At 53.4% G+C, this 57,671-nt stretch carries 45 protein-coding genes, 1 tRNA gene and 8 pseudogenes (1 of these 54 running past the window's edge); 20 read left to right on the plus strand and 34 right to left on the minus strand.

Features of this window, described 5'->3' with window-relative positions:
• Nucleotides 1-132 precede the first annotated feature (132 nt).
• From JCM12308_RS16650 to JCM12308_RS16690, 9 genes and pseudogenes are all read right to left on the minus strand, one after another.
• Nucleotides 133-627: a universal stress protein gene (locus tag JCM12308_RS16650; RefSeq protein WP_008548304.1), complete on the minus strand. Its 495-nt coding sequence runs from the start codon at nt 625-627 to the stop codon at nt 133-135.
• 93 nt (nt 628-720) lie between these two features.
• Entirely contained in the window at nt 721-2,025 is a 1,305-nt protein-coding gene (gene hslU, locus JCM12308_RS16655) for an ATP-dependent protease ATPase subunit HslU (RefSeq protein ID WP_008548289.1), read from the minus strand.
• A 187-nt stretch (nt 2,026-2,212) separates the two neighbouring features.
• Complete coding sequence (locus tag JCM12308_RS16660; protein WP_208978656.1) at nt 2,213-3,097, minus strand: hypothetical protein; 885 nt, start codon at nt 3,095-3,097, stop codon at nt 2,213-2,215.
• A 138-nt stretch (nt 3,098-3,235) separates the two neighbouring features.
• Entirely contained in the window at nt 3,236-3,784 is a 549-nt protein-coding gene (gene hslV / locus JCM12308_RS16665; protein WP_014283409.1) for an ATP-dependent protease subunit HslV, read from the minus strand.
• Nucleotides 3,785-3,908: 124 nt separating this feature from the next.
• On the minus strand, nt 3,909-4,442 hold the full coding sequence (locus JCM12308_RS16670; protein WP_208978657.1) for an NADPH-dependent FMN reductase: 534 nt from the start codon (nt 4,440-4,442) through the stop codon (nt 3,909-3,911).
• Between the two features lie 214 nt (nt 4,443-4,656).
• Nucleotides 4,657-5,262 carry a class I SAM-dependent methyltransferase gene (locus JCM12308_RS16675; RefSeq protein ID WP_208608903.1) on the minus strand — a complete coding sequence of 202 codons (606 nt, stop codon included), beginning with the start codon at nt 5,260-5,262 and terminating at the stop codon, nt 4,657-4,659.
• A gap of 66 nt (nt 5,263-5,328) precedes the next feature.
• Nucleotides 5,329-6,455 (minus strand): annotated as a pseudogene (dnaJ, locus tag JCM12308_RS16680) (molecular chaperone DnaJ).
• 352 nt (nt 6,456-6,807) lie between these two features.
• Nucleotides 6,808-8,778, minus strand: a complete 1,971-nt coding sequence (gene dnaK / locus JCM12308_RS16685) for a molecular chaperone DnaK (protein ID WP_256377904.1) — start codon at nt 8,776-8,778, stop codon at nt 6,808-6,810.
• 243 nt (nt 8,779-9,021) lie between these two features.
• Nucleotides 9,022-10,299, minus strand: coding sequence for an FMN-binding glutamate synthase family protein (locus JCM12308_RS16690; RefSeq protein ID WP_244271929.1), 1,278 nt, complete (start codon nt 10,297-10,299; stop codon nt 9,022-9,024).
• 351 nt (nt 10,300-10,650) lie between these two features.
• On the opposite strand from JCM12308_RS16690, the gene JCM12308_RS16695 reads away from it, so the two are divergent.
• Nucleotides 10,651-11,271, plus strand: coding sequence for an alpha-ketoglutarate-dependent dioxygenase AlkB family protein (locus JCM12308_RS16695; RefSeq protein ID WP_054784505.1), 621 nt, complete (start codon nt 10,651-10,653; stop codon nt 11,269-11,271).
• A gap of 8 nt (nt 11,272-11,279) precedes the next feature.
• Here JCM12308_RS16695 and JCM12308_RS16700 read toward each other — a convergent pair whose 3' ends face one another.
• The 3 genes from JCM12308_RS16700 to ubiE all read right to left on the minus strand — a co-directional run bounded on the left by JCM12308_RS16700 (nt 11,280) and on the right by ubiE (nt 14,637).
• Nucleotides 11,280-11,942: a TetR/AcrR family transcriptional regulator gene (locus JCM12308_RS16700; RefSeq protein ID WP_054784506.1), complete on the minus strand. Its 663-nt coding sequence runs from the start codon at nt 11,940-11,942 to the stop codon at nt 11,280-11,282.
• A gap of 301 nt (nt 11,943-12,243) precedes the next feature.
• On the minus strand, nt 12,244-13,827 hold the full coding sequence (gene ubiB, locus JCM12308_RS16705; protein ID WP_008548250.1) for a 2-polyprenylphenol 6-hydroxylase: 1,584 nt from the start codon (nt 13,825-13,827) through the stop codon (nt 12,244-12,246).
• A gap of 6 nt (nt 13,828-13,833) precedes the next feature.
• Nucleotides 13,834-14,637 carry a bifunctional demethylmenaquinone methyltransferase/2-methoxy-6-polyprenyl-1,4-benzoquinol methylase UbiE gene (ubiE, locus tag JCM12308_RS16710; RefSeq protein ID WP_054784507.1) on the minus strand — a complete coding sequence of 268 codons (804 nt, stop codon included), beginning with the start codon at nt 14,635-14,637 and terminating at the stop codon, nt 13,834-13,836.
• Between the two features lie 108 nt (nt 14,638-14,745).
• Between ubiE and mutM the strand changes: the two genes are divergently transcribed.
• The 10 genes and pseudogenes from mutM (at nt 14,746) to JCM12308_RS16755 (ending at nt 24,367) form a co-directional block, all read left to right on the plus strand.
• Nucleotides 14,746-15,648 carry a bifunctional DNA-formamidopyrimidine glycosylase/DNA-(apurinic or apyrimidinic site) lyase gene (gene mutM, locus JCM12308_RS16715; RefSeq protein WP_054784508.1) on the plus strand — a complete coding sequence of 301 codons (903 nt, stop codon included), beginning with the start codon at nt 14,746-14,748 and terminating at the stop codon, nt 15,646-15,648.
• A gap of 161 nt (nt 15,649-15,809) precedes the next feature.
• Nucleotides 15,810-16,112 (plus strand): annotated as a pseudogene (locus JCM12308_RS31620) (lactate/malate family dehydrogenase); the annotation flags it as partial.
• 170 nt (nt 16,113-16,282) lie between these two features.
• Entirely contained in the window at nt 16,283-16,699 is a 417-nt protein-coding gene (locus JCM12308_RS31625) for a Rossmann-fold NAD(P)-binding domain-containing protein (protein WP_244271930.1), read from the plus strand.
• Between the two features lie 200 nt (nt 16,700-16,899).
• Complete coding sequence (gnd, locus tag JCM12308_RS16725) at nt 16,900-18,327, plus strand: NADP-dependent phosphogluconate dehydrogenase (protein WP_008548725.1); 1,428 nt, start codon at nt 16,900-16,902, stop codon at nt 18,325-18,327.
• A 164-nt stretch (nt 18,328-18,491) separates the two neighbouring features.
• Entirely contained in the window at nt 18,492-19,136 is a 645-nt protein-coding gene (locus tag JCM12308_RS16730) for a GntR family transcriptional regulator (RefSeq protein WP_008548547.1), read from the plus strand.
• A gap of 198 nt (nt 19,137-19,334) precedes the next feature.
• Nucleotides 19,335-20,117, plus strand: a complete 783-nt coding sequence (locus tag JCM12308_RS16735; protein WP_208608902.1) for a DeoR/GlpR family DNA-binding transcription regulator — start codon at nt 19,335-19,337, stop codon at nt 20,115-20,117.
• Nucleotides 20,114-21,121, plus strand: coding sequence for an ABC transporter ATP-binding protein (locus tag JCM12308_RS16740; protein WP_208978658.1), 1,008 nt, complete (start codon nt 20,114-20,116; stop codon nt 21,119-21,121). The genes JCM12308_RS16735 and JCM12308_RS16740 overlap by 4 nt, the downstream gene beginning before the upstream one ends.
• A gap of 146 nt (nt 21,122-21,267) precedes the next feature.
• A complete protein-coding gene (locus tag JCM12308_RS16745) occupies nt 21,268-22,557 on the plus strand; it encodes an ABC transporter substrate-binding protein (RefSeq protein ID WP_054784510.1) in 1,290 nt (429 codons plus the stop codon).
• A 77-nt stretch (nt 22,558-22,634) separates the two neighbouring features.
• Nucleotides 22,635-23,513 (plus strand): carbohydrate ABC transporter permease, encoded by an 879-nt coding sequence (locus JCM12308_RS16750; RefSeq protein WP_054784511.1) that lies wholly within the window; start codon nt 22,635-22,637, stop codon nt 23,511-23,513.
• Nucleotides 23,510-24,367: a carbohydrate ABC transporter permease gene (locus tag JCM12308_RS16755; RefSeq protein ID WP_054784512.1), complete on the plus strand. Its 858-nt coding sequence runs from the start codon at nt 23,510-23,512 to the stop codon at nt 24,365-24,367. Before JCM12308_RS16750 ends, JCM12308_RS16755 begins: the two co-directional genes overlap by 4 nt.
• A gap of 317 nt (nt 24,368-24,684) precedes the next feature.
• Here the strand turns inward: JCM12308_RS16755 and JCM12308_RS16765 are convergent, their stop codons facing one another.
• Both JCM12308_RS16765 and JCM12308_RS16770 read right to left on the minus strand, forming a co-directional pair.
• On the minus strand, nt 24,685-25,032 hold the full coding sequence (locus tag JCM12308_RS16765) for a hypothetical protein (RefSeq protein WP_208978659.1): 348 nt from the start codon (nt 25,030-25,032) through the stop codon (nt 24,685-24,687).
• 76 nt (nt 25,033-25,108) lie between these two features.
• Nucleotides 25,109-26,959 (minus strand): glycerophosphodiester phosphodiesterase, encoded by a 1,851-nt coding sequence (locus JCM12308_RS16770; RefSeq protein WP_054784515.1) that lies wholly within the window; start codon nt 26,957-26,959, stop codon nt 25,109-25,111.
• A gap of 433 nt (nt 26,960-27,392) precedes the next feature.
• Between JCM12308_RS16770 and JCM12308_RS16775 the strand changes: the two genes are divergently transcribed.
• The 5 genes and pseudogenes from JCM12308_RS16775 (at nt 27,393) to JCM12308_RS16795 (ending at nt 32,777) form a co-directional block, all read left to right on the plus strand.
• A complete protein-coding gene (locus JCM12308_RS16775) occupies nt 27,393-28,661 on the plus strand; it encodes an imelysin family protein (protein ID WP_008548212.1) in 1,269 nt (422 codons plus the stop codon).
• Nucleotides 28,662-28,790: 129 nt separating this feature from the next.
• Nucleotides 28,791-30,339 (plus strand): annotated as a pseudogene (locus JCM12308_RS16780) (di-heme oxidoreductase family protein).
• Nucleotides 30,339-31,436, plus strand: coding sequence for an imelysin family protein (locus tag JCM12308_RS16785; protein ID WP_054784516.1), 1,098 nt, complete (start codon nt 30,339-30,341; stop codon nt 31,434-31,436). Before JCM12308_RS16780 ends, JCM12308_RS16785 begins: the two are co-directional and overlap by 1 nt.
• Nucleotides 31,426-32,589 (plus strand): DUF1513 domain-containing protein, encoded by a 1,164-nt coding sequence (locus JCM12308_RS16790; protein ID WP_054784575.1) that lies wholly within the window; start codon nt 31,426-31,428, stop codon nt 32,587-32,589. Before JCM12308_RS16785 ends, JCM12308_RS16790 begins: the two co-directional genes overlap by 11 nt.
• 111 nt (nt 32,590-32,700) lie before the next feature.
• A tRNA-Arg gene (locus JCM12308_RS16795) sits at nt 32,701-32,777 on the plus strand.
• Nucleotides 32,778-32,815: 38 nt separating this feature from the next.
• On the opposite strand, the gene JCM12308_RS16800 is transcribed toward JCM12308_RS16795, so the two are convergent.
• The 16 genes and pseudogenes from JCM12308_RS16800 to JCM12308_RS16870 form a co-directional block, all read right to left on the minus strand.
• Nucleotides 32,816-34,423, minus strand: a complete 1,608-nt coding sequence (locus tag JCM12308_RS16800) for a GMC family oxidoreductase (protein ID WP_054784517.1) — start codon at nt 34,421-34,423, stop codon at nt 32,816-32,818.
• Nucleotides 34,423-35,931, minus strand: coding sequence for an FGGY-family carbohydrate kinase (locus JCM12308_RS16805; RefSeq protein WP_083416835.1), 1,509 nt, complete (start codon nt 35,929-35,931; stop codon nt 34,423-34,425). Before JCM12308_RS16805 ends, JCM12308_RS16800 begins: the two co-directional genes overlap by 1 nt.
• 19 nt (nt 35,932-35,950) lie before the next feature.
• Nucleotides 35,951-36,805 (minus strand): class I fructose-bisphosphate aldolase, encoded by an 855-nt coding sequence (locus JCM12308_RS16810; protein WP_128647430.1) that lies wholly within the window; start codon nt 36,803-36,805, stop codon nt 35,951-35,953.
• A complete protein-coding gene (locus JCM12308_RS16815) occupies nt 36,795-38,561 on the minus strand; it encodes a glycerol-3-phosphate dehydrogenase/oxidase (protein WP_054784518.1) in 1,767 nt (588 codons plus the stop codon). Before JCM12308_RS16815 ends, JCM12308_RS16810 begins: the two co-directional genes overlap by 11 nt.
• 96 nt (nt 38,562-38,657) lie before the next feature.
• Nucleotides 38,658-39,671 carry an aldo/keto reductase gene (locus JCM12308_RS16820; RefSeq protein ID WP_054784519.1) on the minus strand — a complete coding sequence of 338 codons (1,014 nt, stop codon included), beginning with the start codon at nt 39,669-39,671 and terminating at the stop codon, nt 38,658-38,660.
• Nucleotides 39,668-40,648 carry a sugar-binding transcriptional regulator gene (locus JCM12308_RS16825; RefSeq protein WP_054784520.1) on the minus strand — a complete coding sequence of 327 codons (981 nt, stop codon included), beginning with the start codon at nt 40,646-40,648 and terminating at the stop codon, nt 39,668-39,670. Before JCM12308_RS16825 ends, JCM12308_RS16820 begins: the two co-directional genes overlap by 4 nt.
• A 7-nt stretch (nt 40,649-40,655) precedes the next feature.
• Nucleotides 40,656-41,657: an ABC transporter permease gene (locus JCM12308_RS16830; protein WP_014283372.1), complete on the minus strand. Its 1,002-nt coding sequence runs from the start codon at nt 41,655-41,657 to the stop codon at nt 40,656-40,658.
• Between the two features lie 33 nt (nt 41,658-41,690).
• Nucleotides 41,691-43,209, minus strand: a pseudogene (locus JCM12308_RS16835) (sugar ABC transporter ATP-binding protein).
• A gap of 88 nt (nt 43,210-43,297) precedes the next feature.
• A pseudogene (locus JCM12308_RS16840) lies at nt 43,298-44,319 on the minus strand (substrate-binding domain-containing protein).
• A 455-nt stretch (nt 44,320-44,774) separates the two neighbouring features.
• Nucleotides 44,775-45,314, minus strand: a complete 540-nt coding sequence (locus JCM12308_RS30195; protein WP_208978677.1) for an N-formylglutamate amidohydrolase — start codon at nt 45,312-45,314, stop codon at nt 44,775-44,777.
• Nucleotides 45,263-45,643 carry an N-formylglutamate amidohydrolase gene (locus JCM12308_RS30200; RefSeq protein ID WP_208978660.1) on the minus strand — a complete coding sequence of 127 codons (381 nt, stop codon included), beginning with the start codon at nt 45,641-45,643 and terminating at the stop codon, nt 45,263-45,265. Before JCM12308_RS30200 ends, JCM12308_RS30195 begins: the two co-directional genes overlap by 52 nt.
• Before the next feature lie 32 nt (nt 45,644-45,675).
• A complete protein-coding gene (locus JCM12308_RS16850; RefSeq protein WP_008550515.1) occupies nt 45,676-46,680 on the minus strand; it encodes an ABC transporter ATP-binding protein in 1,005 nt (334 codons plus the stop codon).
• Nucleotides 46,677-47,663 (minus strand): ABC transporter ATP-binding protein, encoded by a 987-nt coding sequence (locus JCM12308_RS16855; protein WP_054784521.1) that lies wholly within the window; start codon nt 47,661-47,663, stop codon nt 46,677-46,679. The genes JCM12308_RS16850 and JCM12308_RS16855 overlap by 4 nt, the downstream gene beginning before the upstream one ends.
• 8 nt (nt 47,664-47,671) lie before the next feature.
• Nucleotides 47,672-48,591, minus strand: a pseudogene (locus tag JCM12308_RS16860) (ABC transporter permease).
• Nucleotides 48,592-48,600: 9 nt separating this feature from the next.
• Nucleotides 48,601-49,578, minus strand: a complete 978-nt coding sequence (locus JCM12308_RS16865; RefSeq protein ID WP_014283365.1) for an ABC transporter permease — start codon at nt 49,576-49,578, stop codon at nt 48,601-48,603.
• 116 nt (nt 49,579-49,694) lie between these two features.
• Complete coding sequence (locus JCM12308_RS16870) at nt 49,695-51,278, minus strand: ABC transporter substrate-binding protein (RefSeq protein WP_054784522.1); 1,584 nt, start codon at nt 51,276-51,278, stop codon at nt 49,695-49,697.
• Nucleotides 51,279-51,474: 196 nt separating this feature from the next.
• Here JCM12308_RS16870 and JCM12308_RS16875 point away from each other — a divergent pair, with 196 nt between their 5' ends.
• Complete coding sequence (locus tag JCM12308_RS16875; protein WP_008550144.1) at nt 51,475-52,401, plus strand: LysR family transcriptional regulator; 927 nt, start codon at nt 51,475-51,477, stop codon at nt 52,399-52,401.
• Nucleotides 52,402-52,447: 46 nt separating this feature from the next.
• Nucleotides 52,448-53,410 carry a M14 family metallopeptidase gene (locus tag JCM12308_RS16880; RefSeq protein ID WP_054784523.1) on the plus strand — a complete coding sequence of 321 codons (963 nt, stop codon included), beginning with the start codon at nt 52,448-52,450 and terminating at the stop codon, nt 53,408-53,410.
• A 216-nt stretch (nt 53,411-53,626) separates the two neighbouring features.
• Here the strand turns inward: JCM12308_RS16880 and JCM12308_RS33055 are convergent, their stop codons facing one another.
• From JCM12308_RS33055 to JCM12308_RS16895, 4 genes and pseudogenes are all read right to left on the minus strand, one after another.
• On the minus strand, nt 53,627-54,151 hold the full coding sequence (locus JCM12308_RS33055) for an ATP-binding cassette domain-containing protein (protein WP_373282383.1): 525 nt from the start codon (nt 54,149-54,151) through the stop codon (nt 53,627-53,629).
• Nucleotides 54,140-54,669, minus strand: a pseudogene (locus JCM12308_RS33060) (ATP-binding cassette domain-containing protein); the annotation flags it as partial. The pseudogene JCM12308_RS33060 and the gene JCM12308_RS33055, both read right to left, overlap by 12 nt.
• Nucleotides 54,669-55,513 (minus strand): annotated as a pseudogene (gene choW / locus JCM12308_RS16890) (choline ABC transporter permease subunit). The pseudogenes JCM12308_RS33060 and choW, both read right to left, overlap by 1 nt.
• Nucleotides 55,514-55,721: 208 nt before the next feature.
• The gene (locus JCM12308_RS16895; protein ID WP_041767832.1) at nt 55,722-56,678 is read right to left on the minus strand and encodes a choline ABC transporter substrate-binding protein; all 957 of its coding nucleotides are present in this window, start codon (nt 56,676-56,678) and stop codon (nt 55,722-55,724) included.
• 272 nt (nt 56,679-56,950) lie between these two features.
• On the opposite strand from JCM12308_RS16895, the gene betI reads away from it, so the two are divergent.
• Together betI and betA are read left to right on the plus strand one after the other, a co-directional pair.
• On the plus strand, nt 56,951-57,553 hold the full coding sequence (gene betI / locus JCM12308_RS16900) for a transcriptional regulator BetI (protein ID WP_037037182.1): 603 nt from the start codon (nt 56,951-56,953) through the stop codon (nt 57,551-57,553).
• A 35-nt stretch (nt 57,554-57,588) separates the two neighbouring features.
• A protein-coding gene (gene betA, locus JCM12308_RS16905; RefSeq protein ID WP_008550369.1) for a choline dehydrogenase crosses the window boundary here: on the plus strand, nt 57,589-57,671 show its beginning. The gene runs 1,570 nt beyond the window's last position; 83 of the gene's 1,653 nt are visible here — the first part of the coding sequence; its start codon is at nt 57,589-57,591; its stop codon lies off the right edge, out of view.

A 57,671-nucleotide genomic window follows, 5' to 3' on the forward strand; every position in this document is an offset into this window, starting at 1 on the left:
TGAAGTGAACATAGGTTTTGGTTTCCGATTTTTATGCCTAAAGAGTATTCTTAAGCTAGTACGCAGCACAGTTTACACTACTTCACGCTTCAGCAATGACTGTTTTCAGTTCTATATGATAGGTAAACCTGATCAGGCAAGAGCATCCAGTGCATCATCGTCCAAATTACCTGGCACGATGGTTGTCGGGATCGGGAATGTACCTGCCGATTTACCCGCTATGGATGAAACAAGAGGGCCTGGCCCTTCCTTGCTGGTTCCTGCTGCCAAGACGAGAATCGCAATGTCTGCGTCTTCTTCAATCAGGGCGATAATCTCATCTGACTGATGGCCTTCGCGAACGACCAGCTCAGGTTCTGTTCTTGCCGCAGCTCTTACTCTTTCAGCAGCTTTTGCCAGAATTGTATCTGCATTATCACGCGCTTCCTGGCGCATGATGTCCTCAACCCCTAGCCAATGCTGGAAATTTCCCGGTGCAATAACATAGAGCAAGAGAACAATACCGCCGGTGCGGGCTGCACGCTTTGCGGCATAAACGATGGCTCGACCACATTCTGGCGTGTCATCGACAACGACCAGAAATTTGCGGTGGTGACCTTCTTCATTACTTTTGCGAATAGCTACCATGTCGGCATGCTGCCACTTGAGGTGGTATGCGGCAAGTATTTTTCCTTGCCACATTCCGCTAGGTTTTCTTTTTCCGACTGATTTTTGAGTCAGTTAGAGGATGAACTGAGACAAATCGACGTTCTTGGCCAGTTCGCTGACATTGGATTTCACATAGGCAGCATCAATAGTCACCTGTTCGCCAGACTTATCTGGTGCAGCGAAGGAAATCTCATCCAGAACACGCTCCATCACTGTCTGCAGACGGCGAGCACCGATGTTCTCGACAGTCGCGTTCAGGTCCACTGCGATGGTTGCGATTTCGTCGATCGCGTCATCGGTGAACTCAATGGTCACGCTTTCTGTGCCCATCAGAGCAACGTACTGCTTGATGAGGCTCGCTTCTGTGTCTGTCAGGATCTTGACGAAGTCTTCTTTCGTCAGTGCCTTCAGCTCAACGCGGATTGGCAGGCGGCCCTGAAGCTCTGGCAGCAAGTCAGATGGCTTGGACACATGGAATGCGCCGGATGCGATGAACAGAACGTGGTCTGTCTTCACCGGACCATGCTTTGTGGAGACAACGGTACCTTCGATCAGTGGCAGCAGGTCACGCTGAACACCTTCACGAGATACATCACCACCGTTGCGGCCATCTTTTGCGCAGATCTTGTCGATCTCGTCGAGGAACACGATACCGGAGTTCTCGACCAGTGCGATTGCTTCCTGAACGATCTTCTCTTCGTCGAGCAGCTTGTCGGACTCTTCCGCCAACAGCACTTTGTGGCTGTCTTTGACGTTGGTGCGTTTTGGCTTGGTCTGACCGCCAAATGCCTTGCCCAGCATGTCGGAGATGTTCATGACACCTACGCTGCTGCCTGGCATGCCAGGGATGTCAAAGCTTGGCATTTGTGGGTTAGCGCGGACTTCGATTTCGATTTCACGCTCATCCAGATCACCTTCACGCAGTTTCTTGCGGAATGTGTCGCGTGTGGCAGGGCTTGCATTGGCACCGACCAGCGCATCCAGAACACGCTCTTCCGCCAGAACATGCGCTTTTGCTTCCACGTCTTTGCGGCTCTGCTCGCGCACCAGTGCGATAGCTGATTCCACCAGATCGCGGATGATCTGTTCCACATCACGACCGACGTAGCCGACCTCGGTAAACTTGGTAGCTTCAACTTTTGTGAAAGGAGCATTCGCAAGTTTCGCCAGACGGCGGGAGATCTCAGTCTTACCAACGCCGGTTGGACCAATCATGAGAATGTTCTTTGGCTGAACTTCTTCGCGGAGCTCTTCATCCAGCTGCTGACGGCGCCATCTGTTGCGCAGCGCAATTGCTACAGCACGTTTCGCATCATGCTGGCCGATGATGTAGCGATCAAGTTCACTAACGATTTCCCGTGGAGAGAAATTTGTCATTTTCTTACTTTCTAGTTCCGGATAGGTGGCAGATATGTAGTGAGTGTGGTTCCTGCAAGAGGGCGCATGACGATCCGTCGCGCCACGTTCCAGCCCGAACCGAGCAGCAATACAAAACTCCCAAGCAATACAAGGGAGATAGCAGTCAACTGCGATGCTGAAAAGTCAGCAGACTCCAGCAAATAGGCTAATGCAAAGCGAGGTAACTCAGCGCTGCAACCAACATTGCACGGCGATCAATGACGAGGGCAACCGCGCCAAATGCCAGCACAACAGCGATGGAGACCACTGCGTAGGTTTCTGTCAGCTCCTCAAAATAAATGCCGCTCAAGATTGAGTGTACGATGAGTGGAGCTGCAAGCAGATGAAGCCAGAAGGCTTTGTCCGTATTAAGCGTTTCGCGCCGTGTGTCCTTGGTATCGAAATACATGGCACAGGCGAAAGCGAACAAGCCGCAGACCAGCGATACCCATGAGAGATAATCCAAGATTTGCGTATCGGTCACGTAGGTCAGGACACCAACGATCATGCCCATTATGCCGGCAACAATCACCGTTAGCGTGATCGGCACTTTGAAGCGCCAGTAGAATAGCGATGCACCGCCAAGAGCGAAGATTGAACTCAGGATGACCTGAATAGCCTCAGATTCATCGTTCAATACAGAGGGCGTGAACAGACCAAAGCCAACCAGAGCGATGGCGCCGCCGAAAATACCCGTCAGCAGAATGGAAGGCAGAGCGAGTTTTTTGATCTTGGTGAACCACTCAGCCAGCACCCATGAGATAATTGCACCAGCACCGGCAACAGCTGCTGTTGGGAGGCCGCCTTGTGTCAAAGGTTCGCCCAGGCCAATGCCATAGCCAGCGAAGACAATCAGAATTCCGAGGCTGATGAAGATGTCATGAAAGCCACGTGTGAAACGGACCTCTTCGGGATCGTGTGTGTTTTCCTGATCCTGCTGCTTCTGAATGTTAGCGGCTTGAAGAGATAAATAGGAGACGAGCTTATCAGCTTGATCTGCGCTGATAATTCCTGCGGAGACGGCTCCGGTAAGGGATGCTCTTGATATCATCAGATCCTCGTCAAATCCAAATGGGACGTAAAGACTTCAAGTATCCTCGGCTTAGCAATTTAAGCTGATCTAAAAGTGTCCTGAAAAACGGGCTGGAGATCCCAAATCTCTGACCTCCAGCTGGTTCTTTTACAGCGCTTACTCTTCGTCGAGTATTTCAACGGTGACGTTGCTGTTTGTATAAACGCAGATGTCTGCTGCGATTGTCATGGACTTACGGCAAATCTCTTCTGCGGTCAGATCCATATCAACCAGCGCACGCGCTGCGGACAGGGCGAAGTTTCCGCCGGAGCCGATGCCCATGACGCCGTTTTCTGGCTCAAGCACGTCACCGGTACCTGTCAGCACCAGAGAGTGCTTTTTGTCAGCAACCAGCATCATAGCTTCCAGACGGCGCAGGTAGCGGTCTGTCCGCCAATCCTTTGCCATTTCCACGCAAGCACGCATCAGCTGGTCCGGGTATTGTTCCAGCTTTGCTTCGAGGCGCTCAAACAGCGTGAAAGCATCGGCAGTGGCACCTGCAAAGCCTGCAATGACTTTGCCGCCAGCCAGTGGGCGGACCTTACGAGCAGTGCCCTTAATAACCGTTGATCCAAGAGATACCTGACCATCTCCAGCAATTACGACTTTGCCGCCTTTGCGCACGGTCAAGATGGTTGTGCCGTGCCACTGTTCAGGTTCACTCATTCATTTTTCTCCAGAGTTCAATTGGCAGCGGAGCAAACTCCCGCGCAACTCATTTTCAAATTTGTGTCTGCGGTATTATGTATGTAGTCCTTTGCGCATTGCCAATGCGACAAGCCAAAAAAACTCAGTTATCCTGTAGCTTTACGTGGCTCGCCTCGCTCACGAAGCGTTCAATAAGCTTATGCAATCGCTTGATCTGGTGGTCTTTTGTGAGGTCACCATTCTCATCAAAGGATTTGCCGGCAAAGTTTATTGAGATCATTTCGGGCAGAACCAAACACCCCAGAGAGACCTCCATGATCGTCCTGAGATGCATTAATCCGCGCAGTGAGCCATGCGCTCCGGGGGAAGCGCCGCCAACGGCATATACGGATGTATGAAAGAGTTGGAGCGGCTCTTCTTCCGGCAGCTGGATGCGGCTAATCCAGTCGAGGGTGTTTTTGAGCAGCGGGGTGATGGAGGAGTTGTACTCAGGGCTGGCGATGAAGATACCGTGATGGGTTTCGATCAGCTTTCTGAGTTTGAAGGCGTTCTCGGGGATACCCGTTTCATCTTCCAGATCACCGTCGTAGATTGGGAGAGGATAGTCGGCGAGGCTGATTGTGGTCACATCCGCGTTTGCGATTGTCAGATGCTTTGCCACCAATGCAGCCAACATCTTGTTGTAGGACTTTACGGGTTGAACCTGAAAACACCAGTATCTTTGGCTTCATAGGGCTATCCTCACGACAGGGCTCAGCACTCTCGCGCTTAAGAGTGGGAAGATCTCGGGTAAATCCGGCACGCAGAATACCCCATACTACCCAAGCGTAAGGTTTATGGAAGACATGTGTTTTTAGGTGTTTGTCCGCTTAGAGCAGTCTATCTGAAAATCAAAAGGGCTTGCGATAGATCCAGACCCGCGCAGGCGGGATATTCTTCACGATCCATCCGGTTTTCGACCAGCTGAACATCTTGGATTTCAGCGAAACCGGAGAGGCCAGAGAGTAGGAGAACTGAATGAACGGCGCTCCCGGCCTCATCAACGCAAAGGCATCACGGATGCACTTCAGGCGGAACTCCATAGGACGGGAGATCAACGGAAGGCTGGAGACAACAGCACAGAGCGAGTTGGGCTCAATGTGCCCAAGGCTCGGATGCATGTTGTAGGCGTCACCCTGTACAACATTCAGGCCTTCGAATTTTTCGCTGAGATGCTCGCAGAAGTCAGGGCTGTACTCCAGGCAGGTCAGGCGTTCTTTGGAAATACCAGCTTCCAGAATAGCTTTCGTTACCGGGCCTGTGCCAGGACCGAGCTCTAAAACCGGATTTTGAGATTGGACGGGAACGAACTCTGCCATTCTCTGAGCGAGAACGGGGCCGGAGGGAGCGACCGCTCCGGTCGTGAGTGGTGCTTCCACCCACGCCCGAAGAAACTTGGAAGGTTCACGAAATTTGTTCAAGGCGTTTTCAGCCCGGGACCGCGTTTCGTGAAACATTCAACTCTCCGTAGCAACAACAAAGGGTACTACTGAGATATTACTGCTTGATGGCCTTTTAAAGTCCTAAGCTTTGAAATTTTCCAAAAAATCTTTGGCCTTCGCGAAAAAGCCAGTAGATTCAGGATGGTTTTCACCAGAAGATTCACCTTCAAATTCTGAAAGAAGCTCTTTCTGCCTCTTCGTAAGGTTTGTTGGTGTCTCAACGGCAACCTGAATATACATGTCGCCCTTCTGGCTAGACCGCATTACTGGCATGCCTTTACCACGCAGACGGAACTGTTTGCCGGTCTGAGTGCTTTCAGGAACCTTCACGCGGGCTGTGTTGCCATCCAGTGCCGGAACTTCAAACTGACCACCCAGTGCAGCGGTTGTCATGGAAATCGGCACGCGGCAGAAGATGTCTGCGCCATCGCGCTGGAAGAACTCGTGTGGACGAATGGACAGGAAGATGTAGAGATCGCCAGCTGGCCCGCCGCGAGCACCTGCTTCACCTTCACCTGACAAGCGGATACGCGTGCCGTCCTCGATGCCTGATGGAATGTTGACAGAGAGCGTACGCTCTTTTGTTGTCCGGCCAGTACCGCCACAGCTGTCACATGGGTCAGTGATGATCTCACCACGACCCTGACAGGTTGGGCAGGTGCGCTCCATGGTGAAGAAGCCCTGAGCCGCTCTTACGCGTCCTGCACCGCCACAGGTTGGGCAGGTGGACGGACGGGTTCCGGATTTTGCACCAGAGCCGCTGCACGGTTCACATGTTACGGAAGTTGGAACCTCGATCTCGACGGATTTGCTTCGTAGGCTTCCTCAAGAGAGATTTCCAGATTGTAGCGCAGGTCAGCACCACGTTCACGACCGGAGCCGCGACGGCCACCGCCGCCACCGAAGAACTCATCAAAAATGTCTGCCATGGAAGAAGCAAAGTCGCCCGGACCTGCTCCACCGCCACCACCAAAGCCGCCGTTTTCAAAGGCTGCATGGCCAAATCGATCGTAGGCTGCGCGCTTTTGCGGGTCTTTCAGGGTTTCGTAAGCTTCGCTTACTTCCTTAAAGTTTGCTTCCGCCTCATCATCACCAGGATTGCGGTCCGGGTGGTATTTCATCGCAAGTTTGCGATAAGCGCTCTTAAGTGCCTTTTCGTCGACCTCCCGTGCTACCCCCAGCACCTCATAGTAGTCGCGTTTAGACATTATGAAATAAGCTCCAAAGACGTGATGTCTATCTGCGTTTTGAAGCCTCAGGAGAACGTCAGCTCAGTCTGAGGTAACTGGTGGCAGTCGAAGCCATTCTTGCCTTACAGCGAATTCACTCGCGGACTGCACTCTTCTTCAAAACAAAACTGTTTACTGTTCAGCTGGTCAATCTGGTGCAGCTTCAAGCACAGCGCACACATTCCCAGCACCCCATATGTAGGAAGCAGTTCCTTTGAATGCAATTGCACCCCAAAGGTTCTGTTTAACTCAAATCTTCCATACAGTCGGGAAATACTTCAATAAAGTTCACCTCGCAAGCCCGTTGGAGCTTGCGAGGTGAAAGTATTAGTTAGCTGGACTTTTTGTCGTCGTCGCGAACTTCTTCGAAGTCTGCATCAACAACATCGTCAACTGGCTTTGGCTCGCCATCGTCTTCAGCGCCTTCGCCAGCTTCTTCAGCTGCCTGAGCGTCTTTGTACATAGCTTCACCGAGTTTCATAGAAGCTTCTGCCAGAGCCTGAGTCTTCGCCTGAATGTCTTCGAGGTCTTCACCTTCGAGAGCCTGCTTCAGAGCTGCCAGAGCGCTTTCGATTGCAGACTTGTCTTCTTCAGAGACTTTATCGCCGTACTCTTTCAGAGACTTCTCGGTGGAGTGGTGCAGAGCTTCACCCTGGTTTTTCGCTTCAACCAGTTCCTTACGCTTCTTATCTTCTTCTGCGTGGGACTCAGCGTCTTTCACCATCTGCTCAATGTCGTTGTCGGACAAACCACCAGATGCCTGAATGCGGATCTGCTGTTCTTTACCGGTGCCCTTATCCTTAGCGGATACGTTCACGATACCGTTGGCGTCGATGTCGAAGGTAACTTCAACCTGTGGCACACCGCGTGGTGCTGGTGGGATACCAACCAGATCGAACTGACCGAGGATCTTGTTGTCCGCAGCCATTTCACGCTCGCCCTGGAAGACGCGGATGGTCACTGCAGTCTGATTGTCTTCAGCTGTAGAGAACACCTGGCCCTTCTTGGTTGGGATCGTGGTGTTGCGGTCGATCAGACGTGTGAACACGCCACCAAGGGTTTCGATGCCGAGGGACAGAGGCGTAACGTCGAGAAGCAGAACGTCTTTAACGTCGCCCTGCAGAACGCCAGCCTGAATTGCTGCACCCATTGCAACAACTTCGTCCGGGTTCACGCCTTTGTGCGGCTCTTTACCGAAGAACTGCTTAACAACTTCCTGAACCTTAGGCATACGGGTCATACCACCGACGAGAACGATTTCGTCGATTTCACCAGCTGCCAGACCTGCGTCTTTCAGAGCTGCTTTCATTGGGTTCACGGTACGCTGTACCAGATCGTCAACGAGCTGCTCAAACTTCGCACGGGTCAATTTCAGGGTAAGGTGCTTAGGACCGGTTGCGTCTGCTGTGATGAACGGCAGGTTGATTTCGGTCTGAGAAGAAGAAGACAGCTCGATCTTTGCTTTTTCAGCAGCTTCTTTCAAGCGCTGCAGAGCCAGCTTGTCGTTCTTTAGGTCAATGCCCTGTTCTTTTTTGAATTCGTCTGCGAGGTAATCAACCAGACGCATGTCGAAGTCTTCACCACCGAGGAAGGTGTCACCGTTGGTGGACTTCACTTCAAATACGCCGTCACCGATTTCCAGGATGGAAACGTCGAAGGTACCACCACCAAGGTCGTAAACTGCGATGGTCTTACCATCGTTTTTGTCCATGCCGTATGCAAGGGCAGCAGCAGTTGGCTCGTTGATGATACGCAGAACTTCAAGACCAGCGATCTTACCGGCATCTTTGGTTGCCTGGCGCTGAGCGTCGTTGAAGTATGCAGGAACGGTGATAACTGCCTGGGTGACGGTTTCACCAAGGAAGCTTTCAGCGGTTTCTTTCATCTTCTGCAGGATGAAAGCAGAAATCTGGGATGGGGAGAACTTCTCACCCTCAGCTTCAACCCATGCGTCGCCGTTGTCGGCTTTTACGATTTCGTATGGGACGAGCTTTTTATCTTTTGCAACAGTCGGATCGTCAAAACGACGACCGATGAGGCGCTTAACAGCAAACAGGGTGTCTGTTGGGTTGGTTACAGCCTGACGCTTCGCTGGCTGGCCTACAAGGCGCTCACCATCATCAGTAAAAGCAACCATAGAAGGGGTAGTACGCGCACCTTCTGCGTTTTCAATTACCTTGGCGTCTTTGCCGTCCATTACAGATACGCACGAATTTGTCGTGCCGAGGTCGATACCGATGACCTTTGCCATGTTTTTCACTCTCCTTTCGGCAGACCGCCCGAACCCCGAAGGCCTTCGGATAATGTCGGATCAGTTTCCAACCGGTCCCCAATACATTGCACTTGCGTGAGTTGTCGCAAACACGCAAGAAAACTTCAATTGGCTATATAAGAGGGGTCCCCTGCCCCTGCAAGGGACAGGACCCGATATATCGACACAAGACCTATCCGAAGCCTTTTTCTGAGTTAAGAAACCGAAATTTTCTTTGGAAAACCACCCAGAAACACCTCTATTGCATCCCGCTTTTCTGCGTTACCCCCATTTCTAAGAGGGTGTTTGTGGATAGAGCTCTTCCAGTGAGATTGAGTTCCCATTTTCCTGGACGATACGGACGTGCTCCCGTGAAAGCTGTCTTGCAGCATCTACGCCGCATGCATGAGCGATCATGTCCACTTCCATCCGCACGCTATGGCAATAGGCAGCCACGCGGTGGCTTTTCTCAGTTGGATCGAGACCAGCCTGCAGCGCTTCGTTGTGGGTGGTGATGCCGGTTGGGCATGTATTTTTGTTGCATCGCATGGCCTGAATGCAGCCCAATGAGAACAGGAAGCCACGCGCTGTTACCGTGAAATCTGCTCCCGCGCACAGAGCCAGGGCGACAGCTGAAGGGGTGATGCGTTTGCCAGATACAATGATGCGGATACGGTCCCGCAAATCATGCTTTCTCAAAACATGATCCACAATCGGTAGAGATTCGGAGATACGCAGGCCTACGTTGTCCATGAGCGGCATTGGTGCAGCACCGGTGCCGCCATCTGCGGAGTCGATGGTGATGAAATCAGGCGCGTGCTCAATGCCGCGGTGGTTGATTTCATGGCAAAGTTCTTCGATCCAATGCGCCGAGCCGATTACCGTTTTGAAGCCAACCGGTTTCTTCGCAATCGCACGGACCCGGCTGATAAAGTCGAGCAGTTCGCCAGTGTTGCTGATCTCAGGGTGGCGATTTGGAGAGTGAGAAGGTTGGCCAACTTTGATGCCCCGGATCTCTGCAATTTCAGGTGTCACTTTGCCGCCTGGAAGAAGACCTCCTTTGCCGGGCTTGGCCCCTTGCGCCAGCTTGATTTCGACCATCTTGACCTGTGCATGGTCCGTAATGGCTTTCAATTTGTCCTCATTGAGGGTGCAATCTTCATTTCGGCAGCCGTACTTCGCTGTGCCGATCTGGAAGACAATGTCTGCACCACCTTCAAGATGATATGGCGACAGACCACCTTCACCCGTGTTCATCCAACAATTTGCCATCTTGGCACCTCGGGAGAGAGCGAGGACGGCCGGGCGGGATATCGCGCCGAAGCTCATGCCAGAGATGTTGAAGTAACTGGGCGGGATATATGGGTTCTCGACGTAGGGACCGATCAGGCGAGGTTCCGGCTCATCGATTTCCTTTTCTAGCTTGGCGAAGGGAGCGTTGACGAAGAGTGCGGTGCCCGGGATGCTTAGGTTTTTGGTTGATCCGAAGGCCATGGTGTTGCCTTCTGCCTTTGAGGCGTGGTCCACCCAGTTTCGCTCTGCTCGGTTGAACGGCATTTCCTCACGGTCCATCGCGAAGAAGTATTGGCGGAAGAACTCGCCAGATAGGAAAAGAGCGCCCGGAAACGGCCAACAACGGGGAAATTGTGCCGTATTGCATCTTTATGCTGTCGTCGATCAACCACATATAAAACGACAACCGCAATGAGCGTGAGCAGAATGAGCAGAGAGACAAATGCTGCGAAAATGTTCAGCACAGCTGCGAGCAACGGAGGAAGAAGGTGCATTTGTGGTTCTCCTTAACCGGGAAACCACTATTTTGAGGAATATGGGTTAAATTCACTTTCGGCAAATCTCTCCAAGTTTTCCGTTTTTATAAGCGGACTTTTCAGCAGATTAGCCGGGATGAAATGAGGTGTTCTGATGCAGCTGAGCAATGACTTTCCTAAGGGGTTCAAATACCTACCGGGCTACTTCTCACTTGAGGAGCAGAAGGAGCTTGTTGAGACACTCAGATACCTCGTAAAAGAAGCGCCTTTGTTCACTCCAGTGATGCCACGCACTGGGAAGCCGTTTTCTGTTCGTATGACAAATCTGGGGGTCTTGGGCTGGGTATCTGATCGCAATGGCTATCGGTATCAACCTCAGCATCCAGAGAGCGGACAGCCCTGGCCGGAGATACCGGAAGTCTTGCAGAGCTTGTGGAAGCAGGTGGGTGAATGTGAGGCGGCGCCCGAGGCGTGCCTCGTTAATTACTACGCTGCAACCGCAAAAATGGGCATGCATCAGGACAGGGACGAAAAGACGTTTGAAGCGCCGGTTGTCTCTGTCAGTCTGGGAGACACAGCCGTGTTCCGTCTTGGCGGCGTAAAGCGTGGAGGGTCGACACAGTCGCTGAAACTGAGTTCAGGGGATGTGGTGGTTTTGGGTGGAGAAGCGCGGCTTTGCCATCACGGTATTGACCGCATACTGGGCGGGAGTTCGAGCCTGCTCAAAGACGGAGGCAGGTTGAACCTGACGCTCCGCCGTGTCTCCGTGTTCTAGTTGGCAGATCAGGCTTCTTCCAGTGCGCCTGCCATGAAGAAGGCTTTGATGCCGTTTGAGACGAAACGGATAGTGCCTTCCACGATTTCATCCTGATCCAGCTCTTCATCATAGGGGCCTTTTGAGGCGCCAGTGACGACATATAGCGCTTCAAGCGTGGCGCTGTGCATGAGCATCATGAGGAGCTGCGCACGAGGACCCGTCGGGATATCGCTCTCTGTGGCCTTAGCTAATGCCTTGGTGATACGCAGGATGATCTTGGGCGGTTCCCAAGAGTGCATGATCTTCTGGCCGGACTCAGGGTCTGAGAAGACTTGCCGGATAAGGACCACGAACGGGACCAACTTACCAGTATCGCGGGAAATGCCCTGAACGATCAGTGGCTCCATAAAGGCTCGGGTAATTTCCTCAACATCTGGCTGGCGACCGCCAACTTCCAGAGCATCGAGGCGCTGCATGCGCATGTCGTCAATTTCGCGAAGACGGCGCATGAAAACAGCTCTCACAAGGTCTTCTTTGCTGCCAAAATGGTAGTTTACCGCAGCAACATTTGCGTCTGCTTTTTCAGTGATCATTCTCACTGAAGTTTCCGCAAGACCATGTTCAGCGAGCAAGCGTTCAGCGGCATCAAGTAACCGTTCACGGGTCCCCAGTTCAGAACTGTCTGGCACAGCGGCACCTCCAGGAAGATAGTTTTACAAATGCTTTGAGAGCTCCCCTAAGACTCTGAGTAGTCCCTTAGAAATCTCAAATACTTCTTTCAAGCTATCTTGCTTTTAGCACGTTTTACTGGGTTACAACCCGCCTACAATTCATATCATCAATTGCAATGACTATATAAATCTTAGATAAAATTATGCAGTAACTTAGTATGATCTAATTATTTCTAGATTATTGAGGAAATAGCCGGCTAACCAATAAAAAACGGGAGCGTAACAACTCCCGTTTTTCATAGTATCAACTCAGAAATTCTTAGAGATGGATGCCATAGGCAATTGCTGAGAGGGCAAGCGCAATGACCCAGAGCGCTATGCGTCCTGAGCGGCTGTGCTTTGCCTCTGACTTGCCAATGGCGTCAGCTGTTGCCTCATCAAATCTCAGACCATTGTTGGCCATCGACTCAAGCTGATTGGAAAACTTGCTCGCGCGATCTGCGATAATTGGCAAGTCACTGGCCAGACGTCCCAGAACAGTCACGCCGGTTGCGAGATCCGAAATGCGCCCCATTGGACCCAGATTGCGCTGGATCCAGCTGGTGACCACAGGGTCAGCTGTGTTCCACATATCCAGATGCGGGTTCAGCGAGCGAGCAACACCTTCTGCCAGAACCATGTTTTTCTGCAGCAAAATCAACTGGGGCTGAGTGTGCATGTTAAACATCTCAGTCACTTCAAACAGCTGGGTCAGCAGGCGCGCCATGGAAATCTCACTGGCATCATGTCCGTGGATAGGCTCACCAATCGCGCGGATCGCCTGAGCAAAGATATCAACGTCCTGATCAGCCGGCACATAACCTGCTTCGAAGTGAACTTCGGCCACTCTGAGATAGTTGCGGGTGATGAAACCGTAGAGGATCTCTGCAAGGAAGCGACGCTCTGAGAGGCCAAGGCGTCCGGTGATACCCAGATCCACTGCGACCAGCGTTCCATCAGGTTCCACGAACAGGTTGCCCTGGTGCATATCCGCATGGAAGAAGCCATCACGTACTGCATGGCGCAGGAAAGTCTGGATGACCTTGTTGCCAAGCTCGGCGAGATCGTGGCCAGCTTCTTCAATGCCTTCCAGATTGGAGAGCTTTACGCCGTCAACCCACTCCATGGTGAGCACGGAGCGAGAGGTGCGCGGCCAATCTACACTTGGAACGCGAAAGTCTGTATCGTCCTTGCTGTTTTCACCCATTTCGGAAAGGGCTGCTGCTTCCATGCGCAAGTCCATTTCCAGAATAACAGCACGCTCATAAGTCTCAACGGTCGCAAGCGGGCGGAGACGGCGGCTTGCCGGGCTGAAACGTTCTGCAAGACGTGCAGCAAGGTAGAAGCTTTTCAAGTCACGTTTGAAACCGCGCTCCACGCCAGGACGCAGGACTTTAACTGCGACTTTTTCCAGTTCACCATCGCGATTCCTAAAGTAAGCTGGGTGCACCTGTGCGATAGATGCTGCTGCGACGGGCTCACCAAACTCTTCGAAATGATCTTCAACAGTTTTGCCGAGCTGCTCTTCAACCGTTTTACGCGCATACTCGGTGAGGAATGGCGGCACATTGTCTTGCAGAGCAGAAAGTTCTTTAGCGGCTTCCTTACCTACTACATCCGGGCGTGTTGCGAGGAACTGGCCCAGTTTGATGTAGGATGGGCCGAGGCGGTTCAAGGCATCAGTCAGGCGGGCGGCTGCGTCTTTCTTCTCAATACCACGGCGCTCAACCATACGAGCCATGCCGATGGCAAGGCGCGGTCCGGGAGGCAGATCCGGCAGAGAGACAAGTCCAAACACACCTTCGCGGGCCATGACGTAACCCGCGAAAATCAGACGCATAAATGGCACAATATTAGCGATCATAACTGGTTAGATTTTCCAGCCGGAGTGAAGTGCAGCGATACCGCCAGTGTAGTTTCTGTATGTGACACGCTCAAAGCCTGCGTCCCGTATCATCTGCGCAAAACGTTCCTGATTAGGAAACTTTCGGATAGATTCTACAAGGTAGCTGTATGGATCGCCGTCACCTGTCACGACCTGCCCAATTTTCGGAATGGCGTGGAAGGAGAAAAGGTCATAGACCTTATCGAGTGCCGGGACATCAACCTGAGAGAACTCAAGGCACATGAAGCGGCCACCGCGCTTCAGCACACGAAATGCCTCGCTCAGGGCTTTGTCGATTTGCGGAACGTTTCTGATACCGAATGCGATGGTGTAGGCGTCGAAATGCTTATCCGGGAAAGGCAATTCTTCTGCGTTGCCCTGAATGAACTCGATGTTTTCGGAAAGGCCAGCTGCGTTTGCACGGTCTTTGCCCACACCCAGCATGGAGCCGTTGATGTCGCAGACGGTTGATTTGATGGTTCGGTTGGAACGCTCAACCACACGGGTCGCGATATCGCCAGTGCCGCCAGCCACGTCCAGATGTCGCCATACGCGGGCGCCATTCTTTGGTGGGTTAAGACTGGAAACCATCGCGTCTTTCCAGAGTCGATGCAGTCCACCAGACATAAGGTCGTTCATCAGGTCATAGCGGGATGCCACTTTGTGGAAAACATCATCCACCAGATCCTGCTTTTCACCTTCGCGAACTGTGCGAAACCCGAAGCTTGTTGCCATTTCAGTCGGGTCTGTTACGGATGCCTGCTCAGGGGTTGAGAACTCACGCGCCATAATCAAATCACTCCATTTCGCGGGCGAACATAGTACAGCTTGTTACAAAGCGCTATTCTAGAACGCAATCTTTGCCCAGCAGCAAACCACTGTACCAACGGATATCTTATGCCTGAATTACCGGAGGTTGAAACAGTCCGCCGCGGACTAGCTCCTTTTTTTGACAATGCAACAATTTGCAGAGTTGAACAACGCCGACCTGATCTTCGCTTCCCATTCGGCGATGATTTTGTAGCACGACTGGAAAATCGTCAGGTCGTTTCCTTCAGCCGCCGTGCCAAGTATCTGCTGCTTGATCTGGATAGCGGCGACGTTCTGGTGATGCACCTTGGCATGTCCGGATCGTTTCGGTGGATCGAGACTGAAGACGCCGAACCGACGCAAACCGTTGAAATGTATCATGCAAAAGGCAAGCATCCGCAGCATGATCATGTTATCTTTCATGTTCGCCCTGCTGATCGCGAGACGATTGTGAAGATCATTTACAACGACCCGCGGCGTTTTGGGTTCATGGTTCTCATTCCACGCAGTGAGTTGGCGACGCACCCAATGTTTGTCGATATGGGCATTGAGCCGCTCGGCAATGAGCTGGACGGGGCTTATCTTGCCAAGTTGTTTGAGAACCGGAAAACGTCACTTAAGGCTGCCTTGCTCAATCAGAAGTTCATCGCAGGGTTGGGTAACATTTATGTGTGTGAAGCACTCTGGAGAACGGGGTTAAGTCCTTTCAACAGCGCATCCACACTCGCGGGTAAGTCCGGCAAGCCGCTCAAGAAAGCAGATGAGCTTTCCAATCACATTCGGGAAGTGCTGCAGGAGGCGATTGAATCCGGAGGTTCGTCCTTGAAAGATCACAGGCAGGCTGATGGATCTCTCGGGTACTTCCAGCACAACTTTTCGGTCTACGATCGTGAAGGAGAAGCCTGCCGAACGCCGAAGTGTTCTGGCGTTATTGAACGCAAGGTTCAGAATGGGCGCTCAACCTTCTTCTGCCCTAAGTGCCAGAAATAATTATGCGAGCTGATATGTCACGCTTGAGGGAATTGCATTCCCTTGAGCAACTGTCTAGGACACAGGCATAATATTTAAGAAGCGAGTGATGAGAAAAGGATAGCCCTATGAAAATCGGTGTAGTTGGTGTTGGCGCGGTTGGAAGTACTGCTGCTTATGCCATGGCCATAAACGGTGTGGGCAACGAAATCGTTCTCGTCGATTACAACCCAAAACTCGCCATTGCTCAGGCAGAGGATATTCTTCACGCGACCCCATTCGCACGCCCGATGAGCATTATCGGTGGTGATTACAGTGACCTGAAAGATGCAGCTGTTGTTGTGATTGCAGCTGGCGTGAACCAGCAGCCGGGTGAGACACGCATTGAGCTGCTGGCCCGGAACGCAGGTGTGTTTGCAAGCGTTATTCCGGAAGTGTTGAAATATGCGCCAAACGCAATCCTGATCATTGCGACCAACCCGGTTGATATCATGACCCAGGTTGCGACAGAGATCTCAGGTCTGCCACGCAATCGCGTCATTGGGTCTGGCACTATTCTGGATACAGCACGCTTCCGTACGCTGCTGGGTAAGCATCTGGGCATTACGCAACATCCGTGCATGCGGATGTGCTTGGTGAGCATGGCGACAGTGAAGTGCTGGTGTGGTCTGGCGCGAAGGCTGGTAACACGCCGCTGTTTACGTTTGCGGAGCAGATCAACAAGCCAATCACGCAGGAAGTTCGTGAGCGCATTGATCATGGCGTTCGTTACGCGGCTTACTCCATCATCGAAGGCAAAGGCGCGACCAACTACGGTATTGGCTCCGGCCTCTCCCGCATTGTGAAGGCGATCCTAACCAACGAGCATGCTGTCATCAGTCTTTCCATCGTTAATGAAGAGATTGTTGGTGTAAAGGATACGGCTCTTTCTGTACCACGCGTGTTGGGAGCTGATGGCATTGAGGCGACGCTCTTCCCAAGTCTGGATGAAGTGGAGCGCAGCCAGTTGCAGGCCTCCGCAGTTGCGCTGGAAACAGCTGCAAAAGAAGTGCTTTCCAAGCACCTGAAATAACGAAGGTCCCGCAAAAGCATAATTTCGGCAGTTTTATTAGGCTTTTGCGGAATTTTCTTATTCCTACCTTGGCAAATTCCTGTTTTTCACCTATGCCACAGACCTAGTTTCTGATGCACAAGCGCATACAATCGCCAAGTTAGCTATTGGATTAGGTTTTTGCGCGTGTTTGTGCACTACTTGCAGCGCGGAGAGTATTGATGACACAGGCGGACATCGGCCTTGTAGGGCTGGGCGTCATGGGAGCTAATCTGGCTCTCAATATCGCAGACAATGGCTATAAGGTAGCGGTATTCAACCGTACTGCAGAGGGAACCCAAGCTTTCATGGAAAAGGCTGGTCACCTCAAGGATATGTTCATTCCATGCTACAGCACTGAAGAGCTGGTAGCGAACATCAAAGCCCCTCGTCCTATCATTCTGATGGTACCGGCAGGTGCACCTGTTGATCAGCAGATTTCTGTTCTGAAAGATCACCTGAAAGACGGTGACATCCTGATCGACGCAGGTAACAGCGACTTCCACGATAGCAACCGCCGCTACAAAGAACTGGCTGATACGCCATTCACCTTTGTTGGCATGGGCGTTTCTGGTGGTGCAGAAGGCGCTCGCTTTGGTCCTTCCATCATGGTTGGTGCTTCTGAAACCGCATATGCGCGCATTGAGCCGATCCTCAAAGCAATCTCAGCAAAGCACAATGATGAGCCTTGCGTTGCTCTGATGGGCCCTGAAGGTGCCGGTCACTTCGTAAAGACCCTGCACAACGGCATCGAGTATGCCGACATGCAGATGATCGCTGAAGTGCATGAAGTGATGACCTCTACCCTAGGCCTGAGCATTCAGGAACAGGCAGAGATCTTCTCCAAGTGGAACGAAGGCCCTCTGGCATCTTACCTCATCGAAATTACTGCAAACGTGATGGGTGTGGTTGACGAAGAGAGCGGCAAGCCAATTCTTGACGTTATTCTTGATACAGCTGGTCAGAAAGGTACTGGTCGCTGGTCTGCTGTTGAAGCGCACATGTTGGGTGTTCCTGCAACCGGTATTGATGCGGCTGTTGCTGCTCGTTGCCTTTCTTCTGCACGCGAACTACGCCAAGAAATTGCTGATATCTACCCGCAGTCGGATGCAATTCTGACTTGGGAAGAAAAGCAGGAAGGCATTGCTGCATGTGAGCGTGCTCTGATTGCTGGTAAGATTTCTGCTTACGCAGAAGGCTTTGCTGTACTGGCTGCAGGCGGCAAGGAAAACGGCTGGGATCTGCCGATGGGCGATATCGCTCGCATCTGGCGTCAGGGCTGCATTATCCGTTCTCGGTTCCTGGATGAAATTGCACAAGCATACGATGAGAATCCTGAACTGAAGTCTCTGTATCTGGCCCCTGCAATTATCGAACGCATGAAAGATGCAGTTCCAGGTCTGCGTGATGTTCTGAGCCTGTGCGTCACAAACGGTGTCCCAACACCTGCTCTTTCAGCAGCACTTGCTTCCTTCGATATGATCCGCCAGAAGCGCACTGCTGCTTATGTTATTCAGGGTCAGCGCGACTTCTTTGGTCAGCATGGTTTTGAGCGTACCGACAAAGAAGGCTCCGGCTTCCATGGCCCATGGCCTGCAGGTGGTGCGTAAGCCCTAAACAACTTAGGCATGCTAGTTATTAACTAGGCTGTGCTATGCCTGATTGAAATTTATCGCAGAAACTGGCAGGACCGCATGTGTGGCCCTGCCCGTCCTTTAAAAGGCTGGCATGTAGTTGCTACAAACCGAGCCTTTACTAATCCCGGGAACTAGACGTGACTGCCAATTCACCCAACGGAGCTGAGATTTACCGCCGTCTCATTAAAGCGATTGAGAGCCGTGAACTGAAACCCGGCAGTCGCCTGCGGGAAGCTGAACTGGCAGAGAAATTTGGCGTAAGCCGTACCCCTATCCGCGAGGGCCTGAAGCGCCTTGAGGCGCAGGGGCTTGCTGTTCACGAGCCAAACCGCGGCATGGTTATTCCTAGCCTGGACCATAACCAGATCAGCGAGCTTTACTATTTGCGTGAAGTGTTGGAAGGCACCGCGGGCCGCCTGGCTGCGCAGCATGCTTCAACGGCTGAGATCGAGATTCTGCAGGAGATGGTTGAGTCTGACATGCAGAACCTTGCGGATGCAGAGCGTCTGATCAAGACCAACCGGGAGTTCCACCGGCGTTTCTATCTTGCCTCACACAACCGCTATCTGGTTGAGCAGATCGATCATATGCGTCTGTCGCTGCTGCTGCTTGCAGGCACAACCCTGACGGATGATGATCGTCGCCGGTTGGCGATTGAAGAGCATGCTGAGATCGTGGATGCAATTTCCAAGCGTGACTGTGACCGTGCTGACAAAGCTGCCCGCCACCACATTGCGGAGGCACATAAGGCTCGCTTGAAGTTCTTCACTCAGCTGACCTGATCCAACCAAAAATTTAGTGTTTTGGAGCGCGTTCTGCCATCAGAGCGCGCTTTTTGTTTAAGTGAGTCGGTATAAGTACCTAGAAAACCAGCCCAAATAAGCTTCACTTTTATTAGTCTGAGATATCACATAAGTTTCATATGAACATAGTAGATGTTCATATGAACAGCATATTTGCGGATTGAAGCAGACTTTGTGATGGAAACAACGCTCACTATCAGACAATCAGAGATCATTTCTCTCGTGCGATCCAACGGTTTCGCGAGCGTAGACTCGTTGTCCGACCAGTTTGCCGTCACCACCCAGACGATCCGTCGGGACATCAACCGGCTGAGTGAACTGGGGCTTTTGAGGCGTGTGCATGGTGGTGTGGAAGTTCCTGCCAATCGGGGCAACATCACCTACAAAGCCAGGAAGATCCTCAATCTGGAAGCCAAGAATGCCATTGCGCATTCCGTTGCCGAGTACATTGGAGATGGAGCAACGCTCGCATTCTCCATCGGCACAACCCCAGAGATTGTTGCTGAAGCTCTGGAGACCCATGAGGGGCTGAAGGTCTTCACCAACAACATGAATGTTGCCATTGCAGCTCTTCGGAACACTTCCAGTGAGGTGACAATAGCTGGCGGGCGGTTGCGGCATGGAGATCTGGACGTTCTTGGTTCCAGTGCCGAAGGCTTTTTCAGGAGCTACAAGTTCGACATCGGCATCTTTGGTGTTGCCGGCGTAGATAGTGACGGGACGCTTCTAGACTTCAACGAGGATGAAGCTGCAGCGCGTCAGGCTATTTTAGCAAACTGTCGCCAGTCATTCCTTGTCTTAGACCATTCTAAGTTTGGTCGCCTCGCGCATGTGCGTGCGGGTTTCCTGAGTGATGTCACCCGGATCTTCTGCGAAGAGACACCGCCTGCTTCAATCCTTTCAATAATTGAGAAGTCATCTGCAGAACTCGTTATCTGCAAACAGGAGCCACCTCTATGAGCAGCCTGCACCATCCAGCTCGCCTTGAACTCACGAACCTGACCAAGTCATGGGGCGATACAACGGCAGTCAACAACGTGAACCTGTCGGTGGAAGGTGGAAGCTTTACAGTTCTTTTGGGGCCCAGTGGATGCGGCAAGTCCACGACATTGCGCTTGATTGCCGGGTTGGAAGAGGCGACTTCCGGGCAAATCATTATTGGCGGGAGAGATGTGACTTATCACTCTCCCGCCCAGCGCGACATTTCCATGGTGTTCCAGAACTACGCACTTTTTCCGCACATCTCTGTTGCTGAGAACATTCTGTTTGGCCTGAGGGTGCGCAAGGTTGGCAGAGCGGAGCGGGATGAACGGCTTAAGAATGCAGCTGATCTTCTCGGTATCTCTCAATTGCTGGACCGGAAACCATCGCAATTGTCCGGTGGACAGCAGCAGCGTGTGGCTCTTGGGCGAGCCATCGTTTCACAAAAGCCTGTTTGCCTAATGGATGAGCCGCTGTCTAACCTTGACGCCAAGCTTCGTCAGGAGATGCGTGTTGAGCTGCGTGCCCTGCAGCAGCAACTTGGCCTGACAATGGTTTACGTAACCCATGACCAGACCGAGGCCATCACCATGGCAGATCAGGTGGTGCTGATGAACAAGGGTGAAGTTGAGCAGGTCGCAACACCGAAGGTGATTTATGAGCGGCCAGCCAGCGTGTTCACAGCACGCTTTATCGGAACACCGCCCATGAACATCGTTGAGCTGGATAAGGTTCGTACGGTGACGCCAGAGACTGCCCAGTCCTTGTTGCCTGAAGCGCCAGAAGGTTGCCTGCTGGGTCTGCGCCCAGAGGACATCAGATTAACTGGTGAAAACGGTATTCCGGCTCAGGTTGAGAGCCTTGAATACATGGGAGCGGATACGCTGGCGAATTGCTCAGTCGGCGGTGAAAAGCTGCTTGTGCGCGTGAAGGGCAGCACTGAGTTAAAACCGGGCCAGAATATTGGAATTGGCCTGGGATGAAGAAATTCCTGCAAGTTTTCAGAGAGATACCGGCAAGCGCCGGGAAGAATTCAAGCCGGTCGAGGTGCAATTCGAGCCGGCTTGAAAAACGCGCATCAGCGCATTGGAGTGCCCCAAAAACTAGGGCAATTTGAGGATATAAACCTATGAAATCCATTTTCAAGTCTTTAGGTCTGGCAGCTTCTGCCGCTGCTCTATCCCTTGGTACTGCGATCAGCGCTCATGCGGTTGATCTGCAATTTTATTTCCCTGTAGCTGTTGGCGGTAAAGCCGCTCAAACCATTGAAGAGCTGACTGCAGAGTACGCAGCAGCAAATCCTGATGTGAACATTGATGCGGTTTATGCCGGCTCCTATCAGGACACGGTTTCCAAAGCGCTGACTGCTGCACGTGGCGGCAACCCTCCGCAGCTCTCTGTAATCCTGTCAGTCGACATGTTCACCCTGATCGATGAAGACGTCATCATTGCATTTGACGAGATCGCCAACACCGAAGAAGACAAGAAGTGGCTGAACAGCTTCTATCCTGCCTTCATGGAGAATTCTCAGACTGGTGGTAAAACCTACGGTATTCCTTTCCAGCGCTCCACGCCAGTTCTGTATTGGAACAAGGAAGCATTCAAGGCTGCTGGTCTGGATCCAGAAAAAGCACCTGCAACATGGGAAGAAATGGTTTCCATGGGCCAGAAGCTCGTCAAGAAAGATGCATCTGGCAACGTGGCCCAGTGGGGCGTGCGTATTCCGTCTTCAGGCTTCCCATACTGGTTGTTCCAGGGGCTAACCACCGAGAACGACGTTATTTTGGCGAACTCTGACGGCAACAAGACCAACTTTGACGATCCGAAGGTAGTTGAAGCACTTCAGTACCTTGTCGATCTCTCCGCCAAACATGGTGTAATGGCTCCGGGTATCATTGAATGGGGCGCAACTCCGAAGGCCTTCTTCGAAGGCAACACCGCGATGATGTGGACCTCCACTGGCAACCTGACCAACGTGCGTAACAACGCTCCGTTCGACTTCGGCGTTGCTATGCTGCCAGCAAACAAGCGTCGTGGAGCACCTACCGGTGGCGGTAACTTCTACATCTTCAAAGACTCCAGCGATGAGCAGAAAAAAGCCTCTGTAGACTTCGTGAAGTGGATCACCGCTCCAAAGCAAGCTGCGAAGTGGTCTATGGCAACTGGTTATGTTGCTCCATCTCCAGCTGCCTGGGAAACCGATGAGATGAAGGCTTATGCTGCTGACTTCCCACCGGCACTGGTTGCTCGTGAGCAACTGAAGCATGCGGTTGCTGAGCTTTCCACCTACCAGAACCAGCGCGTAACCCGCGTGTTCAACGACGCTCTGCATGCTGCAATCACCGGCAAGAAAACACCGGAAGAAGCTCTGAAGGGTGCACAGGCTGAAGCGGACCGTATTCTTTCTGAATATCGCTAAGCTCTTTCGATTTCACGTGAACCAGCGAGGCGCAGCTGTTTTGTGCCTCGCTCCAGCATTTTCCAAGAGGTTGCCAGATGACCAGACGTATGCAGTGGATTTACGCGTGGCTGTTGCTCACTCCAGCAATGGTTATGTTGTTCGCGTTTACCCACTTCCCGGCCATCACCACCATCATCAATAGCTTCTTCTCCACTCCACGTGGGCGCAGGCCAGCCAAGTTCGTCGGATTGCGGAACTATGAAGAGCTGATGGCGGACCCAATCTTCTGGAAAGTACTGGTCAATAACCTTTGGTATGCGATGGCAACCATTCCCGCATCCATTGGTATCTCTCTGCTTATGGCTATCTGGGTGAATGACAAGCTTAAGGGGCGCAGCCTTGTGCGCATGTCATTCTTTGCACCAACGGTGTTGCCGTTGATTGCAGTGGCGAACATCTGGCTGTTCTTCTACACGCCGGGCTTTGGCCTGATCGATCAGATCCGAATGGGCGTCTTTGGGCTTCCGGAAAACTCGTGGCTGGGCCAGCAGGAAACCGTGCTGATCTGCATGATGGTGGTGACCATCTGGAAGGAAGCCGGGTTCTTCATGATCTTCTATCTCGCAGCGCTGCAAGCCATTCCGCCTTCCTATAAAGAGGCCGCTGATATTGAAGGGGCAAGTCGCTGGACGTTCTTCTGGAAGATCACATGGCCACTGCTTATGCCAACAACTTTGTTCGTATCTATCAACGCTGTTATTAACTCCTTCAGATTGGTGGATCACATCTTCACCATGACGGGCGGCGGGCCAGATAACGCCTCGTCTTTGCTGCTCTTTTACATCTACGAGGTGGCCTTCAAATACTGGCAAACCTCTTACGCCGCCACGCTGACCGTCGTGATGCTGGCTCTTCTCTCGATCATCGCGATCGGCCAATTCTTCTTCATGGATCGTCGGGTGCATTACAGATGAGTGACTTATCTCTTTCCAAAACAGTTGAAGCTGCTCCTCCGCGCCAGTTCGATTTTGACCGTGCGCTCAACACGTTCGGCGCCTGGACGCTCGCGATCCTGTGGGCCTTGCCTTTGCTTTACGCGATATGGACGGCGTTTCACCCAGCGGCTTATGAGGCCAACTTTGAGCTGTTTGCTCCGCTTACTCTAGAGAACTTCACCAAGGCGTGGTCAGCAGCACCGTTTGCTCAGTACTTCCTGAACACGACGATGCTGGTGACGCTCATTCTGGTTGCTCAGTTTGTACTCTGTACTTTGGCAGCCTATGCCTTTGCTCGCTTTGAGTTTCCAGGATCCAACATCCTGTTCACACTTGTGCTTTTACAGCTGCTGGTGATGCCAGACATTCTGATCGTCGAGAACTACAAGATGATCCGAAACCTTGGCCTGATAGACACTATTGTAGCGATCGGCCTGCCGTATATGGCATCCGGCTTTGGAATTTTCCTTCTGCGGCAGACGTTTAAGACCATTCCTCGCGAGTTGGACGAAGCGGCACGGGTTGAGGGCGCTGGTCCACTACTGGTTCTTTGGAAGGTATATGTGCCGCTGGCAATCCCGACCTACCTTGCTTACGGGCTTGTTTCTGTCAGCCACCACTGGAACAATTTCCTATGGCCGCTGATCATCACGAACTCCGTTGAGACGCGGCCAGTGACTGTTGGGCTCTCAATATTTGCAGCAGTGGATGGTGGTGTGGAATGGAGCGTGATCAATGCAGCAACGCTGATGACGTCTGGCCCGCTACTCATCGCTTTCCTGCTGTTTCAAAGACAATTTGTGCAGAGCTTTATGCGTGCGGGGATTAAGTAGGGAATTAGTAATTCCTACCCTTCAAATTTGATTGAAATAGGTGACCTTTGAGGAGGTTCACGACAGTTTTTTGAGGGGAATAGATGAGACTTGTCGCGATTACAGCCAGTATTCTTGCAGTATTTCTCGGAATATCCGGATGCGCCGTGGTTTCAGTAGGTGGCGCTGCCGTGTCTGTTGCATCGACAGCAGTCACAACAACTGCGAAGGTTGGGACAAGTGTCGTAGGAGGAGCGGTTGATCTTGCTATTCCCGACGATAACGAAGATGACGATGAATAGTCCTATTACTTCAATAGGATAGATTGTTATTGAAGATTATTCTACGGTAACGGTCTGATTACTCGCCAGAACCACGCCGATCGCGCGGTGTAGCTCGTTCATCTGGTCTTCATCCAGAACTTCCACAAGCTCATCGCGCGTTTCTGCATCCAGTTGTTCGAGAGTAAACTGCTCAGCCGGAAGCTCGACCAGAGGTTCTGCACTTGCGGAAACCGGCAGAATTGCGCCATCCAGGCGCTCCGCTTTGACGCGAGCATCTTCCAAAATGACGTGCACAAGGCCACGGCGGTCATCCGGAAGATTAACCTCAGCAACAATCGCGTTGACTGTATCGCGGTCTCCCAGCAGCAAGACTGGGGGCTTAGACGTCGCAGAATTGGTCATGGACAGGGCAGTGAGCAACGCGCCCAAAAGCACTACTAGAAAATACGGCATATACTAGATTCTTACGGTCGAAACGTTAGTTCAAGCTCAGGTTATACAAGACAGAAGTATGAAGTAATAACCGCTCGAACTGGTTCATTTCTTTATATTCTTCCAATGTCTTACGCGCTAGTGCAGGATCATCCGTGATAATTCCATCTACGCCCATGGAGATGTAGCGTAACATGGTAGACGGATTGTTAACCGTCCAAACAAAAACCTGCTTATCGGTCTCTTGTGTTCTTCTTATGAAGTTCAAAGAGGCGGAAGCGGAGGAGACGGCTACGAAGTTTCCTTTGAGTTCGGAGAAATTGCCGATAGATGTGGCGGTAAGAAGGCCGATGTTCCAGTTTGGCTCAATTTTTCGCATTCTGGTGAGGGCTGGGCGGTCTAACGACATGATTGCTATGTCGTTTTCCATGTTTGCTTCTGTGACGATGCGCGCGACCTCGTTTTCGAGGTTTTCGTTGCGGCTGCGGGGATAATATTTGAGTTCAATGAGGAGAGTTGCCTTTCCCTTCACGAGCTCAAGAGCCTCACGGAGCGTTGGAACGCGCTCGCCCTGGAACTCCATATCGAACCATCCGCCCACATCGAGTGACTGGATTTCCTCCAGTGTTAGATCCCAGGGGCTGGCTGGGTTGCTGATCAGGCGCATGAAGTCGCTGTCGTGAGCGATGACCACGGAGCCGTCTGCAGTTTCCTGAACATCAACCTCAATCCAGTCAGCTTTGTCTTCCAGCGCTCGCTCAATGGCCGCAATGGTGTTTTCCGGCGCGTGAGAGGAAGCGCCACGATGGGCGATGATCAGGACATCCTTCTGCGGCAGGTCAGCGGAGACCCAGTAGGTTCCCGTCAACACCACAATGGTTCCGACAACACCAATCAGGGCAGCAAGGCGCAGAGGCGTCAGTGGGTTAGCCCATTTGCTCTCTAGCTTTGGTGTGTGCGGAACCTCAGAGAACGTGTGTCCTTTTCCATCAGCCACAAACAAAGCTGCCTTGAAAAGCAACGCCATAGTGCCAGACATCACGCCGCTGATCAGCGTATTTCCGACGAACAGGAGCACGACGAGGCTGCCCAAGATTGCCGCTAATGTCTCAGGGGAGCTCTCGCCAAAAGAAATGGCGTAGGAACCGATTAGTTCCAGCGAAATCAGGAAGAAGGCATGGATTAAGATATCCAGCAGCAACCAAAGAGAAACTGCACCTGCAAAGACCGGGCGAAGGCCACGTGAAAGGAAGCGAGCTCGTGCAAAAGCAGAGCCGACAGGATGATCTCTCAACACCACCAGAGGCAAAGACAAGCCCCAGACGAGGATTGCATAGAGTGGCATAACTATAACCAGTGCTACGCCAATTCCTATGAAGAAGGCAGCCATCCAGAACTCAACGGGTTGAAACTGGAGGTAATAGTTGATGTCGTGCTCTTGCAGAAAGATCAGCACGCTCAAGGCGATAATGGCCAGTCCGGGAACCATGGCCATCACCAATCGTTGTGTCAGCCGCCATGTAAACATGCCGAGACGCGGGAACATGCTGAGTGTTGAGAACAGAGCATAACGTGCAGCTGGGAACGCGCTTTCCTGCCTATCTAACACTGCCAGCATGGCCACCTGCTCCAGCAGGGCCATAGCAATGAAGACCACAACAAAGACGAAGGCGCCGAACAGACCTATGGGGGACAGGAAGAAGGAAGCGATTTCAAAGTCAGCCAGAACCGCGTTACCTGACAGGCCGATAACGAAGTTACCGAGACCAGCGACGATGGGTGTGATTGCAACCGCGCCGATGAAAACGAAGGCGTAGTGGACCAGTAGCAAACGGAACGCGTTTGCTTTCCAACCATGGAGTATCAATTGTGCAAGCGTGTGTAATCGCGCCGCCATAGCCTGTTCTTATCGTTGTTGGTGCAGACAGACTGACTGATTAATGCCAATTTCCTGAAATGTACCTGAAGAAGGTTCCGTAAGAGCGTATGGCTGAAGCGAAGTCAAGATATGCCAAACAAACGGTAACAACTGAGCAGGGGATTCGCGTATTTTCCCGATATTATCCCATTTATTTATGCGAATGATTTGCAACTGCAAAAGTGCGGAAAAGCTTTTAATGACAATAAGTTGCAACTAAAACTCATATTTAGAAAAAGTCTAAACTACTGAAAGTGCTTGTTTTTAAACTTGACAACAAAAGTCAGGAATATGAAATAGCCGCAGTTTCTCGCGCTTTAGAGCGTGAATACGTTTGCTAACTGAATTCGTGCAGCCTGGATTTTCCATGCTTAGCGTGAGGCGAGTTCACTGCACATTTAAGGGGATTACAATGAGCTTTATCCGTGGCGCTTTGCTCGGCACTGTAGCACTCGGCAGCCTTTCCACCGTTGCTGTCGCTGCAACTCCTTCTGACGTTCTTGCAACCTACGGCGACATCGCCCAGGCAGCGTTCGAAGACTCTCTGACAACTGCAAAAACTCTGCAGGTCGCTATCGACAAGCTTGTCGCAGAGCCAACCGAAGACAATCTGAAGGCAGCACGCCGCGCATGGATTGCAGCTCGTAACCCATACCAGCAGACCGAAGTTTACCGTTTTGGTAACGCGATCGTTGATGACTGGGAAGGCAAGGTCAACGCATGGCCGCTGGACGAAGGTCTGATCGACTACGTTGATGGCGCTTACGGCAATGAGTCCGAAGAGAACCCATACTACGCTGCAAACATCATCGCGAACGCGAAAGTGACTGTTGCTGGCGAAGAAATCGACGCAACCGAAATCACTCCTGCTCTGCTTGCTGATCAGCTTCAGGAAGCTGGTGAAGTGGAAGCAAATGTTGCGACCGGTTACCACGCAATTGAGTTCCTGCTGTGGGGACAAGATTTGAACGGAACGGGGAAAGGTGCTGGCAACCGTCCTGCTTCTGACTTCGACACTGCAAACTGCACTGGCGGCAACTGTGAGCGCCGCGTACAGTATCTTCAGGCAGCAACCACGCTACTTATCACCGATCTGGAAGAGATGGTGGCAGCATGGCAGGCCGACGGCGCAGCACGTAAAGATCTGGCTGACAAAGGCGAAGCTGCAGGCATCGCAACCATCCTGACCGGCATGGGTTCCCTGTCTTACGGCGAACTGGCTGGTGAGCGCATGAAGCTCGGCCTGATGCTGAACGACCCTGAAGAAGAGCATGATTGCTTCTCTGACAACACCCACATGTCTCATTACAACGACGTGGTTGGCATCAACAACGTATTCCAGGGCAAGTACACCCGCGTTGATGGCACTGTTGTTGAAGGCGCTTCCCTTAAGGACCTGCTGGCAAAGGCAGATTCCGCTGTTTCCGCTGAGCTGGAAGGCAAGCTGAACGCATCTCTGGGTGCATTCACTGCTCTGAAAACCCGCGCAGAAACCACTGAAGCTTATGACCAGATGATCGGTGAAGGTAACACCGAAGGTAACGCTGTTGTTCAGGCAGCAGTCGACAGCCTGGTTGACCAGACCTCTTCCATCGAACGCGCAGTTAAGGTTCTGAAGCTGGAACAGATTGCATTCGAAGGCTCCGACAGCCTCGACAATCCTTCTGCAGTATTCGAATAAGAAATCCGGTCCCGCATGAGGCATCTCATGCGGGACTTATTCCCTTTGAGCCTTCTTTTGCGTTGAAATGTGCGTTGGTTTGCGTGAATTAGCGTTTTTGCGAAGGCCTATGTAATACAGGCACCCGTTATGCCAGGAATGGTTCCAGCCACACTTCGCCGCCGTGCCGGAGTGATAGCCACTACCGCCGCCGCTTTTACCAGCATACTTATTCCCTCCGCTTCTGCTGTTGATCTGGACCAGCGAACCGACCTGAGCGCTGAAGACAAAGCGAAGGTCAGCCGGGTTCTGAAAGCGCCGACAGATTTCACCAAAGCTGAAAATTTTGAATTGATGCAGGCCGGGAAGTCGACGACCCAGAAGCCGCTCAATCGTGCTGTCTTTACCTTCCCAAGTGCCAATCTGCCTTTTGAGAAGCATCAGGACTTCCGTCTGGGAGAAAGCCTCTTCCAGAAGCTTTGGGTCTCTACCCCAAGTTCCACCCGTGCCTCTGATGGCCTTGGCCCGTTGTTTAACGCGCGCGCTTGTGAGAGCTGCCACCCGAAAGCCGGACGTGGCCGCCCACCGATTGATGACGAGCGCCCGGTTTCCATCTTCATGCGCCTTTCTGTTGCCCCTTCCACGCCGGAAGAGCGGGCTCTGATTGAGAGCGGTGAAGTTCCTCTTCTTCCAGAACCAACCTATGGCGACCAGTTGCAGAACTTTGGCGTGCCGGGTGTGCCTGGTGAAGGCGAGATGAAGATTACCTACGAAGAGATCAAAGTAGACCTCTCCGAAGGCGAAGTCGCTTACCTACGCAAGCCAACCTATACAATCGAGAACCTTGCTTACGGTCCGATGTCTGAGCACGCGTTAATTTCTGCGCGCGTTGCACCGCCGATGATTGGCCTTGGCCTGCTGGAAGCGATTGCAGAGACCGACATCACCTCTCAGGCTGATCCGGATGACGCAGACAATGACGGCATTTCCGGTCGTGTCAGCTGGGTGACCCCTGCTGATCCTGACAGTAAGATGATTGGTCGCTTTGGCTGGAAGGCGCTGAACGCGACCGTACTGTCTCAGTCTGCTGGCGCGTTTGCCGGTGATATTGGTATCTCGACACCTTATGACCTGCGCAACTACGGCGACTGCACCGAAGCGCAGACAGCTTGTTTTGAGCAGGCCCATGGCGAGCAGGAGCACCTTGGTGTTTCTGAGGCTCCGGATCCGGTTCTGGATCTGGTCACGTTCTACTCCCAGAACCTTGCGGTTCCAGCGCGACGTGATGTGAGTGACGCGCAAGTGCTTGCTGGTAAGAAGGTATTTTATGAGGCGGGCTGTGCAAGCTGCCACACACCCAAAATATGTCACCAGCCGCACTGCGGAGAATCCAGAGCATCAGTTTCAGCTGATCTGGCCTTATACAGACCTGCTGTTGCACGATATGGGCGAAGGCTTGTCTGATGGTCGTCCTACAGGTTCCGCCAGCGGAAATGAATGGAAAACACCGCCGCTTTGGGGTATTGGACTGACTGAAACTGTCAATAATCACAGGTTCTTCCTGCACGATGGACGTGCACGCGGCTTGCTGGAAGCAGTGCTGTGGCACGGTGGTGAAGCGGAAGCTGCCAAAACCCGTGTGGTTGAAATGCCTGCTAAGGATCGAGCCAATCTGATCCGGTTCCTGGAGTCTCTTTGATGCAGTTTAAGCGCGCTGTCACTTTCAGCCTGGCCCTGGCCGCCGTTACCGCGGTATCTACCCCCTCTTTTGCGGCAGATACTCCGGACTATGCTCAGTTCACACGCTCCAGCGTTGAACAGTACATCCGGCCAGCAGCCCAGCAGCTTGTCAGTGCGCTTACTGATCTTGAGAAAAGCACGGGCGATCTTTGCACCACACCCAATGCAGACAACTCTGCGGCCTTCAATGAAGCCTTCAGCAAATCCGTTGCTACGCTCGCTGGTGTCGATTTTCTGAGATTTGGCCCGATGGCGCAGGATAACCTTGCTCAGCGCCTCGCCTTTTTGCCGGACAGCCGTGGTGTTGTGCGCCGGCAGATCAATAAAGTGGTCGCCAAGCAGGATCCGACGGTTCGCGAGCCTGCCGCGCTCTCCGTGAAAAGTGTTGCCTTACAGGGCCTGACTGCTCTGGAGCGCATCTCCTACGCCAGCGATGGTTCTCTGACCCTTGGCACCGGCAAAGACGCAGAGTTTCTTTGTGACTATGCCGAGAGCATCAGCATCAATCTGGTGGGCGCCGGACTGGAGCTGGAAGCGGAATGGGCGTCTCCCGATGGGTTCTCTGAGGTTCTGCTGAACCCAAGCAAAGACGGCGGCGTGGTGCACACTTACAAAGAAGCTGCGGAGATGGTGTTCAACTCTATCACCACAGGCCTGATCGTCGACAAAGACCAGTACCTGCTTGTTGTGCTTGGCAAGACCGAGAAGAAGGCCAACCCGAAGAAGGCTCCTTTTGCTCGCAGTGGCAATGCGGTGACCTATCTTTCAGCGAGCCTTGCTGGTCTGCAGGGCGCCCTGAACGCGGGCGGTTATGCTAAGGTTCTGGAAGATGAGCAGGACTGGGTGGACAGCTCTCTCAATTTTGAATTCTCCAATGCGCAGCGCGTGCTTGCCAACTTACCAAAGCCGCTTCAGGACACAGGCAAAGAGCCAGAAGTTCGTGAGCAGCTGCGCTACCTGATCACCATCATCGATGGCATCAAAGTGGTGATGGCAGAAGATCTTGCTGGCTACCTTGGCCTTGCCGGAGGCTTCAATGCGCTTGATGGCGACTAACCCCCTTGCTCTGAGCCGACGGCAGTTTCTGACCGGTCTCGCGGCCTCTGGCGTTGCACTCAGCGCCAGCAGCTCTCTGGCCTTTGCCAGTGGTCTGCCATTTACGGAAGCAGAAGACCTGCAGCTGTTTGCCAGCGCTCTGCGCACACCAACCGGCAGTTACGCGCTGGCCGTGTTCAGTGAAGACGGTGAAATCCTCTATCAGACAGCGCTGCCGGATCGTGGTCATGCCATTTCCTTTGACCGCAACAGCATGCGCCTGCTCTCCTTTGCGCGTCGTCCCGAGAACTTTGCGGTGCTTGCGGATCTGACAGGTGCGCGGGAGCCTCTCGTGTTCACATCTCCCGAGGGCCGGCACTTTTACGGTCACGGCGTGTTCTCGCCTGACGGTCGCCTTGCTTATGCGCCCGAGAATGACTTTGAGAATGTGCGCGGTGTGATTGGTGTCTATGATCTTTCCGGGGACCAGCCAAAGCGGATTGGCGAGTTTGAGAGTTATGGCATCGGTCCGCATGACTTGCTGATGTCGCCTGATGGCTCCCAGCTTGTTGTTGCTAATGGCGGGATTGAGACCCACCCTGATAAGGGGCGCGAGAAGCTCAATCTGGACAGCATGCAGCCGAACGTGGCTTTCATTGACACCGCGACAGGCGATCTGCTTGCCAAGCAGGCGTTGGGTTCTGACCTACATCAGCTTTCCCTGCGCCACATGAGTTTTGACGGCAATGGGGACGTTTGGGTTGGCGGCCAGTTTCAGGGCGCCAAGGATGCAACACCTCCGCTGATGGTGCATCTGGGGCTCGACAAGGCAGCCACTGCACTGGAGATACCTCTGGAGATCACGCAGGGCCTGCAGAACTACGTTGGCAGCGTGGAGATGAACCGGACGGGCGACGTGATTGCTGCCTCCTGCCCGCGCGGCGGCAAGATCCTCTACTGGGATGTGGCGGAGCGTTCGTTCATTGGCTTCCACCAGGTTGCCGATGGCTGCGGTGTGGCTCCGCTGGATGAGGAAAGCTTTGCGATTACTGACGGAAACGGCGCCATCAGCTTTGGCGGAACCGACGATGACGTGGCCCAGGTTATCAGCCAAAGCGCAGGCATCAGCTGGGATAACCACCTGACACCACTGGGTATCTTGCGGGAGGAATAGGTTCTCCCGCGGCTTTCCACATTTTCGAGGGTTGTTGTAATTGGCGCATTGCAGCGCGGCCTAGGATCGGGTAAAGACTACAGCACCTCAAGGGCCTCACGCCCGATACAGGCACCCGTAGCTCAGTTGGATAGAGCGCTGCCCTCCGAAGGCAGAGGCCAGAGGTTCGAATCCTCTCGGGTGCGCCATTTATCTCCTAAGATATCTTCTCAAAACTCCTTGAGCCTCAATCCGCCAAAATCATGTCTGTGGCTTTTTCGGCTATCATGACGACTGGGGCGTGGGTGTTGCCGGAGGGAAGGGTTGGCATGATGGAGGCGTCGGCTATGCGGAGGCCTTGGAGGCCGTGGACTTTTAGGTCTGAGCTAACCACCGCATTTTCGTCTGAGCCCATTTTAGCGGTGCCGACGGGGTGGAAGATGGTTGTGCCGACATCGCCTGCAGCTTCAATCAGTTCCTCATCACTTTCATAGGCCAGACCGGGTTTGATTTCGGTGGCTTTGTAGTGCTGCATAGTTTTGGTGGCCATGAGTTTTCTGGCGTGGCGGATTGAATCTATGGCGACTTGTTTGTCTTCCTGTGCGCTCAGGTAGTTTGGTGCGATAACGGGGGCATCGCGATAGTCTGCGGATTGGATGGAGACTGTTCCGCGGCTTTCCGGGCGGAGGTTGCAGACTGACACTGTGATGGCCGGGAATGGATGCAGGGGATCTCCAAACTTTTCGAGGCTGAGTGGCTGGACGTGGTACTCGATGTTTGGCGTTGCGTAGCGCTCTGAGGACTTGGTGAAGATGCCGAGCTGGCTTGGAGCCATGGCCATTGGGCCGGAGCGTGTAAGCGCATACTCGGCCGCGATTTTGGCCTTGCCCCAGAACGTGCGTTGCATCTCGTTGAGGGTTTTCGCGCCCTGTATCTTGAAGATTGTGCGCAGTTGCAGATGGTCTTGCAGGTTTGCGCCGACACCTTGCAGCTCGTGCAGTACCTCTATGCCATGGGATTTGAGCAGGTCAGCCGGGCCGATGCCTGAAAGCTGGAGCAATTGCGGAGAGCCGATGGCACCTGCTGAGAGGATGACCTCTTTGCCTGCCTGAACCGTCATCGGCTTACCTTTGACGGTCAGGTTCAGCCCAGTAACACGCGTTCCTTCCAGCAACAGTTTTTCGGCTTGCGCGTGGGTGACGATGGTGAGGTTGCTGCGTTTTTTGACTGGGCTGAGGAAAGCGCGGGCGGCACTCCAGCGGAGGCCACTTTTCTGGTTGACCTCAAAGTAGGACGTTCCTTCATTTTTGCCGTCATTGAGATCATCCGCAGCGGGGATTCCGAGTTCCGCCGCTGCGTCTTGCACGGCATTGAGGATGTCCCAGTTCAGGCGTTGTTTTTCGACCCGCAGTTCACCACCCTGATGGTGCAGAGCGTTGTTGCGGAAGGCGTGGTCCTCTGATTTTTTGAAGTACGGAAGCACATCATCCCAGCCCCAGCCGGCATTGCCGAGCTGAGCCCAGTGGTCATAATCCGCCGACTGGCCGCGCATATAGATCATGCCATTGATGGATGAACAGCCGCCTAGGACTTTGCCACGTGGGTAGGCGAGAGATCTGCCGTTGAGGCCCTTTTCTGCGGCGGTGCTGAAGCACCAGTCTGTTCTTGGATTGCCGATGCAATAGAGGTAGCCAACCGGTATGTGGATCCAGTGATAGAGGTCTGAGCCTCCTGCCTCCAACAGCAACACCTTGTTGGCCGGGTTGGCACTGAGGCGGTTGGCCAGCACGCAACCGGCTGAACCTGCACCAATGACGATGTAATCGTAGGTTCCAAGAGACGGACGGATGGGCATCACGCCAGCTCCTCTTCTTCCAATGGCAGGCTAAAGCGCTGGCTTAACTTGCAGAACTTAGCGTAGCGACGATCCATGAGGTCGCGAAGTTCTTCTCGTGGTGTGTAATGGCGGGTTTGGCGGGTCATGGCCTCGACACCAGCCTCAAACTCATAGAACACCCCTGCCCCAACACCTGCTGCAATAGCTGCGCCCAGCGCGCCGGTTTCCTGACATTCGGAGATGGACAGCGGGATGTTGAGCGTATCAGCGAAGATCTGTGGCCAGATCTGACTTCTGGAACCGCCTCCGGAAAGAACTGCGTTTTCAAAGCTTGCACCTGCTGCTTTGAGCTGTTCGATATGGCGGCGATGTTCAAAGACGACACCTTCATAAAGCGCGTAGAGCATATCAGCGTGGGAATGCCAGCCAGCAACACCAATGAAGCTAGCACGGGCTCTCGGTTCCGGACCAGAGCCATAAAGGAACGGTAAAACGAACGGCAGGTCATCAGATGGCGTCACGCTCTGAACCATCTCGTTGCACAGCGCAAAGGCCTCTGCGCCTTCCAGAGCCGGATTTACGTGCTCAATGAACTCGCGGACATACCACTCCAGATTAGCAGCGGAGGTGGCACTGGCTTCGATCTCCATGACCTTGTTTGGTCCAAAGCTGGAGGCCATGAAAACACACGGGTCATGCAACGGCTTTTCGGTGATGATCTGGTTGATGCTCCAGGTGCCAGCGACGATGGAGGCTTCGCCTTGCTTGACCACGCCAGAGCCCAGCGCGCTGGCGATGACGTCGAATAGGCCAGCGACAACGGAAGTGCCCTCTGCAAGGCCGGTTGCTTTCGCGGCTTGGGCTGAGACTTTGCCTGCGCATTCTTCCGGTGCCAGTAGCTCTGGCAGATACTCCCTGGCTTCGCTTAGCCCGTAGAGGTTCATCAGCTCGGCATCATAGGCATTGGTTTTCATGTTGAGCAGGCCGCAGCCGCTCATGTCGGAGATATCGCTGACACGCTTGCCGGTGAGCTGGTGGAGGATGAAGTCCTTGCAGAGAAACACCGTTCCGATTTGGGCGTAGGTTTCAGGGTCATGATCCTTTACCCAGCGCAGCAGGGTTGGAGTTTGAGAAACCCACGGCTTTTGCAGGCAGATGTCGTAGAGCGGATCGTCTTTGCCTTCTGCCGTATAGCGCTCCACCGTTTCAATGGCGCGGGTGTCCAGAGACTGGACGGCCAGCAGTGGCTGTTCTTGTTTATCCAGCAGATAGAGGCCATTGCCGTGGCCTGCACAGCCGACGCCGATGATCTCACTGGCGGAAATGCCTGCCTCGGCGATCACCTTAGAGATGACTGAGGCAGCGTTGGACCAGAGCTCTCCCAGATCTCGGAGAACATGACCGGGCGCTGGGCTAGAGGATACGCCATCCCGCCCGGCCATGGATACAATCCTGCCCGATAAATCAAACAGGACTGCCTTAATAACCGTGTTACCGGCATCAAGCCCGAGTAGATAAGAGCCCATGGTTCCCCCCAATTCCCAATTATGCAGCTTCGAAGGCTGACTGATAGATCGCCCAGGCTTCTGCTGCATCGACATCCTGATGGATCATCGCCATGAGAGCCTGAACCACGCCGCGTGGATTGTCATGCTGATAAATATTACGACCGTACACCATGCCGTGCGCCCCTTGACGCATCAAACGGGACGATTTTTCAAAGACTTTCAGCAGGTCTTCCTTGCCACCGCCACGCACCAGAACTGGGCAGCGGGCCGCTTCCACCACGCGGTAGAAGTCATCAGGATCATCGGTTGGATCGGCTTTGACGATATCTGCGCCCATCTCACGCGCCAGACGGACCAGCGTGACGATCTTATCGGCATTGCCGTCCACCAGATAGCCGCCGCGCTCGCTGTTTGGCTGCATGACGAGCGGTTCGATCATCAGCGGCATGCCATACTTTTCGCAGGCGTTGGTGAGGCGGGAGATGTTTTGGACGCATTGTTTAAACAGGTCCGGCTCATCCGGCAGCATGAACAGGTTCACGACCACACAGGCAGCATCCATGCGCAGGGCTGTGAGGATTGGTTCTTCCTCGTTCTGCATCAGCGCCCACATGTGGCGGTGGCGTTCTGCATTGTAAGGGTTGCCCATATCGACGCGCATCACCAATGCTGGCTTGTTCTTGCCGTCGATTGTTTGCAGCAGGTCAGACTGGCCATAGTTCATCTGGATGGCGTCCGGGCCAGCATCCACCAGCGCTTTTACAACGCCGCCCATGTCTTCCAAGCCATCCATGAAGGTTGGTTCGTTACAGACACCGTGGTCAATGGCGACGTCCAGACATTTGCCGCCGGAGAACAGGCGGTTCATTCGCACTTTTTTGCTAAGATACATTGGAAGTCTCCATTTCAATATGATCTTCAATGAGTTGCTTCATGCCATGATAGGCACTGAGGTAATTTCGAGTTTCGGTGGTGTGGTCTTGCCGCAAGTTCTCATCCCATCCACGCTGACTGGCGAAGATCCGGGAGATGTCTTCCAGCGTGTTGGTGGTGAGCGTGCCTGAGATGGCGAGGGTGGTTCTACGCAGGATCAGATCGAGCATGTTGGCGACGTGTTCGGCATTGATGAGATGCGCGATCTCCGCGTGAGTGTAAGTTTCGGCATCTGCCAGCGGCTGGTCTGGCTGGTTGGCGCAGGCAAGGGCAACGTCGCGGGCTTTGGTGCCGTACCGCTCCAGCAAGGTTTCGAGACGCTGCTGCGAGGCGCCTGTTTCGGACATAACAGCCTGATACCAGCGCTGTCTCTGCGCTTCTGTTTGCGGATAGGCGGCACCGCCACCAATGCGAGCCTCCAGCGTGGAGTGGGTGCGTTTCATGCCGAGGTCTTTCAGCACTGCATCTGCCACTTGCTCACCGAATGCGCGGAAGGTTGTCCATTTGCCGCCGACCATGCAGCGCACCGGGGCTGAACCTCCGGCCAGTGGGCCAAGGTCAACGCAGGAGTGATCCCGGGAGATCTGGCCGTTGATTGCAGAGTTGCTGTGGGGCAGAGGGCGGACACCTGCGAAGGTGAAGCAGATTTGCTCGGGGGCTATCTTGATGTTTGGGAAGATGCCTTCCAGCGATTTGAGGATGTAGTCCTGCTCTTCCTGCGTGCAGATCATACCGGTTGGGTTCTCAACGCGGATATCTGTAGACCCGACAAGAACAAGGCCCTGATAAGTAAAGAGAATACAGACGCGGCCTTCTTCGTTTTCAAAGTAGACCATATGATCGCCAATGGCTTTGCGCAGTTCCTCATTGTCGATCATGAGGTGCGAGCCTTTGGTACCGCCAATCAGGCGTTTCCAGAGTGACGATGCCTTATCTGTGAGGGCATCATTGGTGAAATCGATCCAGGCGCCTGTGGCGTTGATGATTGTTTTGGGCTTCACGATAACTTGCTGGCCACTCAGTTCATCGTTGAGGATGACCTCACCGTCGCCTCTGCCTGTTGCGCGGATGTAATTGAGGGCCAGTGTTGCTGGGTTTTTGGCAAGGGTTTGTTCAATGATTTCAAAGCCAAGTCGCTCTGGCTGGGTGACCGAAGCATCGTAATAGGTTGCGCTGCAGAGGGTTTCCGGACGGTATTGCGGGAACTTCTGCCTGGTAGCCGCTTTGCCGAAGAACTGGTGGCTGGGCATGACTTTGTTCTTGCGGGTGAAAAGATCATAGAACGTCAAACCAGCCTTGATCATCAGGGCACCACGGCGCGGTTGAGACTGGCTCAGGCGGAAAAAGCGCAGGGTGCTGCCGATGATGCCGTCGAGGTAGCTGGAAATCGGGATCGATGTCGGCAAGGGCTTCACGTAGTGCGGAGCGTTGGCGAGCAACGCATTGCGCTCCATGAGGGATTCCTGCACCAGACGGAACTCACCATTTTCCAGATATCGCAGGCCACCATGAACCATGCGGGAAAGGGCAGCACTGGCGCCGCTGCAATAGTCTGCCGCATCAACAAGGATGACGTTTGCACCGGCCAGCCCGAGTTCGCGAAACACGCTAATGCCATTGATGCCTGCGCCAATTACAAGCACATCTGGCGTGGTGTTTTGTTTTAAACGCCCCCAGATATCGTCCCGTTCCATATGCCGCAAATTATGGGCCATAGCCAAAGCACTCCCGTTGCCGGACCATCTCGTCGACGGTCCAGCCTGACCTCACTGCCCCGAGGTCGCTGTTATTCCTTGAAATCCGAGCGGGTTTTAGTTGTCGTCAAACCCGGAGAGATGGCGATCGATTGCCTGAGAAATCATGGCAATTTCATCTCCTGCCAGCTGCAAAGTCCCAGCATGGGCGTTCTCGGTTGCCTGCTTCACATTGCGCGCGCCGCATAGAGCGTAGGTGATGCCCGGTTGGGCAAGTGTCCATGCAATCACAGTCTGTGCGATTGAGATGTCATGGGCTTTCGCGACTGGCTCAATCTCTTTGGTGAAGTTCTGTATTTTGATGCGGTTCTCAACGCTGAAGCGCGGGTTCTGGAGGCGTTGGTCATCGCCTTCGAACACGCGGTCCGGTCCGACTTTGCCTGAGAGTAAGCCGAGTGCGAGTGAGGAGTAGCTGAGTGTTGCCACGTCATGCTGTTTGCAGAGCGGCAGCAGGGTTTGCTCTATGCCTCTGTCGAGCATGGAATAGCATTCCTGAATGGCATCCAGCTGCCCGGCGGCAACATACTCCTGCAAATCCTCAGGCGATGCATTGGAAATACCGATTGCACGGATCTTGCCTTGCTGTTTGAGGGTGAGCAGAGCGTCCATCGTCTCGGCAATTGGCGTTGTGCTGTCCTGCCAGTGGGTGATGAACAGGTCGATATAGTCTGTCTGTAAACGGCGCAGGCTTTGTTCTGCTTCGTAGATGATGGAATCCTTGCCCAGATAACGGTAAACGGGCTTGCCTTCCTCATCAAAGAAATGAGTGCCTTTGTCTGTATGCCAGACGAGGCCGCATTTGGTTGCCAGCACCACTTCATCCCGGCGGCCTTTGATGGCTTCGCCGACGAGCTTTTCTGAGCGACCCAGACCGTAAGCCGGCGCGGTATCAATCAGGCTGACGCCTGCGTCCAGTGAGGCGCGCACTGCATCGATGGAGGCTTTGTCATCGCCGCCGCCCCACATCCAACCGCCCATGGCCCAGGTGCCAAGGCCGATGACGGAGGCATCGATGCCGGACTTGCCCATCGCGCGCAGTTCCATTTTGCTCTTTGTTGCTAAAGTGGTCATTTCTCGGCCTCGTTCATTGTCTGCAAAACTGTGCGACAGGTGTTTTCGTCTGTCACCAGAGCGTTGATGTAGTCGCCTTTCAAGATTGTGCGGATCGGCAGCACCTTTTGCTTTCCTGCTGCAACGCCAATGGTGAAAGGTATTTTTCTGAGTTCATCCAGTGTCAGGCTCACCAGCTGGTCATTCAGGGCATAGCCACAGGCCTGACCGCCTTCTTCAATAAGGTGAGCGAGTAACTCGCCAGTGGCACCGCTTTGCAAAATGGCTTTGCGATCTGCCTGACTGGTTGGGTGCAGGCTGTAGTAGCTGGAGTCTTTGGTCAGAATTGAGCCGATGCCAACGACTGCGATTGTTGCTCTACGCGCCATTTCCAGAACGAACTCGTTTTGACGCATTTCCTTAAGCATATCGCGCTGCTGCGTGCTTTCGGCGAAGATTGGAGCATGCAGCTGGTAGCTACGCCCGCCCAGCGCCTCTGCCATTTGGGCGGTGACGTGGTTCACATCGATAAAGTGATTGCCCTGCAAGCAGCCGGTGGCTGGGACCACGACCACATTGTAGGTCTTCTCGGGCTTCAACGCAGCGACAAAGGCTGACATGCTTTTGCCGCCAGAGACCGTGACGATGTCGCCATCCTTGAGTTTTGAGAGGAACAGCTTGGCAGCGGCTTCGGCAACGGATGCGAGGTTGACGTCGTCCTGCTCTGAGATTGTTGCTGCGACAACGGCGCTGTCCAGCCCACCGAGGCCCGCAATTTCGTGCTCCAGATCGAACAGGGAGCGGAAGGGGGACTGGATTTGGATATCCACCATGCCCATTGTGCGGCCCTGTTTGATCATGCGGTTGACTTTGGGGTGAGAGACGCCAATGAGCTTGGCAATCTCGGCCTGACTCTTGCCCTCGATAAAGTGCATGACGAGGACTTTGTAGATTTGCCGTGTGGCGTCCAGTTCGCTCTGATCTATCTTTGTCAGCATAGCTACCTCACGCGCGCTTCTTGTGAAGGATATGATCGAGCGCGACTGCCACCAGCAGAATGCAGCCACGGATCAAGTCCTGCCAATAGACAGATACGTCCAGCAAGATGAGGGAGCTTGAGACCACGGAGAGCAGAACCACGCCAAGGATTGCGCCGAGGATGGTGCCTGAGCCACCATTAAGGCTGGCACCACCAATAACGGCTGCTGCAATGATGTTGAGCTCCATGCCGACGCCGAAGTTTGGTGTCGCAGCTCCAAAACGCGCCATGTAGATGACACCGGCAACGCCCGCGAGCGTGGCACACAGGACGGTGACCCAGAACTTCACCTTGTCCGTACGGATACCGGAGTAAGCGGCGGCTTTCTCATTGGAGCCGGTGTAGAACACCTTGCGGAACAGGGTTGCCTTGCGGAGCAGGATATCGAAAGCCAGCACGATGGCGAAGAAGATGAGGATCACCACCGGGATGCCTGAAACTGTGCCCTGCCCGAGGAACTTGAACTCTGCCGGGAGCGTGTAGAGTGACAGCGGGGTGCCCTGGGTGATGACCAGACAGATGCCACGCACGATTACCATGAAGGCCAGCGAGGCTATGAAGTGGTGAAGACCTATTTTGGTGACACAAAGGCCCATGAGCATGCCGATGCCTGCGCAGAGGACAACGGCAACACCGCTTGCCAGCCATGGATCCATACCCATCAGAAACAGCTTGCCGCCAACAACCATTGCAAAGCAGACGACCGAACCGACAGAAAGGTCGATGCCGCCTACGATGAGCAGGATTGTCATGCCAACCACGACAATGCCTTCTACGGAGAAGGAGAGCAGCATGGCTTTGATGTTGGCCCAGGTGAGGAAGTAGGGCGAGGCGAAGCTCATCACGATACAAAGGGTGATGATGATGGCGAGAAGACCCGCTTCACGCATATTCTTGAAGTGTCCGAGCCGGAGCGCTGGGCTTTTGAGTACCTGCTGCTCACCTGCTGTTGTTGCTGTCTCTGTCATACTTAAATCTTTCAATTAACTGGCGAATGGGGATCAGGCGGCGGTTTTGCTGGCGTGCAGGCCAGACGCCAGTTCCATGATGCGTTCTTCGGTCATTTCATCTGGCCCAACTTCACCACTGAGCTCGCTTCGCAGATCACGAGAATGCGGTCACACAGGCCAATCAGCTCGGGAAGTTCGGAGGAGACGACCACGAGGCCGATGCCTTCCTCTGCCAGTCTGCGGAGCAGGGCGTGGATCTCTACTTTTGCGCCCACATCAATGCCGCGTGTGGGTTCGTCCATGAGGATGATTTTCGGGTTTACCGAGAGCATCTTGGCAATAGCCACTTTCTGCTGGTTTCCGCCGCTGAGGGAGGAGACTGGCAGGTCCAATCCGCCATGTTTAAGGTTGAGGCGTTCACCTAGTGTCTTCGCCTGCTCCAATTCTGCCTTACGGTCCAAAACGCCTGTTGCAGTTGAGACCTGATCTACGTCCAGAGCCGAAACGTTCTGTGCGATCGAAAGATCGAGGAAGACCCCCTCACCTTTGCGGTCTTCAGAAAGGTAGACGATGCCTTTTTTGATACTCTCCTGATAGGATTGATACGGAAGGTTTCACCGCCCAGCTCCACCACTCCAGAGTCGTGATGATAGAGGCCGCAGATGCCTTGCAGGATTTCGCTTCTGCCAGAACCGATCAGGCCGCCGACACCAAGGATTTCACCGGGGCGCAGGTCAAAACTGATGTTTCGGAAGCGTTCCGGGTCCGTGAGGTCTTTCACCCGTAGCAAAGGCGTTGCAGAGGCATCGATGTTTTCGGCCTTGGGTGGGTAGAGATCACCTAAATCGCGTCCGACCAGTTTGCCGATCAGGTCATCCGGGGTGATATCAGCCACATTATCGGTGCAGATGTACTTGCCATCGCGCAAGACGGTGACCCGATCACACTGCTCGAAGATTTCTGCCATGCGGTGGCTGATGTAGATGATGCTGATGCCATCTTCTTTCAGCTTCTGCATGATTTTGAAGAGGGCGACCGCTTCGGTTTCCGTCAGTGCTGCAGTCGGCTCGTCGAGGATGAGGATTTCGCAGTCCAGGGTCAGTGCCTTGGCAATCTCGACGATCTGTTGGTTGGAGATGGAGATCTTCTCCACGTTTACAGCTGGATCAATCGGAGACAGGCGCGCGAGGATTTCGGCGGCTTTCTTCTTCAAACCAGCATAATCCATAAAGAGCGAGCGGCGGGCGTTTGTGGCTGCCATGAAGATGTTTTCGGCAACAGACACATCCGGGCACAGCGCTATTTCCTGATGAACCAGCCCAATGCCGCGCTTTTGCGCATCAGCGGGGCCGTCAATGGTGACTTTCTTGCCGCGCAGGATGATCTCGCCGTCGCTGGGCTGCAGGATGCCATCAATGATGTTCATCATGGTGGACTTGCCTGCTCCATTTTCACCTGCAAGAGCATGGATTTCGCCCTTACGCAGTTCAAACGAGACGCCTTGCAACGCTTTGACCGCTCCGAATGATTTGCTGATGTTGCGCAGTTCCAGAATTGGCTGCTCGCTCATATTCCCCTCCCCGATCCAGCTCTGTTGTTGAACTGGTGTGAAGCCTCACACTCCGGTATCGCAATGAGCGTGAGGCTTCCTTTCAGGCTTACTCGTTGATGCCTTTGGTGCCGCGACGCTTCAGGTACTTGTCCCAGTAGAAGTCATCGGCGTTGGCGGCTGTCACAATAGAGAAGCCGTTGTCGAGGTAAGGCACACCCATTGGTTGAAGCCTGCTGACTTGTAGTCGTTCATCGGATCGATGAGATCGCTATGGTTTGCGAGCCACAGCATCATGAAGCCCATGTAGCCCTGAACGCCCTGGTTCGGGTTCACGGCCCCAAACACTTCACCTGCTTTGATCAGGTCCAGCATCTTCGCGTTCACGTCAGCATGCATGATCTTGATCTTGCCGCCGAGCTCTTTAGCCGCCTGAGCAGCACCCAGAGCAGAGTTTGCTTCTGGCATGAAGATCGCACCGAGGTCAGGGTGAGCCTGCGCCATGGACTGCACGGCGTTGTAGGCCTTGGTTGGGTCCTGATTGGAAGCGGCGCGAGAGGCGAGCTTCATGTCAGGCCACTTTTCGTCCATGCGAGCGATGAAGCTTTTTACGCGGATGTCGTGGTTGTCCTGGCCCGGGTTTTCCAAAACAGCGTATTTGCCTTTTCCGCCCATTGCCTCAGCAACTGCATCAGCAGCGTACTTGCCTTCGCTGACGTTGTTTGAGGTGATGTAGGAAACACGCTTGGAGTTTGGAGAGTCCGCAGCAAACGTCACAACCGGAATTCCCATTTCCGTTGCGCGGTTGATTGGCTCAATGAACGGGTCAGAGTTCATTGGGTGCAGCAAAATGCCTGCTGGCTGCTTTGCCAGAGCTTGCTCAAAGCTGGCGAGCTGTTTGTTGACGTCATATTCCGGTGTGCCGGTATAGACGGTTTTACAGCCCATCTGCTGTGCCGCCTGCTTGAACATTTCATAGACCGGGAACCAGTACTCAACACCGGAAACCATCACGTTCATGACGTAGGTTTCGCCTTCTTCACACTGGAATGGATTGTCCTGTCCTGCGGTTGCTGGTGCTGTTGCCCCAAGAACAGCAGCCAGACCAAGTCCGGCAATAAACTTTTTCATATTCCCCTCCCAAAAGGTAGAAAGCTAAATGCATAGCCATCTAAATGATTAGTATTCCGCACCAGACCAGAATAATCAGGACCAGTTCCTCCAGCGGAACGCGAACAAAAATCAGTTCGTGAAGAAAAAATGGCGAAGACAATCAAGAGGGTCAACATATTTCCAGCAGTGAAATATATTTCTTATCTAATCGTCGATAATTTATTAGAAGAATACTGCTCATCTATTATTAGAGATAACTATGCATTGAGAATGATTTTATCTTGATGCGTAGTGCGCGTTACTTATTGAAATGAATGAGGAATTTTATCTGTAATATCACGTAGAGCTCGGAGATAAAGAGCGCCGCACAGATGCACAATTTTGAGGTGAGGTTTGTGCCTCTGCACCTCAAGCTGAGGAGGTGCAGAGCCTCCATTTGAGAGCCAAACCAGAGCTGATCAGCCTTTGAGTGGTTAGGCGGGTTCGGTGATTTTTTGTTTTGTGTAGTCGGAGAGGCGATTCACGAAGGTGCCTAGATCACGCTGGAGACTGTCGAAGTTCGGGTACTTTTCGAGCGTCACTTCACTCATGTAGAGGCCGCGGCTGACTTCGATCTGGAGGGAGTGCCAGCCCTGTTGTGGGCGGCCTGTGTGGATGACCAGTTCAGCGCCTTTGTAGGGTTCGTTGATCTTCACTTCATAACCGAGTTCGACCAGAATATCTTTCGCCGTGTTGATGTACTCAGGATCGCAGGTTACACCTTCTCTGTCGCCTAAGTTTATGTCAGGTCGCTTCTCACCTGCTCCGGTTTCATGCATCACCGTTGAGACTGCCTGCATGCTGTGGCAATCCAGATGATAGGCCACGCCAAAACGGGCGTGGGCTTGCTCCATGAGGCGGGTTAGGGCGTCGTAGTAGGGCGTGTAATAGGCGTCTATGCGGTTTTCGATCTCTGCTGCCGTCAGCTCTCGGTCGTAAAGAGGGCCACTGCTGGGAGGCGCTTCTGTCCAGATGAGGCCTTTGCCAGATCACTGCGGAAATCCGGCTTTGCCTCCCGGGTCCAGCCTTTGATGACGGCTGGATCGATGTTGTCTGCGCGGCGATTGGGGTCGATGTAGATGCGTGGAAACAGAGCCTCGAGGTAGACACCACCGGTTTCAGCGGCTTTTTCGAAGAGTTCGTGGACGTATCTGTCTTCTGCGCATTTATAGCGGCTGGCTGGTACGCATGGGCGGAAGTCGGCTGGATAGATCTCTCCGGAATGAGGAGAGTCCACCACCAGAGGACTTGTCAGCTCCGTAGGGCGATGGATTTTCAGCACATTTTCAATGGATTGGGGCAATGTATCTCTCTCAAATAGCTTGGGGGTGCGCATCAGCCGTCGTTCAGGTGACAGGCGGAGACATGGCCGGGAGCAATTTCCCTTAAGGCCGGTTGGCTCTCAGCACAGCGTTTGGTGGCAAATGGGCAGCGCGGATGAAAATGACATCCGCTTGGAGGGGCCAGGGGTGATGGGATCTCGCCTTTGATTGGTTCATACACCTGCTTGCGGGCATCAATACGTGGGACTTCGCGCAGCAGGGCCTGCGTGTACGGGTGATTGGGCTTGGCGAAGAGTTCGTCTGTTTTCGCGATCTCGACCACACGGCCCAGATACATGATCACCACACGATCCGAGAGGTGCTCCACAACGCCGAGATCATGACTGATGAATAGATAGGTGAGGCCGAGTTGTGCGCGTAAATCCATGAAAAGATTGATGACCTGCGCCTGGATGGACACATCGAGTGCTGCGATGGACTCGTCACACACAAGGAACTCCGGGTTTACCGCCAAGGCACGGGCGATGCCGATGCGTTGGCGCTGTCCGCCGGAGAACTGGTGCGGGTAGCGGGTTTTGAAATCTGGATCGAGCCCGACACGCAGGAGCATCTGGTCTACGTAGTCGGACAGCTCAGCTTTTGAGACGAGGCCATGGACGCGAGGCGCTTCGCCGATGATGTCACTCACCCGTTTGCGTGGGTTGAGGGAGGACATGGGGTCCTGAAAGATCATCTGCACCTTGAGCTGAGCGTTTTTGGCATCGGCTCCAGAAAGTTGTTTGACGTTGTCTCCGTGGAAATGAACAGTGCCGTCACTGGCTTCATGAATGCCTGCCACAACACGGCCCAGCGTGGACTTTCCGCAGCCGCTTTCACCAACAAGGCCAACCACTTCACCCGGTGCAATGCTGAGCGAGACATCATCAACCGCGTGAACTACTTGCTCTTTGAGGTTGGAACCGAAGAAGCGGAGTGTTTTTTCGGCAAGGTCCAGCTTTTTGGTGAAGCGTTTGGAGACGCCTTGCAGCTCAATGACTGGTGTTTCCAAAAGCGTCATGCCATTTCCTCCTGCTTTACAGGATGGAAGCAACGCACGTGCCTTTCCTCTCCCAATTGCGTGATCTCCGGAGCCGCGACCAGACAATCGCTCTGCTTTGCTGGACAGCGGCTGGCAAAAGCGCAGCCTGCGGGTAGGTTGAGCAGTGACGGCGTCATACCGGGGATCTGGTAGAGTTTCGCTCCACGTTTGTTGCGGCTCGGGACGGATTCAATCAGGCCCTTGGTATAAGGGTGCAGTGGGGCGTCCAGCACTTCATCGATACTGCCTTGCTCTACAATCCGCCCAGCGTACATAACAGCGATCCTGTCCGCTAAACCGCTGATCACAGCCAGATCATGCGTGACCCAGATGAGAGACATGCCGGTTTCGGAACACAGCTTGCGGACCTCATAGAGGATTTGCGCCTGAATGGTGACATCAAGCGCTGTTGTCGGCTCATCGGCGATGATCAGGTCCGGCTCGTGCAGCAGTGCAATGGCGATGGCAACGCGTTGGCGCATGCCGCCGGAGAACTGGTGCGGGTAGGATGTGAGGCGTTCATCTGGCGAGGCGATGCCGACGCGTACCAGAGCTTCGCGGCAGCGTTCTCTGGCTGCTTGTTTGGAGATGTCCTCATGGGCCTGAATGGCTTCAATCATCTGCGTGTCGATGCGCAGGACGGGATTGAGAGTCATCATGGGGTCCTGAAAGATCATCGCTATCTTCTTGCCCCGCAGCTCGCGCCACTGCTTTTCGTCTTTTCTGGCCAGATCATCCCCGTTGAGGAGGATCGAGCCACCGACCACCCTGCCCGGTTCATCCACCAGACCGATCAACGAAAAGCCGGTGACGGTTTTGCCAGAGCCACTTTCGCCAACGAGGCCAAGGATTTCGCCGGAGTTAACGGAAAAGCTAACATCATCAACGGCTTTGACCACACCTGCTTTGGTGAAGAAGTGGGTTTTGAGGTTTTTGACTGTGAGTGTGTTTGGCGTGTTCATTGTTGTCCTCACTTCCTCAGTCGCGGGTTGAGGACATCGCGCAGCTGATCTCCCACCAGATTGATGGAAACCACGGTGACGAGCAGGGCTATACCAGGGAAGAACGAGATCCAGTATTTGCCGCTGATCACATACTCAAATCCATTGGCGATGAGCAGGCCGAGGGATGGTTCTGTCTGTGGCAGGCCGACGCCGAGGAACGACAGAGTTGCTTCCAGCGCGATGGCATGGGCGGTCTGTACGGTTCCTACCACGATGAGTGGTGGCAGGCAGTTGGGCATGATGTGCAGAAAGAGCACGCGGGCATGGCTTAGGCCGAGGCACGTGACAGCCTCCACGTATTCCTTGCCGCGCTCGACCAGTGCGGTTCCCCTCACCGTTCGGGCGTAATAGGCCCATTGCGCAACGACCAGAGCGAGGATGATTTTGTCGACACCTTTGCCCAGCAAGGCCAGCAGCATCAGGCAACCAGTGAGGCCGGGAAGGAGAGTTGTAGGTCCACAATGCGCATGATGAAGGTTTCGGTGCGACCTCCGGCATAGGCTGCGATCAAGCCAACGGACATGCCGATGATGAGCGCGATGATACCGCTGGTGACGCCGACAGAGAGCGAGATGCGCAGGCCGTAGAGGATGGCGGAGAAGAGATCGCGCCCTGCCCCATCTGTGCCCAGCCAGAAGGTGTAGCCATCGAAGCTTTCAGCACCGGGTTCCATGCGCGCATCCAGAACACTGACTTGCGCCAGATCGTAAGGGTTTTGCGGGGTGATCCATGGAGCAAAGAGCGCGGCTGCGATAATCGTGAAAAGGAGAAGCGCTGCGACGACAGCGACTTTGCTTTCAACAAACTCTGAAAGGAAACGGCCCATAGGCGTTTCGCCTGAAAAGAGCTTCTTTCGCGGTGGTTTGAGGCTTGTTTCTATAGTCATGCTCGCCCCTTAACTTGTCGCATCCTGAAGCCGCACGCGCGGGTCCAAAATGGAATAGAGGATGTCAACAATCAGGTTGATGACGACGAAGAGCACCACGATGATCATCAGATAAGCCACGATGATTGGCCGATCGAGCTGCTGAATGGCATCAATGAGCAACTTACCCATGCCGGGCCACGCGAAGATGGTCTCCGTCACCACTGAAAAAGCAATGAGAGAGCCAAACTCAAGGCCGAGGACGGTGACCACCGGGATCATGATGTTCTTGAACAGGTGCACCATGACAATGCGGTTGGCGGACAGGCCTTTGGCGCGGGCAAACTTGATGAAGTCCATGTGCATGACCTCCCTCACCCCTGCCCGTGTCAGACGGATAACCAGCGAGATCTTCAAGAGTGCGAGGTTTATTGCGGGAAGGACGATGTGTGAGAAACCATCAGCCGTGAGGAACGACACCTGCAAACCGAGAACTGAGATGGTCTCTCCGCGTCCTGTAGCGGGCACCCAGTCAAGCATCACAGCGAAGAGCATGATCATCATGATTCCGACCCAAAATGTGGGCAGCGAGAAGCCCAGAATTGAGCCGCTCATGATGAGGCGTGAGGAGATGGCATTGGGGCGCAGGCCTGCGTAAAGGCCCAGCGGGATGCCGATGACAATCGCCATGAGGAGCGCCATAAAGGCGAGCTCCAGCGTGGCGGGCATACGTTCTATGATGAGTTTCAGGGCTGACTCACCGAAGACAAAGGAGGTGCCTAAGTCGCCTTTAAACGCGTTGCTGACAAAAACCATGTATTGCTGCCACACGGGCTTATCGAGGCCGAAGTCGCGGATAACGCGCTCAATCTCGGCCTGATCCGCATCCGGTGCGACCAGCATATCGATGGGATCACCCACCACGTTCACGCCAAAGAACACAATGACGGACATAGCAATCATGACTATGCCACTTTGCATCAGGCGTCTGAGAATGAAGACAGACATGTCTCTAAATCTTTCGCAGGTAAAGCCAACCCATTGAAATTACAGGGGTGTCAATCTGGCTTCAGATAAGAAAAAGGCCGGCATGGAACCTAAGCCGGCCTTTTGATTGCGTGCGATTACTCAGCGGATACGCCCCAGGACAGGGTGTATTCATCCGTGCGTGGCAGGTACTGGAGGCCCTTGCGGGTCGCCCATGTGTTCACCTGATAGTGCAGCGGAATGATCGCCTGATCGTTGATGGCAATCTCGGTTGCTTTGGCCAGCAGGTCCTGACGCTTTTCATCATCAACGGTGGCCAGAGCTTCCTCAATCATGGCATCCACTTCAGCATTGGAGTAGCGGCCACGGTTGGAGGAGCCGAAGCCCTTGTCCTTGTCGTAGGTATGGATGAGAGAGCGCAGCGGAGATGATGCTTCACCGGAGCCAGCGCCCCAACCTACGAGAACCATTGAGAATTCTGGCGTGTTGTTTGGACCACCACGGGACGCGCGTTTGAAGTAAACAGAGCGCGGCATGGTTTCTACATCGGTTTTGATGCCGACGCGGTTTAGCATCTGAGCGATAGCTTCCACGATCTTGGCATCGTTGATGTAGCGATCATTCGGGCCATGGATGCGCAGTTCGAAGCCATCCCCAACACCTGCAGCGGCCAGAAGCTCTTTTGCTCCCTTTGCATCATATTCAACCGGCTTCAGGTTTTCGCTGACACCAAAGAACCCGTCTGGCAGAAGCTGGCCGGCTTTAACAGCAACACCTTCCATCACGCGCTCAACGATCAGATCACGGCTGATTGCCTTGGAGATCGCTTCGCGAACACGCTGATCTTTCAGCGGGTTTTTGATGGCTCCACCGCCCATGGCTTTCACGAATGGGCTGTCATCGCGGTCATGGTCCAGATGCAGATAGATGACGCGGTTGGATGGTCCCTGCCACAGAGAGACCTTGTCGTTGCCGCTCAGCACTTCAATGTCGGTTGTTGGGACACCGTTGATCAGGTCAACATCACCTGCCAGCAAAGCAGCCACGCGGGATGGTCCGGATTTGATTGGCTTGAAGGTTACCTTGTCCCACTTCGGCTTTGCGCCCCAGTAGTCAGCATTTGCTTCCAGCACAATGCGGTCGCCCGGCACATACTCAGCAAACTTATATGGGCCTGAACCGACTGTCGCTGTACCCGCGTTGTACATCTCGGTTGTTGCATCGGTTCCTGCTTCTACAGAGATGATGCTGACCGTAGAGATATCATTCGGAACAAGCGGATAAGGCTTTTCGGTCGTGATATGGATTGTGTAGTCATCAATCTTTTTGACCGTTTTGCCTTTGGTGTATGTGGCGAAACTGGATGGTGAGTTTGGCACATTTGGTGCGCGCTCAAACGAAAACACCACGTCATCCGCATTGAACGGATTGCCATCATGGAACACCACGCCTTCACGCAGTTTCAACTCCCATGTGGTGGCGTTGATTGGCTTCCAGCTGGTTGCCAAACCGGGCTGTAGCTGCTGTTTCTCATTTTGGTGAATAAGGCGGTCGAACATATGATAGGCGATCATATTGTTCGGTCCCAGATTGTGGTAGTGCGGGTCAATCGCGCTTGGCTCTGAAGACAAACCGATGGTCAGATCTTCAGCTGAAGCCACTCCACCCATAAGCAACATGGCACTTGCTGTTCCAGCAAGCCATTTCTGCAGCTTAATCATTGCTGCTCTCCCCTCGAAATTATCGTTCCCTCTGGCGATTAAAATTCATTCGCCCAGTAACAATGCCGCTGCTTCTTTATTGGATGTGTCTTCACCACAAGGGCAAATCACCGGTAGAGCTTCGCGGTTGACTTAAACCGTAGTATGTGTTTTCAACATTGTCATTCAAAAATTTATAATCAAAACGCATAGAACTATGTCCGATACCCCTACCCGTCCACGCTTGAGCCTTCGAGAGTTTGAAGTTTTACGCGCTGTTATCAGCGTTCGGAAAACAACTGCAGCTGCTGCCCGCCTTGGAATTTCGCAGCCAGCGGTGAGCCGTGCGATCAAGCATTTAGAAGAGCGGCTGGGCAAGACCCTGTTTAATCGCGACAGCGGGCGGCTGGTGCCGACCTCTGATGCACTGGCACTCAATGAAAAGCTTGAGCCGGTTTTTGAGATGCTGGCGGGCATCGAGAACGAAACCTTCGTATCTCAGCACAGCAGCAAGCCGCTACGTCTTGCGGCACCTCCAACAATCTCCCACCGCTTCCTGCTTGGTGTGATTGCGGAGTTCATCAAGGCTTATCCGGGACAGAAAGTAGAGCTAGAGATTGGGACATCTTCTGATGTGCGCAATCATGTGGCTGAAGGACATGCGGACCTTGGGATTACGGATGGACTTTCCAAGCATGCAGGACTGACGCTGGAACCACTGCGATCAGCCATTGCACATGCGGTTTTGCATCGGGACCATCCCCTTGCCAGCAAAGCGTTTATTGAGCCCGAAGACTTTGATGGACAGGATTTCGTCGCCCTCACCCGTCGGTTCCCGGTGCGCGCTATTTTAGAGCGCATGTTTGCGGAACGCGGAATTCGGCCTAATATTGTTGCCGAATCTTCTACCGCCGTCTCCGTGAGTGAGCTGGTGCATGCAGGTGTTGGTGTCAGCGTCCTCAACCCGTTTCCTGTGGCGCGAAACCATCCAGAAACGCTGGTTTTTCTACCGTTTAAGCCGCGTATTTCCTACCTCAACGCCTTCATATTGCCTGCAACGACGCCCAGCACTCCAATCGCCAGAAAATTCATTGAGTTCACGCGCGCCTTTGAGATTGAGGACCCATATTCAACACCGGCCTAGATGTGTTTAGAGCTGGTGTGACCTATACTTTTCAAGGACCATTGCCATGATTATTGAAAGTACAGCTTACCCTATCGAAATCGATTTCCCCGATATCCTGCCTTACAAAGTCGGTAATACCGGCGTGGACTGGATCACCACATTCGACTCCGGCACTGCCGGGCCACATGTGATGATTTCAGCGCTAGTGCATGGCAACGAGCCATGTGGTGCCGTTGCTTTGGACTGGCTGTTCAAACAGGAAGTTCGCCCTGTGCGCGGCAAACTGAGCTTCGCTTTCATGAACGTGGCAGCCTACAACGCCTTTGACCGCAACGACCCAACCGCATCGCGCTATCTGGATCAGGATTTCAATCGCGTCTGGCAATCAGCTTCACTGGATGGCCCAGAGGTAACACGCGAGCTGGAACGGGCGCGCGAGGTTCGCCCTGTTATTGAGAGTGTTGATTATCTGCTGGATCTGCACAGCATGCAGCATAAAAACCCACCTTTGATGCTGGCGGGAGATCAGGAAAAAGGACGGGCGCTCGCCAAACAGGTTGCTGATCCTGAATGGATTATTTGCGACTCTGGCCATGCAGAAGGCAAGCGGCTACGTGATTATGACGGGTTCTCGGAGCCCTCCAGCCCTAAAGCTGCATTGCTGCTGGAAGCCGGACAACATTGGGAAGCAGCAGCTGGCCCTCGCGCGATTGCAGCAAGCATTCGTTTTCTGCGAGCAACAGAGTGTGTACCAGCGGACTTTGGTGAGGCGTTTTTGGAGGAACAGCAGCCATTAGTACCGCAAAAGACTATAGAAATCGTCGCGCCTGTTACGGTTCAAAGTGAAAACTTCCGCTTCAACGAAGATTACCGCGGAATGGAAGTCATCGCCAAGCAAGGCACGGTGCTTGCGATGGATGGCGATACGCCGGTTGTCACACCACACGACAACTGCGTTCTGATTATGCCAAGCCGTCGTCTACAGGTTGGCAAGACAGCGGTTCGTTTAGGTAAGCTGTTGGATTAAAAGATGCTTTGGCTGGGGCATCACCCCAGCCTTTTTGACTTAAGCGTTCAGTTCTGCAGTTTCAGAGCAGATATTTTTCAAGCTTTTCCATTGCCATTCTGGCGACAATGCTGCCACCAGTGAAATTTCTAATGAAAATGAGAAAAACGAGCACGGTAACAAAAACAGGCGCACCTGTGTGGGTGCGCCTGTTTGGAATCTATGATTTGGGTTGGCTTAGACGAAGCAGTCCATGATTTCTTGTTCGCGGATGATGCCGACGGGGCGGTCGCCGCGGAAAACTGCAATTGGGCCAGCGTGTTTACGCTTCATTTCAATCACATCGCGGATCATCTGCTTGGCAGTGCACCTCGGCATATCGTCAACGCTTACGATGATGTCTGCGCTTGCATCAGACAGGTTGGTCATGATGTCTTCTGCGTGCAGAACGTTGAGTGGGTTCATGTGCGCTACAAATGACTCAACGTATTCATCAACCGGGTTCTTCACGATCTCCTGCGGCGTGCCGATCTGCACCACATGACCACCTTCCATGATGGCGATGCGGTTGCCGATTTTGGCGGCTTCGTCGAGGTCGTGGCTCACGAACACGATGGTTCTGTGCAGCTTTTCCTGGAGGTCCAGCAACTCATCCTGCAAGTGACTGCGGATGAGGGGATCCAGAGCGGAGAACGGTTCATCCATCAGCAGGATTGGTGCATCGGTGGCAAAGGCTCGAGCCAGACCAACACGCTGCTGCATACCGCCGGAAAGCTCGTGCACGTATTTGTCGCCCCAGCCACCTAGGCCGACGAGCTCCAACTGCTCTTCAACGCGTTCAAGACGCTGAGATTTTGGGATACCGGAGAGCTCCAGACCGAAGCCAACGTTGTCGCGCACGGTGCGCCATGCAACAGGCCGAACTGCTGGAATACCATTGCAACGCGCTCACGGCGCAGTTTACGCAGGCGTGCAGCAGAGCAGGTGGTTGGGTTGACCTGTTCGCCATCATCCGCCACCAGAATTTCGCCACGGCAAACCTTGTTGAGGCCGTTGATGGCGCGGAGCAGGGTGGATTTACCGGAACCGGACAGGCCCATCAGAACGAGAAGTTCGCCCTGCTGGATATCGAAGGTCGCGTTGGCAACACCAACCAGCTGACCAGTTTCTTCCTGAATTTCTGCGCGGGTTTTGCCAGCATCAATCAAGGGCAGGGCCGCGTCTGGTTTATCACCGAAGACGATGGACAGGTTTTTGAAGGAAACAACAGGATTGGTCATTACTTGCCGCCCTTATCTTCTGAGCTTTTGAAGAAGCGGTCCAGCACGATAGCGACCAGAACGATTGCAATGCCGACTTCAAACCCTTTTGCGATGTTCACTGTGTTCAGCGCGCGCAGTGTCGGTACGCCGAGGCCATCCGCGCCAACGAGGGCTGCGATCACGACCATGGATAGGGACAACATGATGGTTTGGGTCAGGCCTGCCATGATGTTTGGCAGGGCGTATGGCAGTTCGATCTTGAAGAGCTTTTGCCAGTAGGTGGCACCAAAGGCTTCACCGGCCTCCAGCAGGTGCTTCGGGGTGGAAGCAACGCCGATCTGGGTCAGGCGGATTGAAGCTGGCAGAGCGAAAACGACGGTAGAGATCAGCCCGGAACCACACCCAGACCAAACAGGATGAGGGCAGGGATCAGGTACACGAATGTCGGAATTGTCTGCATCAAGTCCAACACAGGACGCACCCAGGAGAAGAACTTTGGATGGTGTGCGGAGTAAACGCCGACAGGAATGCCGATCAACATACAAATGAATGTGGAGCTGAGGATCAGCGCCAGCGTTTCTGTGGTTTCATCCCAGTAACCCTGATTGATGATGAGCAGCAGGCTCAGAGCAACAAACACGGAGAACATGACGGACCTTCTGACCACAAAGGCCAGACCGGTGGCAATAACGACAATGCCGAGCGGGTGGGGGGCTTGCAAAAGCCATAGTACACTGTCGATCAGCCATTCAATTGCAACGGAAATTGCATCGAAAAAGCCACTTGCGTTGTCAGTGAGCCAGTCAACGTACCACTTGGCCCATTTGCCAATGGGTAGTTTATGCTCTGTTAGCCACTCCACGGGAAACCTCAGATTTTGTTATTGTATATCAACGCGTTAACGTAATTCAAATCAATTGGGCGAGATGCAAAAAGCTTGATACCGACATGCAGCTTGCCCCAGTTGCGCATTGATTATTCCGGTTGTCGGAAGGCTCCGGAAAAACGCGCTAAGAGGCGGAGTGCGAGTTTATCGCATCCGCCTCTCAAATTATGCTCGGTAATGACGCTTAGAGGCCGAACGCAGCCTTTGCAGCAGCCAAGCCGTCTTTACCGTCGAAGGTGGTTACGCCATTCAGCCATTTATCAAGAGACTCTGGGTTCTTCTTGATCCATGCCTTTGCCGCATCAGTTGGCTCTTCACCGTCGTTCAGGATCGCATTCATGATCTCATTTTCCATCTCCAGGGAGAAGGTGAGGTTCTGAAGGAACTTGCCCATGTTCGCGCACTCCGCAGAGTAGCCAGCGCGGGTGTTGGTGAGAACGTCTGCACCACCGAAGTTTGGACCGAAGAACTCGTCACCACCGGTGAGGTACTTCAGCTCAAAGTTGGAGTTCATTGGGTGCGGAGCCCAACCCAGGAAGACGATGTCCTGATCCTTACGGGTCTTACGAGCGACCTGAGACAGCATGCCAGCTTCAGATGATTCGACGAGTTCGAATCCCTTCAGGCCGAATGCGTTTTTCTCGATCATATCAAGGATAAGACGGTTTCCGTCGTTGCCTGCTTCGATGCCGTAAATCTCGCCATCAAGGTCACCAGAGAATTTTGCAATGTCGGCAAAGTCCTTCAGACCCTTGTCGTAGGTATACTTAGGAACAGCCAAAGTATACTTGGCGCCAGTCAGGTTGGTTTGAACAGTATCAACGGTGCCAGCTTCACGATATTTCGCGATATCAGCTTCCATTGTTGGCATCCAGTTGCCAAGGAATACATCGATATCATTGTTTGCGAGAGACGCGTAAGTTACTGGCACGGAAAGTACTTTTACGTCTGTTTCGTAACCGATTGCATCCAGAACCGAGGTTGCTGTTGCGGTGGTTGCGGTGATGTCTGTCCAGCCCACATCGGAGAAGCGTACGGTTTTACAGGCTTCCGCTTCTGCGGCGAGAGCTGACCCAGTGATCAGTAATAGTACTGAAGCAGAAGTAGAAAGTTTCTTTACCAGGCTACTAGCAACACTCATGTAAATCTCCCCAATTTCGGTATTTATTTAATAGAGCCGTAGAATTGTGTAGAAAACATGTCCCAAACACTCTTCAGCCGATAATTAAATTTTCAAATTCCTTCGTTCACCTAAGCTAATAAAGACCCGATGGACTAAAGGCAACCTCTCCACCAGATATTAATTACGATAAATCGGAGTGCAATACTTTTCAAAAGCTCCAAAATGTTCTAAGAACTATTTTTATTGATTGAACGTTCAATAAAAATAATCTTGGAGTGAGTGCGGCGCGCATGCCTAAAGTCGGAATGGAAGAGGAACGCAAAACCTCGATCATCATGGGGACGATCAAAGCGATCCATGAGAAGGGGTATGCTGCGACCACAATGGCGGATATCGCCAAGAATGCTGGCGTCTCGACGGGACTGCCGCATCACTATTTCGGCTCGAAAGCAGCTGTGTTCAACGCGACCATGAGCTTCCTGCTGAAGGATCTGAGCAAGCAATCACGAAGCCGCCTGCTGAAAGCGAAGACGCCTATGGAGCGGATCGATGCGATCATCCATACCAACTTCAGCGATGAGCAGTTTCAGCCTTCGGTTATCTCGGCCTGGTTTGCGTTTTACGTGGTGGCGCGCACCGAGCCTGCAACGCGTCGCTTACTGCAAGTTTATCATCGGCGGCTGATTTCGAACCTCACCGCCGAGTACCATCGCGTTACGGATCGTCAGACGGCAATTACCGCAGCTGAGGGCACTGCTGCGATGATTGACGGGCTGTGGCTGCAATGCGTGCTGACGACCAACCGGCCTGACGGATCACCAGCAACGATGCTGGTTCAGGACTACGTGAAGAAATGTTTCGACAGCTTTGAAACGACAGATACCCCACAATAAAAACTGGAATACGGCTTATAGCCCAAGAGAATACAATGACTGCAGATTTCATTATTGTAGGCGCTGGCTCTGCTGGTTGCGCCCTGGCAAACCGTCTTTCTGATAATCCCCAAAACAA

This window comes from Pseudovibrio denitrificans JCM 12308 (assembly GCF_001310815.1).
Classification (GTDB): Bacteria; Pseudomonadota; Alphaproteobacteria; order Rhizobiales; family Stappiaceae; genus Pseudovibrio; species Pseudovibrio denitrificans.

Coding starts and splice junctions, on each gene's coding strand:
- hslV (WP_014283409.1), bottom strand. CDS start 3,784: ATGAGTGAACCTGAACAGTGGCACGGCACAACCATCTTGACCGTGCGC.
- JCM12308_RS16825 (WP_054784520.1), bottom strand. CDS start 40,648: ATGCTGACAAAGATAGATCAGAGCGAACTGGACGCCACACGGCAAATC.
- JCM12308_RS16865 (WP_014283365.1), bottom strand. CDS start 49,578: ATGTCTGTCTTCATTCTCAGACGCCTGATGCAAAGTGGCATAGTCATG.
- JCM12308_RS16775 (WP_008548212.1), top strand. CDS start 27,393: ATGAGCTTTATCCGTGGCGCTTTGCTCGGCACTGTAGCACTCGGCAGC.
- betI (WP_037037182.1), top strand. CDS start 56,951: ATGCCTAAAGTCGGAATGGAAGAGGAACGCAAAACCTCGATCATCATG.
- JCM12308_RS16675 (WP_208608903.1), bottom strand. CDS start 5,262: ATGTTTCACGAAACGCGGTCCCGGGCTGAAAACGCCTTGAACAAATTT.
- JCM12308_RS16810 (WP_128647430.1), bottom strand. CDS start 36,805: ATGTATCTTAGCAAAAAAGTGCGAATGAACCGCCTGTTCTCCGGCGGC.
- JCM12308_RS16690 (WP_244271929.1), bottom strand. CDS start 10,299: ATGGACCGTGAGGAAATGCCGTTCAACCGAGCAGAGCGAAACTGGGTG.
- ubiB (WP_008548250.1), bottom strand. CDS start 13,827: ATGATCGCTAATATTGTGCCATTTATGCGTCTGATTTTCGCGGGTTAC.
- mutM (WP_054784508.1), top strand. CDS start 14,746: ATGCCTGAATTACCGGAGGTTGAAACAGTCCGCCGCGGACTAGCTCCT.
- JCM12308_RS16735 (WP_208608902.1), top strand. CDS start 19,335: ATGGAAACAACGCTCACTATCAGACAATCAGAGATCATTTCTCTCGTG.
- JCM12308_RS16785 (WP_054784516.1), top strand. CDS start 30,339: ATGCAGTTTAAGCGCGCTGTCACTTTCAGCCTGGCCCTGGCCGCCGTT.
- JCM12308_RS16660 (WP_208978656.1), bottom strand. CDS start 3,097: ATGATATCAAGAGCATCCCTTACCGGAGCCGTCTCCGCAGGAATTATC.
- JCM12308_RS16880 (WP_054784523.1), top strand. CDS start 52,448: ATGATTATTGAAAGTACAGCTTACCCTATCGAAATCGATTTCCCCGAT.
- JCM12308_RS16895 (WP_041767832.1), bottom strand. CDS start 56,678: ATGAGTGTTGCTAGTAGCCTGGTAAAGAAACTTTCTACTTCTGCTTCA.
- JCM12308_RS16740 (WP_208978658.1), top strand. CDS start 20,114: ATGAGCAGCCTGCACCATCCAGCTCGCCTTGAACTCACGAACCTGACC.
- JCM12308_RS16765 (WP_208978659.1), bottom strand. CDS start 25,032: ATGACCAATTCTGCGACGTCTAAGCCCCCAGTCTTGCTGCTGGGAGAC.
- JCM12308_RS16695 (WP_054784505.1), top strand. CDS start 10,651: ATGCAGCTGAGCAATGACTTTCCTAAGGGGTTCAAATACCTACCGGGC.
- JCM12308_RS16770 (WP_054784515.1), bottom strand. CDS start 26,959: ATGGCGGCGCGATTACACACGCTTGCACAATTGATACTCCATGGTTGG.
- JCM12308_RS33055 (WP_373282383.1), bottom strand. CDS start 54,151: ATGCAGCAGCGTGTTGGTCTGGCTCGAGCCTTTGCCACCGATGCACCA.
- JCM12308_RS16745 (WP_054784510.1), top strand. CDS start 21,268: ATGAAATCCATTTTCAAGTCTTTAGGTCTGGCAGCTTCTGCCGCTGCT.
- JCM12308_RS16830 (WP_014283372.1), bottom strand. CDS start 41,657: ATGACAGAGACAGCAACAACAGCAGGTGAGCAGCAGGTACTCAAAAGC.
- JCM12308_RS16670 (WP_208978657.1), bottom strand. CDS start 4,442: ATGTTGGCTGCATTGGTGGCAAAGCATCTGACAATCGCAAACGCGGAT.
- JCM12308_RS16815 (WP_054784518.1), bottom strand. CDS start 38,561: ATGGCCCATAATTTGCGGCATATGGAACGGGACGATATCTGGGGGCGT.
- JCM12308_RS16755 (WP_054784512.1), top strand. CDS start 23,510: ATGAGTGACTTATCTCTTTCCAAAACAGTTGAAGCTGCTCCTCCGCGC.
- gnd (WP_008548725.1), top strand. CDS start 16,900: ATGACACAGGCGGACATCGGCCTTGTAGGGCTGGGCGTCATGGGAGCT.
- JCM12308_RS16870 (WP_054784522.1), bottom strand. CDS start 51,278: ATGATTAAGCTGCAGAAATGGCTTGCTGGAACAGCAAGTGCCATGTTG.
- JCM12308_RS16855 (WP_054784521.1), bottom strand. CDS start 47,663: ATGAACACGCCAAACACACTCACAGTCAAAAACCTCAAAACCCACTTC.
- JCM12308_RS16650 (WP_008548304.1), bottom strand. CDS start 627: ATGGTAGCTATTCGCAAAAGTAATGAAGAAGGTCACCACCGCAAATTT.
- hslU (WP_008548289.1), bottom strand. CDS start 2,025: ATGACAAATTTCTCTCCACGGGAAATCGTTAGTGAACTTGATCGCTAC.
- JCM12308_RS16800 (WP_054784517.1), bottom strand. CDS start 34,423: ATGCCCATCCGTCCGTCTCTTGGAACCTACGATTACATCGTCATTGGT.
- ubiE (WP_054784507.1), bottom strand. CDS start 14,637: ATGGCGCGTGAGTTCTCAACCCCTGAGCAGGCATCCGTAACAGACCCG.
- JCM12308_RS16805 (WP_083416835.1), bottom strand. CDS start 35,931: ATGGGCTCTTATCTACTCGGGCTTGATGCCGGTAACACGGTTATTAAG.
- JCM12308_RS16820 (WP_054784519.1), bottom strand. CDS start 39,671: ATGACCACTTTAGCAACAAAGAGCAAAATGGAACTGCGCGCGATGGGC.
- JCM12308_RS16750 (WP_054784511.1), top strand. CDS start 22,635: ATGACCAGACGTATGCAGTGGATTTACGCGTGGCTGTTGCTCACTCCA.
- JCM12308_RS16850 (WP_008550515.1), bottom strand. CDS start 46,680: ATGACGCTTTTGGAAACACCAGTCATTGAGCTGCAAGGCGTCTCCAAA.
- JCM12308_RS16790 (WP_054784575.1), top strand. CDS start 31,426: ATGGCGACTAACCCCCTTGCTCTGAGCCGACGGCAGTTTCTGACCGGT.
- JCM12308_RS16875 (WP_008550144.1), top strand. CDS start 51,475: ATGTCCGATACCCCTACCCGTCCACGCTTGAGCCTTCGAGAGTTTGAA.